Source organism: Pseudonocardia asaccharolytica DSM 44247 = NBRC 16224, assembly GCF_000423625.1.
GTDB lineage: Bacteria > Actinomycetota > Actinomycetes > Mycobacteriales > Pseudonocardiaceae > Pseudonocardia > Pseudonocardia asaccharolytica.
In genome coordinates this window covers 115,016-171,831 of the sequence record NZ_AUII01000007.1, presented here as the reverse complement: position 1 = coordinate 171,831, position 56,816 = coordinate 115,016, and the positions used below count along the sequence as shown (strand labels likewise).

General features: G+C 72.7%; 56 protein-coding genes (2 of these 56 running past the window's edge). 40 read left to right on the top strand and 16 right to left on the bottom strand.

Annotation, left to right across the window (positions count from 1 at the left end; translation table 11 throughout):
• The 6 genes from carB to coaBC form a co-directional block, all read left to right on the top strand.
• On the top strand, positions 1-2,122 hold the 3' portion of the coding sequence (gene carB, locus G567_RS0110945) for a carbamoyl-phosphate synthase large subunit (RefSeq protein WP_028930024.1). The gene continues 1,190 nt to the left of window position 1, outside the view; only the last 2,122 of its 3,312 coding nucleotides appear in the window; its start codon lies off the left edge, out of view; the stop codon is at positions 2,120-2,122.
• Positions 2,119-3,039 carry an orotidine-5'-phosphate decarboxylase gene (pyrF, locus tag G567_RS28120; RefSeq protein ID WP_084796049.1) on the top strand — a complete coding sequence of 307 codons (921 nt, stop codon included), beginning with the start codon at positions 2,119-2,121 and terminating at the stop codon, positions 3,037-3,039. The genes carB and pyrF overlap by 4 nt, the downstream gene beginning before the upstream one ends.
• A 119-nt stretch (positions 3,040-3,158) precedes the next feature.
• The gene (mihF, locus tag G567_RS0110935; RefSeq protein WP_028930023.1) at positions 3,159-3,473 is read left to right on the top strand and encodes an integration host factor, actinobacterial type; all 315 of its coding nucleotides are present in this window, start codon (positions 3,159-3,161) and stop codon (positions 3,471-3,473) included.
• Positions 3,474-3,540: 67 nt separating this feature from the next.
• Positions 3,541-4,179 (top strand): guanylate kinase, encoded by a 639-nt coding sequence (gmk, locus tag G567_RS0110930; RefSeq protein ID WP_028930022.1) that lies wholly within the window; start codon positions 3,541-3,543, stop codon positions 4,177-4,179.
• 2 nt (positions 4,180-4,181) lie between these two features.
• Entirely contained in the window at positions 4,182-4,454 is a 273-nt protein-coding gene (gene rpoZ / locus G567_RS0110925) for a DNA-directed RNA polymerase subunit omega (RefSeq protein ID WP_051232762.1), read from the top strand.
• Positions 4,455-4,459: 5 nt separating this feature from the next.
• Positions 4,460-5,671: a bifunctional phosphopantothenoylcysteine decarboxylase/phosphopantothenate--cysteine ligase CoaBC gene (gene coaBC, locus G567_RS0110920; RefSeq protein ID WP_028930020.1), complete on the top strand. Its 1,212-nt coding sequence runs from the start codon at positions 4,460-4,462 to the stop codon at positions 5,669-5,671.
• Positions 5,672-5,719: 48 nt separating this feature from the next.
• Here coaBC and G567_RS34130 read toward each other — a convergent pair whose 3' ends face one another.
• Positions 5,720-6,292, bottom strand: a complete 573-nt coding sequence (locus G567_RS34130; protein WP_028930019.1) for an SH3 domain-containing protein — start codon at positions 6,290-6,292, stop codon at positions 5,720-5,722.
• A 234-nt stretch (positions 6,293-6,526) separates the two neighbouring features.
• On the opposite strand from G567_RS34130, the gene metK reads away from it, so the two are divergent.
• The 12 genes from metK (at position 6,527) to G567_RS0110855 (ending at position 18,720) form a co-directional block, all read left to right on the top strand.
• Entirely contained in the window at positions 6,527-7,729 is a 1,203-nt protein-coding gene (gene metK, locus G567_RS0110910) for a methionine adenosyltransferase (protein ID WP_028930018.1), read from the top strand.
• Between the two features lie 93 nt (positions 7,730-7,822).
• Positions 7,823-9,859, top strand: a complete 2,037-nt coding sequence (locus tag G567_RS0110905) for a primosomal protein N' (protein ID WP_028930017.1) — start codon at positions 7,823-7,825, stop codon at positions 9,857-9,859.
• Between the two features lie 174 nt (positions 9,860-10,033).
• Entirely contained in the window at positions 10,034-10,582 is a 549-nt protein-coding gene (def, locus tag G567_RS0110900) for a peptide deformylase (protein WP_028930016.1), read from the top strand.
• Entirely contained in the window at positions 10,582-11,514 is a 933-nt protein-coding gene (locus G567_RS0110895) for a methionyl-tRNA formyltransferase (RefSeq protein ID WP_028930015.1), read from the top strand. Before def ends, G567_RS0110895 begins: the two co-directional genes overlap by 1 nt.
• A 28-nt stretch (positions 11,515-11,542) precedes the next feature.
• Positions 11,543-13,009, top strand: a complete 1,467-nt coding sequence (locus G567_RS0110890) for an RsmB/NOP family class I SAM-dependent RNA methyltransferase (RefSeq protein WP_037056750.1) — start codon at positions 11,543-11,545, stop codon at positions 13,007-13,009.
• Between the two features lie 112 nt (positions 13,010-13,121).
• A complete protein-coding gene (gene rpe, locus G567_RS0110885) occupies positions 13,122-13,805 on the top strand; it encodes a ribulose-phosphate 3-epimerase (protein WP_186814177.1) in 684 nt (227 codons plus the stop codon).
• A complete protein-coding gene (gene ribD / locus G567_RS0110880; RefSeq protein WP_084796047.1) occupies positions 13,802-14,896 on the top strand; it encodes a bifunctional diaminohydroxyphosphoribosylaminopyrimidine deaminase/5-amino-6-(5-phosphoribosylamino)uracil reductase RibD in 1,095 nt (364 codons plus the stop codon). Before rpe ends, ribD begins: the two co-directional genes overlap by 4 nt.
• Entirely contained in the window at positions 14,897-15,529 is a 633-nt protein-coding gene (locus tag G567_RS0110875) for a riboflavin synthase (protein ID WP_028930011.1), read from the top strand. It abuts the gene before it with no gap.
• 50 nt (positions 15,530-15,579) lie between these two features.
• Positions 15,580-16,854 (top strand): bifunctional 3,4-dihydroxy-2-butanone-4-phosphate synthase/GTP cyclohydrolase II, encoded by a 1,275-nt coding sequence (locus G567_RS28115; RefSeq protein WP_281169662.1) that lies wholly within the window; start codon positions 15,580-15,582, stop codon positions 16,852-16,854.
• Between the two features lie 31 nt (positions 16,855-16,885).
• Positions 16,886-17,368, top strand: a complete 483-nt coding sequence (gene ribH / locus G567_RS0110865) for a 6,7-dimethyl-8-ribityllumazine synthase (protein WP_028930010.1) — start codon at positions 16,886-16,888, stop codon at positions 17,366-17,368.
• A complete protein-coding gene (locus G567_RS0110860) occupies positions 17,365-17,835 on the top strand; it encodes a PH domain-containing protein (protein ID WP_028930009.1) in 471 nt (156 codons plus the stop codon). Before ribH ends, G567_RS0110860 begins: the two co-directional genes overlap by 4 nt.
• 177 nt (positions 17,836-18,012) lie before the next feature.
• Complete coding sequence (locus G567_RS0110855) at positions 18,013-18,720, top strand: HAD family hydrolase (protein WP_147200901.1); 708 nt, start codon at positions 18,013-18,015, stop codon at positions 18,718-18,720.
• 10 nt (positions 18,721-18,730) lie between these two features.
• Here G567_RS0110855 and G567_RS28110 read toward each other — a convergent pair whose 3' ends face one another.
• On the bottom strand, positions 18,731-19,453 hold the full coding sequence (locus tag G567_RS28110; RefSeq protein WP_037056746.1) for a DUF2786 domain-containing protein: 723 nt from the start codon (positions 19,451-19,453) through the stop codon (positions 18,731-18,733).
• A gap of 123 nt (positions 19,454-19,576) precedes the next feature.
• Here G567_RS28110 and uvrC point away from each other — a divergent pair, with 123 nt between their 5' ends.
• The 11 genes from uvrC (at position 19,577) to G567_RS0110795 (ending at position 30,609) form a co-directional block, all read left to right on the top strand.
• Positions 19,577-21,556, top strand: coding sequence for an excinuclease ABC subunit UvrC (gene uvrC / locus G567_RS0110845; protein WP_028930007.1), 1,980 nt, complete (start codon positions 19,577-19,579; stop codon positions 21,554-21,556).
• Positions 21,549-22,439, top strand: a complete 891-nt coding sequence (gene rapZ, locus G567_RS0110840; protein ID WP_028930006.1) for an RNase adapter RapZ — start codon at positions 21,549-21,551, stop codon at positions 22,437-22,439. Before uvrC ends, rapZ begins: the two co-directional genes overlap by 8 nt.
• Entirely contained in the window at positions 22,436-23,470 is a 1,035-nt protein-coding gene (locus tag G567_RS28105) for a gluconeogenesis factor YvcK family protein (RefSeq protein WP_051232755.1), read from the top strand. The genes rapZ and G567_RS28105 overlap by 4 nt, the downstream gene beginning before the upstream one ends.
• A gap of 46 nt (positions 23,471-23,516) precedes the next feature.
• Complete coding sequence (gene whiA / locus G567_RS0110830) at positions 23,517-24,500, top strand: DNA-binding protein WhiA (RefSeq protein ID WP_028930005.1); 984 nt, start codon at positions 23,517-23,519, stop codon at positions 24,498-24,500.
• A 130-nt stretch (positions 24,501-24,630) separates the two neighbouring features.
• Positions 24,631-25,644, top strand: coding sequence for a type I glyceraldehyde-3-phosphate dehydrogenase (gap, locus tag G567_RS0110825; protein ID WP_028930004.1), 1,014 nt, complete (start codon positions 24,631-24,633; stop codon positions 25,642-25,644).
• Positions 25,641-26,837: a phosphoglycerate kinase gene (locus G567_RS0110820; RefSeq protein WP_028930003.1), complete on the top strand. Its 1,197-nt coding sequence runs from the start codon at positions 25,641-25,643 to the stop codon at positions 26,835-26,837. Before gap ends, G567_RS0110820 begins: the two co-directional genes overlap by 4 nt.
• A gap of 5 nt (positions 26,838-26,842) precedes the next feature.
• On the top strand, positions 26,843-27,628 hold the full coding sequence (tpiA, locus tag G567_RS0110815) for a triose-phosphate isomerase (RefSeq protein WP_028930002.1): 786 nt from the start codon (positions 26,843-26,845) through the stop codon (positions 27,626-27,628).
• Positions 27,629-27,727: 99 nt separating this feature from the next.
• On the top strand, positions 27,728-27,964 hold the full coding sequence (secG, locus tag G567_RS0110810; RefSeq protein ID WP_028930001.1) for a preprotein translocase subunit SecG: 237 nt from the start codon (positions 27,728-27,730) through the stop codon (positions 27,962-27,964).
• A gap of 46 nt (positions 27,965-28,010) precedes the next feature.
• Positions 28,011-28,352, top strand: a complete 342-nt coding sequence (locus G567_RS0110805) for an RNA polymerase-binding protein RbpA (protein WP_028930000.1) — start codon at positions 28,011-28,013, stop codon at positions 28,350-28,352.
• Between the two features lie 11 nt (positions 28,353-28,363).
• Positions 28,364-29,287 (top strand): class I SAM-dependent methyltransferase, encoded by a 924-nt coding sequence (locus G567_RS0110800; protein WP_245585622.1) that lies wholly within the window; start codon positions 28,364-28,366, stop codon positions 29,285-29,287.
• Between the two features lie 62 nt (positions 29,288-29,349).
• Entirely contained in the window at positions 29,350-30,609 is a 1,260-nt protein-coding gene (locus G567_RS0110795) for a TrpB-like pyridoxal phosphate-dependent enzyme (protein WP_028929998.1), read from the top strand.
• A 118-nt stretch (positions 30,610-30,727) separates the two neighbouring features.
• Here G567_RS0110795 and G567_RS0110790 read toward each other — a convergent pair whose 3' ends face one another.
• From G567_RS0110790 to tkt, 6 genes are all read right to left on the bottom strand, one after another.
• Positions 30,728-31,159 carry a hypothetical protein gene (locus tag G567_RS0110790; protein WP_028929997.1) on the bottom strand — a complete coding sequence of 144 codons (432 nt, stop codon included), beginning with the start codon at positions 31,157-31,159 and terminating at the stop codon, positions 30,728-30,730.
• A gap of 64 nt (positions 31,160-31,223) precedes the next feature.
• On the bottom strand, positions 31,224-32,006 hold the full coding sequence (pgl, locus tag G567_RS0110785) for a 6-phosphogluconolactonase (protein ID WP_028929996.1): 783 nt from the start codon (positions 32,004-32,006) through the stop codon (positions 31,224-31,226).
• Positions 32,006-32,959, bottom strand: a complete 954-nt coding sequence (gene opcA, locus G567_RS28100) for a glucose-6-phosphate dehydrogenase assembly protein OpcA (RefSeq protein ID WP_037056743.1) — start codon at positions 32,957-32,959, stop codon at positions 32,006-32,008. The genes pgl and opcA overlap by 1 nt, the downstream gene beginning before the upstream one ends.
• Positions 32,960-33,071: 112 nt before the next feature.
• Positions 33,072-34,643, bottom strand: a complete 1,572-nt coding sequence (zwf, locus tag G567_RS0110775) for a glucose-6-phosphate dehydrogenase (protein ID WP_051232753.1) — start codon at positions 34,641-34,643, stop codon at positions 33,072-33,074.
• Between the two features lie 132 nt (positions 34,644-34,775).
• Positions 34,776-35,888 carry a transaldolase gene (tal, locus tag G567_RS0110770; protein WP_028929994.1) on the bottom strand — a complete coding sequence of 371 codons (1,113 nt, stop codon included), beginning with the start codon at positions 35,886-35,888 and terminating at the stop codon, positions 34,776-34,778.
• Positions 35,889-35,933: 45 nt separating this feature from the next.
• A complete protein-coding gene (gene tkt, locus G567_RS0110765) occupies positions 35,934-38,021 on the bottom strand; it encodes a transketolase (RefSeq protein ID WP_028929993.1) in 2,088 nt (695 codons plus the stop codon).
• Positions 38,022-38,344: 323 nt separating this feature from the next.
• On the opposite strand from tkt, the gene G567_RS0110760 reads away from it, so the two are divergent.
• Positions 38,345-39,286, top strand: coding sequence for a heme o synthase (locus tag G567_RS0110760; protein ID WP_028929992.1), 942 nt, complete (start codon positions 38,345-38,347; stop codon positions 39,284-39,286).
• A 57-nt stretch (positions 39,287-39,343) separates the two neighbouring features.
• Here G567_RS0110760 and G567_RS0110755 read toward each other — a convergent pair whose 3' ends face one another.
• The 5 genes from G567_RS0110755 to mptB form a co-directional block, all read right to left on the bottom strand.
• Positions 39,344-40,315, bottom strand: a complete 972-nt coding sequence (locus tag G567_RS0110755; protein ID WP_028929991.1) for a quinone oxidoreductase family protein — start codon at positions 40,313-40,315, stop codon at positions 39,344-39,346.
• A gap of 27 nt (positions 40,316-40,342) precedes the next feature.
• Positions 40,343-41,338: a COX15/CtaA family protein gene (locus tag G567_RS28095; RefSeq protein WP_245585621.1), complete on the bottom strand. Its 996-nt coding sequence runs from the start codon at positions 41,336-41,338 to the stop codon at positions 40,343-40,345.
• 194 nt (positions 41,339-41,532) lie between these two features.
• Positions 41,533-42,249, bottom strand: coding sequence for an ABC transporter permease (locus tag G567_RS0110745; protein WP_245585626.1), 717 nt, complete (start codon positions 42,247-42,249; stop codon positions 41,533-41,535).
• A gap of 68 nt (positions 42,250-42,317) precedes the next feature.
• Positions 42,318-43,262, bottom strand: a complete 945-nt coding sequence (locus tag G567_RS0110740; RefSeq protein WP_028929989.1) for an ABC transporter ATP-binding protein — start codon at positions 43,260-43,262, stop codon at positions 42,318-42,320.
• Positions 43,263-43,273: 11 nt separating this feature from the next.
• Positions 43,274-44,857 carry a polyprenol phosphomannose-dependent alpha 1,6 mannosyltransferase MptB gene (gene mptB, locus G567_RS28090; RefSeq protein ID WP_051232777.1) on the bottom strand — a complete coding sequence of 528 codons (1,584 nt, stop codon included), beginning with the start codon at positions 44,855-44,857 and terminating at the stop codon, positions 43,274-43,276.
• Between the two features lie 143 nt (positions 44,858-45,000).
• Here mptB and G567_RS28085 point away from each other — a divergent pair, with 143 nt between their 5' ends.
• From G567_RS28085 to G567_RS0110700, 7 genes are read left to right on the top strand one after another with little or no spacing between them, the layout of a single operon-like run.
• The gene (locus G567_RS28085; RefSeq protein WP_051232751.1) at positions 45,001-45,714 is read left to right on the top strand and encodes a helix-turn-helix transcriptional regulator; all 714 of its coding nucleotides are present in this window, start codon (positions 45,001-45,003) and stop codon (positions 45,712-45,714) included.
• Complete coding sequence (sufB, locus tag G567_RS0110725; protein ID WP_028929988.1) at positions 45,711-47,147, top strand: Fe-S cluster assembly protein SufB; 1,437 nt, start codon at positions 45,711-45,713, stop codon at positions 47,145-47,147. Before G567_RS28085 ends, sufB begins: the two co-directional genes overlap by 4 nt.
• Positions 47,144-48,364, top strand: a complete 1,221-nt coding sequence (sufD, locus tag G567_RS28080) for a Fe-S cluster assembly protein SufD (protein ID WP_037056741.1) — start codon at positions 47,144-47,146, stop codon at positions 48,362-48,364. The genes sufB and sufD overlap by 4 nt, the downstream gene beginning before the upstream one ends.
• A 40-nt stretch (positions 48,365-48,404) precedes the next feature.
• Positions 48,405-49,181, top strand: a complete 777-nt coding sequence (gene sufC / locus G567_RS0110715; RefSeq protein WP_028929987.1) for a Fe-S cluster assembly ATPase SufC — start codon at positions 48,405-48,407, stop codon at positions 49,179-49,181.
• Entirely contained in the window at positions 49,178-50,479 is a 1,302-nt protein-coding gene (locus G567_RS0110710; RefSeq protein WP_051232749.1) for a cysteine desulfurase, read from the top strand. Before sufC ends, G567_RS0110710 begins: the two co-directional genes overlap by 4 nt.
• Positions 50,480-50,481: 2 nt before the next feature.
• Entirely contained in the window at positions 50,482-50,937 is a 456-nt protein-coding gene (gene sufU, locus G567_RS0110705; protein ID WP_028929985.1) for a Fe-S cluster assembly sulfur transfer protein SufU, read from the top strand.
• On the top strand, positions 50,934-51,332 hold the full coding sequence (locus G567_RS0110700; RefSeq protein ID WP_028929984.1) for a metal-sulfur cluster assembly factor: 399 nt from the start codon (positions 50,934-50,936) through the stop codon (positions 51,330-51,332). The genes sufU and G567_RS0110700 overlap by 4 nt, the downstream gene beginning before the upstream one ends.
• Before the next feature lie 122 nt (positions 51,333-51,454).
• On the opposite strand, the gene G567_RS0110695 is transcribed toward G567_RS0110700, so the two are convergent.
• The 3 genes from G567_RS0110695 to G567_RS0110685 all read right to left on the bottom strand — a co-directional run bounded on the left by G567_RS0110695 (position 51,455) and on the right by G567_RS0110685 (position 53,462).
• Positions 51,455-51,664, bottom strand: a complete 210-nt coding sequence (locus G567_RS0110695) for a DUF4177 domain-containing protein (RefSeq protein ID WP_028929983.1) — start codon at positions 51,662-51,664, stop codon at positions 51,455-51,457.
• Positions 51,665-51,726: 62 nt separating this feature from the next.
• A complete protein-coding gene (locus G567_RS28075; RefSeq protein WP_037056740.1) occupies positions 51,727-52,896 on the bottom strand; it encodes a lycopene cyclase family protein in 1,170 nt (389 codons plus the stop codon).
• 62 nt (positions 52,897-52,958) lie between these two features.
• Positions 52,959-53,462 (bottom strand): SDR family oxidoreductase, encoded by a 504-nt coding sequence (locus G567_RS0110685; protein ID WP_028929982.1) that lies wholly within the window; start codon positions 53,460-53,462, stop codon positions 52,959-52,961.
• A 123-nt stretch (positions 53,463-53,585) separates the two neighbouring features.
• On the opposite strand from G567_RS0110685, the gene G567_RS0110680 reads away from it, so the two are divergent.
• The 3 genes from G567_RS0110680 to G567_RS0110665 all read left to right on the top strand — a co-directional run.
• Positions 53,586-55,208, top strand: a complete 1,623-nt coding sequence (locus G567_RS0110680; protein WP_028929981.1) for an ABC-F family ATP-binding cassette domain-containing protein — start codon at positions 53,586-53,588, stop codon at positions 55,206-55,208.
• Between the two features lie 232 nt (positions 55,209-55,440).
• The gene (locus G567_RS0110670; protein WP_028929980.1) at positions 55,441-55,650 is read left to right on the top strand and encodes a helix-turn-helix domain-containing protein; all 210 of its coding nucleotides are present in this window, start codon (positions 55,441-55,443) and stop codon (positions 55,648-55,650) included.
• Positions 55,651-55,892: 242 nt separating this feature from the next.
• Positions 55,893-56,816, top strand: the 5' portion of a protein-coding gene (locus tag G567_RS0110665) for an ABC transporter ATP-binding protein (protein WP_028929979.1). It continues 963 nt past the right edge of the window; the window shows 924 of its 1,887 coding nt (coding positions 1-924); the start codon lies at positions 55,893-55,895; its stop codon lies beyond the right edge, outside the window.

The following is a 56,816-nucleotide window of genomic DNA, read 5'->3' as shown; positions in this document are numbered from 1 at the left end:
CCTGCGCTCGATGGAGACCTCCAGGGCCGGCTTCTGGACCGCCCCCGACCCCGCCGAGCCGGTCGATCTCGCCCTCCCCACCGACGGCCGGATCTACGCCGTCGAGCGGGCGCTGCGCGGGGGCGCGACGGTCGACGAGGTGGCGGCCCGCTCGGGCATCGACCCGTGGTTCCTCGACCAGATCGCCCAGCTCGTGGATCTGCGGGCGGAGATCGTGGCGGCCCAGGTGCTCGAGGAGGGGTTGCTGCGCCGGGCCAAGCGAGCGGGGCTGTCGGACCGGCAGATCGCCGCGCTGCGGCCCGAGCTCGCCGGCGAAGACGGGGTGCGGGTGCTGCGCCACCGGCTGGGCATCCGGCCGGTGTACAAGACCGTCGACACCTGCGCCGCCGAGTTCGCCGCGCGCACGCCCTACCACTACAGCGCCTACGAGACCGACCCCGCCGCCGAGTCCGAGATCGCCCCGCAGACCGAGAAGCCGAAGGTGATCATCCTCGGCTCCGGGCCCAACCGGATCGGGCAGGGCATCGAGTTCGACTACTCGTGCGTGCACGCGGTGATGGCGCTGCGCTCAGCTCCTGACAACAACGGGGCCGGGTTCGAGACCGTCATGGTCAACTGCAACCCGGAGACGGTCTCGACCGACTACGACACCGCCGACCGGCTCTACTTCGAGCCGCTGACGTTCGAGGACGTGCTCGAGGTCGTGCACGCCGAGCAGCAGTCCGGGACGGTCGCAGGTGTGATCGTGCAGCTCGGCGGGCAGACCCCGCTGGGGCTGGCGCAGCGGCTGACCGCCGCGGGCGTCCCGGTCGTGGGCACCTCCGCGGCGGCGATCGACCTCGCCGAGGACCGCGGGGCGTTCGGGGAGGTGCTGCGTCGCGCGGACCTGCCCGCGCCCGCGTTCGGCACCGCGACGAGCTACGAGCAGGCCCGCGAGATCGCCGAGCGGATCGGCTACCCGGTGCTCGTGCGGCCGTCCTACGTGCTCGGCGGGCGCGGTATGGAGATCGTCTACGACGACGCGTCGCTGGCCGGCTACATCAGCAGGGCGACCGCGATCAGTCCCGAGCGGCCGGTGCTGGTCGACCGGTTCCTCGACGACGCCGTGGAGATCGACGTCGACGCGCTGTGCGACGGCACCGAGGTCTACCTCGGCGGGGTGATGGAGCACATCGAGGAGGCCGGGGTGCACTCGGGCGACTCGTGTTGCACGCTGCCGCCGATCACGCTCGGTCGCTCGGTGCTCGCGGCCGTCCGCCGCTCCACCGAGGCGATCGCGCAGGGCGTCGGGGTGCGCGGCCTGCTGAACGTGCAGTATGCGCTGCACGGCGAGACGCTCTACGTGCTGGAGGCCAACCCGCGGGCGTCGCGGACGGTGCCGTTCGTGTCGAAGGCGACGGCCGTGCCGCTGGCCAAGGCCGCGGCCCGGATCATGCTCGGGGCCACGATCGGCCAGCTGCGCGCCGAGGGGCTGCTGCCCGCGACCGGGGACGGCGGCGAGCTCTCCCTCGACGCGCCGGTCGCGGTCAAGGAGGCCGTGCTGCCGTTCAACCGGTTCCGCACCCCCAGCGGGCAGGGCGTCGACCCGCTGCTGGGACCGGAGATGAAGTCGACCGGCGAGGTCATGGGCATCGACGCCGCGTTCGGCCCGGCGTTCGCCAAGTCGCAGGCCGCGGCCTACGGATCGCTTCCGGTCAAGGGACGGGTCTTCGTCTCGCTGGCCGACCGGGACAAACGGGCCATGGTGTTCCCGGTGCGGCGGCTCGCCGACCTGGGCTTCGAGGTGCTCGCCACCGAGGGCACCGCCGACGTGCTGCGCCGCCATGGCATCGCGGCCACCGTGGTGCGCAAGCACTCCGAGCGGGAGGCCGGCGAGACGATCGTCGACCGGATCCTCGCCGGGGACGTCGACGCCATCGTCAACACCCCGTACGGCAACTCCGGCCCGCGGGTGGACGGGTATGAGATCCGCGCGGCCGCGGTGTCGCGCGGCGTGCCGTGCATGACCACCGTGCAGGGGGCGGCGGCCGCGGTGCAGGGCATCGAGGCGCTGATCAAGGGCAGCCTCGGGGTCCGCTCGCTGCAGGACGCCCACCGGGCGCTGCGCAAGGCCCGCTCGTGACGCCGCGCTCGTTCGGCCATCGGCTGGTCGCCGCGGTGGACGCGCACGGGCCGCTGTGCGTGGGGATCGACCCGCATCCGGGGCTGCTGGCCGCCTGGGGGCTGGCCGACGACGCCGCCGGGCTGGAGCGGTTCGCGATGACCGCCCTGGAGGCCCTCGCCGGGTACGTCGCGGTGGTCAAGCCGCAGTCGGCATTCTTCGAGCGACACGGCTCGGCGGGTATCGCGGTCCTGGAACGGCTGCTGGCGGCGACGGCGGGCACGTCCACGCTCAGCCTGCTCGACGTCAAGCGCGGCGACATCGGCTCGACGATGGACGGCTACGCCGACGCCTACCTTCGCGTCGGCGCCCCGCTGGGCGCGGACGCGGTCACCCTCTCGCCGTATCTCGGTCTCGGCTCGCTCGCTCCGGCGCTGCGGGCCGCGGCCGAGGCGGGCCGCGGGGTGTTCGTGCTGGCCCGGACCTCCAACCCGGAGGGGGCCGAGGTGCAGCTCGCGGACCGGGACGGCCGGTCGGTCGCGCAGGTCGTCGTCGACGGTGTCGCCGGGCTCAATGCCGGCACGACGCCGCTCGGCGACGTCGGCGTGGTCGTCGGCGCCACCGCCGACCACGGGCTCGCCCTCGGCGGGCTCAACGGGGCCGTGCTCGCGCCCGGGGTCGGTGCCCAGGGCGCGGCTCCCGGTGACGTTGCCGCGCGATTCGCGGGCGTCTGCGGGCTGGTGCTGCCCACGGCGTCGCGTTCGGTGCTGCGGGCCGGCCCCGATCCGGCCGCGGTGCGCGCGGCCGCCCAGGCGCTGCGCGACGAGGTGCACCGCGCGCAGCTCGCAACCGGACCGTCGGGGGGCGGGTGGTCATGCCGCGATTCGGGTAAGGCCAGGGGCGCGCGACCGCGAAAGCCACTGGTGGACCCCAGTTGACGGCCCTCGGGAGCGGCTGAGTACGTTCGTTCGGGACTCAGCGGGAAACCCCGCTGCGTTCGAGGATTCACCCGACGTTTGCACGACCGAAAGATCACCACCGAAAGACGGAGGAGACCGTGGCCCTTCCCCAGCTGACCGAGGAACAGCGAGCAGCCGCGCTGGAGAAGGCCGCGGCGGCCCGCCGGGCTCGGGCAGAGCTGAAGGACCGGCTCAAGCGCGGCGGAACGACGCTCCAGGAGGTGCTGACCCAGTCCGACTCCGACGAGGTGCTCGGGAAGATGAAGGTGTCGGCGCTGCTGGAGGCGATGCCCGGCGTGGGCAAGGTCCGTGCCGCGCAGATCATGGAGCGGCTGGAGATCGCGCCGAGCCGGCGGTTGCGCGGTCTCGGCGACCGGCAGCGGAAGGCACTGCTGGCCGAGTTCGACCAGTGAGCGGCGGGGCGAGCGAGCCATCGGACGTCAGCGGTTCCCGGACCACGTCGAGCCTCGGCGGGGCTGCGTGACCGGTGGCTCCACCCCGCCCGATCCACCCCGTGGCCGGCTGGTCGTGCTGGCCGGCCCCTCGGGGGTAGGGAAGAGCAGCGTCGTCGCGCTGTTGCGCGCGGCACTTCCCGAGTTGCACTTCAGCGTGTCCGCGACGACCCGGCCGCCCCGCACCGGCGAGGTCGACGGCCGCGACTACCGGTTCGTCTCCTCCTCGGAGTTCGACCAGCTCATCGCCAGGGACGAGCTGCTCGAACATGCCGAGATCCACGGGGGGCTGCAGCGTTCCGGAACGCTGCGGGCCCCGATCGAACGTGAGCTCGCGGCGGGGCACCCGGTGCTCGCGGAGGTCGATCTGCAGGGTGCCCGGGCCATCAAGAAGGCGCTCCCGGAGGCCGTGACGGTGTTCCTGGAGCCGCCGTCGTTCGACGAGCTGGCCCGGCGGCTGGCCACCCGCGGCACCGAGTCGCCGGCCCAGCTGGAGCGACGGCTGGAGACCGCCCGCGTGGAGCTGGCGGCGCGTGACGAGTTCGATGTGGCCGTCGTCAGCGACGACCTGCGGTCGGTCGTCGCACGATTGGTAGAATTGCTGGTCGACAGCGCCTCGTCGCCGGGCGCGAACCCCGATCTCTCTTCTCAGGAGTCTCTCCAGTGAGCATGCCGCTGACCGGCGCGGTTGCCGGTTTTACGCCCGAGGGCATCACCAACCCCCCGATCGACGAGTTGCTGGACAAGGTGTCGTCGAAGTACGCACTCGTCATCTACGCGGCCAAACGTGCCCGCCAGATCAACGACTATTACTCGCAGCTGGGTGAAGGCCTGCTCGAGTACGTCGGTCCGCTCGTCGAGCCGGGCCCGCGCGAGAAGCCGCTCTCGATCGCCATGCGGGAGATCCAGGCCGGCCTGCTCGAGCACGTCGAGGGCGAGTAGCCCTCGTGGCCGGCGCCCGGGTTCTCCTGGGAGTCGCCGGGGGCATCGCCGCCTACAAAAGCGCCGAGCTCCTGCGGCGGCTCACCGAGTCCGGTCATCTCGTCCGGGTGCTGCCGACGGCCTCGGCGCTGGAGTTCGTCGGCGCCGCGACCTTCGAGGCGTTGTCCGGCCAGCCGGTACATACCGGCGTCTTCGCCGATGTACCCGCGGTGCCGCACGTGAAGCTCGGCCAGGAGGCCGACCTGCTCGTCGTCGCTCCGGCTACCGCGGACCTGTTGGCCAGGGCCGCGCACGGACGCGCCGACGACCTGCTCACCGCCGCCCTGCTCACGGCCCGATGCCCGGTGGTGTTCGCGCCGGCGATGCACACCGAGATGTGGGAGCATCCGGCGACCCGGGACAACGTGGCGTTGCTGCGGTCCCGGGGTCCCGTCGTGCTCGAGCCGGCGTCCGGGCGCCTGACCGGCAAGGACACCGGCCCCGGCCGGCTGCCCGAACCCGCCGAGATCGCCGAGCTGGCGCGGCTGCTGCTGGAGCGCCCCGACGCGCTGCCCCGTGACCTCGAAGGTCGTCGGGTGGTCGTCTCGGCGGGGGGCCCCCGCGAGCCGCTCGATCCGGTGCGTTTCCTCGGTAACCGCTCCTCCGGCCGGCAGGGCTATGCCCTGGCGAGGGTGGCCGCCCAGCGCGGCGCGTCGGTGACCCTGGTGGCCGCGCACACCGCGGATCTGGGGGACCCGGCCGCCGTCGAGGTCGTGCGGGTCGGCTCGGCCGCGCAGCTGCGTGAGGCCATGCACGCGACGGTGAAGGGCGCGGACGCGGTGGTGATGGCCGCGGCGGTGGCCGACTTTCGTCCCGCAGCGCTCGCCCAGAGCAAGATCAAGAAAAGCGGGGCGGAGCCGGATCCGCTGGCGCTGGCGAAGAATCCGGACATCCTCGTGGAGCTGGTCAAGGCCAGGGAGCCGGGTCAGGTCATCGTGGGGTTCGCCGCCGAGACCGGTGACGCGTCGGGCGACGCGCTGCACCACGGGCGGGAGAAGCTGGCACGTAAGGGGTGCGATCTGCTCGTCGTCAACGTCGTCGGCGACGGGCAGGCGTTCGAGGTACCCGACAACGCGGGCTGGCTGCTCGGCGCCGACGGCACCGAGACCGAGCTCGCCCGCGGTTCGAAGGCCCTGCTGGCGTCGCGGATCTGGGACGCTGTTCACACCCGCCTGTGAGTGCGTAACAGTGTTCTAACACTGTTACGCACTCACAGGCGGTCGCTGTCAGCGGACCAGCCCGCCGACGGGCGACGGGGCCGGCTGCGGCTCGGCGGGCGGCTCGGCCTCGTCGGCCGACGGCGCCTCGGTCGGGGCGGGGCGCGCCGGCTCGCTGGTCGGGGCCGCGGGCCGGTTCGGCCCGGCGGTGGGCTCCGGCGCGGGCTGGGGGTTGGGCCCGGCGGTGGGCTCCGGGGCGGTGTGCGGATTGCGGCTGGCGGTCGGGGCGGCGTGGCCCCGGTCGGAACCCGCCGCCGGGGCGCTCGTCGGCGGGTTCCCGGGCGCGGTGCGGGCGGCGCGGTTGGTCGACACGTACTGCTCGGCCGACCATCCGTGCAGGTTCGTGAGGTGGACGAAGCCGTTGCGCCGCTCGCCGACGGTCACCTCGGTGCCGCGCTCGCACACCGCGACGATGCGGGCGGTCGGGCTCGGTTCCGCGCGCACGTTGACGTTGTCGGTGCACTGGCCCTGCTCGGCCGCCGAGGCCGTTCCGGCGGCCAGCGCCATCACGGTGGCCGCGCCGACCGCGACCAGCCCGCCGACGACAGCGGCCGCACGGCCCGGTCGTTGCAACCCGTTCATCCCGGGAAACCTCCGTTCGATGTGGACGTCACCAGGCCCAACGAGCGCATCCGTTACCGATTCGCTACCAGCGCGGACATCACCGGAAACGGTGACAATCCGGCCGCATTGCCGCCTCCTCATCACATTCAGTGACGGCACGAGGGGGCGGCAGTCGATCGGAACCCCCGCGCGGTCGACTAGGCTCGCCGCGCGGAGAGCATCCGAATGGGATGGCATGGGATGGAGAGGTGCGTGGGGAATCTGGGTCGGCGGTTGTTCACCAGCGAGTCGGTGACCGAGGGACACCCGGACAAGATGTGCGACGCGATCAGCGACTCCATCCTGGACGCGCTGCTCGAGCAGGACCCGCGGAGCCGCGTCGCGATCGAGACCCTGGTCACGACGGGTCAGGTGCACGTCGCGGGGGAGGTCACCACCACCGGGTACGCCGATATCCCGACCCTGGTGCGCGACAAGATCCTCGAGATCGGCTACGACTCCTCGGCCAAGGGCTTCGACGGGAACTCCTGCGGGGTCAACGTCGCGATCGGGGGGCAGTCGGCCGACATCGCCCAGGGCGTGGACACTGCGTACGAGGCCCGCGTCGAGGCGCTGCAGGACGAGCTCGCCCGGCAGGGCGCGGGCGACCAGGGCCTGATGTTCGGCTACGCCAACACCGACACCCCGGAACTGCTGCCGTTGCCGATCGCGCTCGCGCACCGGATGGCGCGGCGGCTGGCCGAGGTCCGGAAGGCCGGCGCGGTGCCCTACCTGCGTCCGGACGGCAAGACGCAGGTGACGATCGAGTACGACGGCGATCGGGCCGTGCGGGTCGACACCGTCGTGGTCTCCAGCCAGCACGCCGCCGATATCGACCTCGACGCGATGCTGGCTCCCGATATCCGCGAGCACGTCGTGGCGCCGGAGCTGGATCGGGTCGGGCTCGACACCACCGAGATGCGGCTGCTGGTCAACCCGACCGGCCGGTTCGTCGTCGGCGGGCCGATGGGCGACGCCGGGCTGACCGGCCGGAAGATCATTGTCGACACCTACGGCGGATTCGCCCGGCACGGTGGGGGCGCGTTCTCCGGCAAGGACCCCTCGAAGGTCGACCGCTCGGCGGCGTACGCGATGCGCTGGGTGGCCAAGAACGCGGTCGCGGCGGGCCTGACCGACCGCATCGAGGTCCAGGTCGCCTACGCCATCGGCAAGGCCGCCCCGGTGGGCCTGTTCGTCGAGACCTTCGGCACCGAGCGCGTCGACCCCGCCAAGATCCAGTCGGCCATCACCGAGGTCTTCGACCTGCGTCCGGCGGCGATCATCCGCGACCTCGACCTGCTCCGCCCGATCTACGCGCAGACCGCCGCCTACGGTCATTTCGGCCGCACCGACGTCGAGCTGCCGTGGGAGAGCCTCGGGCGCGCGGACACGCTGAAGGCCGCCGCCGGGCTATGAGCCGCGCAGGCCCGCGGTGCGCGGCTGCTGACTGTCGGGGACGGGTGCGACGCTGCCGGTGATCCGGTCGACCGGCGAGCGTGAGGAGGCGATGTGACGCGCGCGTCCCGCACCCGCGGCGAATGGCGGCAGGCCACGACGCTGCCCGTCGCCCGCGTCGCGGTGGACGTCCCGCTCGCCCATCTCGACCGGCCGTTCGACTACCGCGTTCCGGACCATCTCGACGAGGATGCGGTGCCCGGGGTGCGGCTGCGGGTCCGCTTCGCGGGCCGGCTGGTCGACGGCTACCTGCTCGAGCGGGTCGGCGCGTCCGGCCACGGCGGACGCCTGACCTGGATCGAGCGGGTCGTCTCGCCGGAGCCGGTGCTCACCGCCGAGGTCGCTGCGCTGTGCCGGGCCGTCGCCGACCGCACCGCGGGGCTGCTGTGCGACGTGCTGCGCCTGGCCGTCCCGCCGCGCCACGCCACGGCGGAGGCCGAGCCGCCCGCCCACCGCGAGGCGCCGTCCCTCGGCCCGGTCGATCGGTCCGGGTGGGCCCGCTATCCGCGCGGGCCTGCGTTGCTGCAGGCGCTGGAGGCGGGGCGCGCCGCGCATGCGGTGTGGCAGGCGCTGCCGGGGGAGGCGTGGGCCGCCCGGCTGGCGGAGGCGGCGGCCGCCGCGGCGGCCGGGGGGCGCGGCGCCCTGTTGGTGGTGCCCGGCCAGCGTGACGTGGACGCGCTGCAGGCGGCCTGCGCGGCGCGGGTCGGCGCCGACGGTGTCGTCGCGCTCACCGCCGACCTCGGCCCGGCCGAGCGCTACCGGCGGTGGCTGGCGGTGCGCCGCGGCGCGGTCCGGGTCGTGGTCGGAACCCGGGCCGCCGCGTTCGCGCCACTGCACGGCCTCGGCCTGCTCGCGATCTGGGACGACGGGGACGACCTGCACGCCGAGCCGCGCGCGCCGTATCCGCACGTGCGCGACGTCCTCGTGCTCCGGGCGCACGCCGCGGGCGCGGCGCTGGTGGTCGGCGGGACGGCGCGGACCGCGGAGGCGCAACTGCTGGTCGAGTCGGGGTGGGCCCGCGAGGTGGTGGCCGATCGGGCCACCGTCCGGGCCTCGATGCCCCGGGTCACCGCGATCGGAGAAACCGACGGCCAGCTCGCCCGGGATCCGCACTCGCGGGTGGCGCGGATGCCCGCGGTCGCGTTCGAGGCGGGCCGCGCGGCGCTCGCGGCCGGACGTCCGGTGCTGATCCAGGTGCCGCACGGCGGCTACCTGCCGTGGCTGGCCTGCGCCCGGTGCCGCGAGCCGGCGCGCTGCCGGCACTGCGCCGGACCGCTGGCCATCCCGGCCGGGCCGGAGCGCGGCGACGACGCTCCCGGGCTGCCGCAGTGCCGTTGGTGCGGCCGCGCCGAGCCGGGATTTCGCTGCGGGGCATGTGGTTCGCGGCGGCTGAGGGCCAGCGTCATCGGGTCGCGGCGCACCGCCGAGGAGCTCGGCCGGGCGTTCCCCGGCACCACCGTGCGGTCCTCCGGCGGCGGCGCGGCCGTGCTCGGCCGGGTCCGCGCGCAACCGGAGCTGGTGGTCGCCACCCCGGGCGCCGAACCGCCCGCCGACGGCGGGTACGGTGCCGCGCTGCTGGTCGACGGGTGGGCCATGCTCGCCCGGCCCGACCTGCGGGTCGCGGAGGAGACGCTGCGCCGGTGGCTCGCGGCCGCCGCCCTCGTCGTGTCGCATACCGAGGGCGGACGGGTGGTGGTGATGGCCGACTCGGCGCTGCCGACGGTGCAGGCGCTCGTCCGGTGGGACCCGGTGGGGCATGCGGCCACGGAACTGCGTTCCCGGGCCGAGGTCGGCTTCCCGCCCGCGGTGCGGATGGCCGCCGTCGAGGGCAGCGCGGGCGCGGTCGCGGAGGTGCTCGCCTCCGGCGAGATCGCCCGGCTGGCCGGGGTCGAGGTGCTTGGTCCCGTCGAGATCGGCCCCGGCATCGGCGCCGACCCCGAGAACGAGATGCGGGAGCGTGCGCTGCTGCGGGTCGCCCGGGCCGAGGGGCGGGCGCTGGCGGCGGCGCTGGCCGCCGCCCAGGCCGCCCGCACCGCGCGCAAGGCGTCCGAGCCGGTGCGGGTGCGGATGGACCCGCACGAGATCGGCTGAGCGGAGCGTGCGGAGCGAACCTCGGCACTGGGCACCAGGAACCCTCGACGGCCGGGCGGGTGCGTGATCGGCGGGGCCCGGCCGGGCCCGGCGCCCGTGGCAGAATCGATGTGTCGTCCGGATCGAGATGGTGTCCGTACCGACGTGTTGTCAGGCCCCGCATCGAGGAGATCTGTGTCCGTCCAGCCCGTCCGGCTCTTCGGCGACCCCGTGCTGCGCACCCCGGCGGAGGCGGTCACCACCTTCGACGCCGAACTGCGCAAGCTCGTCGCCGACCTGAACGACACCATGAACGCCGAGGGCGGGGCCGGCCTCGCCGCCCCACAGATCGGGGTGGGCCTGCGCGTGTTCACCTACGACACGGACGGCTTCTCCGGGCATCTGGTCAACCCGAGCTTCGACGCCGTCGGTGACGAGGAGCAGCGCGGGCCGGAAGGCTGCCTCTCGATCCCCGGGCTGCGCTGGGACTGCCGCCGGCACCTGCACGTCGTCGCGCGCGGCTGGAACATGCACGGCGAACCGGTCACGGTCGAGGGCAGTGAGCTGCTGGCCCGCTGCATCCAGCACGAGACCGACCACCTCGACGGGGTGCTGTTCATCGACCGGCTGGACCCGCAGACCCGCAAGCAGGCGATGGCCGAGATCCGCGCCGCCCGGTGGTTCGGCCGGCCGGAACCGGTGGTGAAGGTCAGTCCACACCCGATGTTCGGGAAGGCGCGCTAGTGCGGCTGCTGTTCGCCGGCACCCCGGAACCGGCGGTGCCGTCCCTGCGGGCGCTGCTCGACTCGCCCCGTCACACCATCGTCGGCGTGCTGACCAGGCCCGACGCCCCGGCCGGTCGCGGCCGCAAGCTGATGCGTTCCCCGGTCGGCGCGCTCGCCGACGAGGCCGGCGTCCCGGTGTTCACCCCGCCCACCCCGTCCGACCCGGAGTTCCTCGACGCCCTGCGCGAGCTCACCCCGGATTGCTGCCCGGTGGTGGCCTACGGGGCGCTGGTGCCGAGGGCGGCCCTGGAGTTCCCGGCGCACGGCTGGGTCAACCTGCACTTCTCGCTGCTGCCGGCCTGGCGCGGGGCGGCGCCGGTACAGGCCGCGATCCGGCACGGCGACGACATCACCGGGGCCACCACGTTCCGGCTCGAAGAGGGCCTGGACACCGGCCCGCTCTACGGAGTCGTCACCGAGACCGTGGGAGACACCGACACGGCAGGCGCGCTGCTGGGGCGGCTCGCGGTGTCCGGCGCACGGTTGCTCGCGGCCACCATGGACGGCATCGAGGACGGCACCGTGGTGGCCCGCCCGCAGTCGGCCGACGGCGTCTCGCACGCGCCGAAGGTGACCGTCGCCGACGCCCGCGTCGAATGGTCGGCGCCGGCCGCGGTGACCGACCGGCTCGTCCGGTCCGTCACCCCGGAGCCGGGCGCCTGGACCGTCTTCCGCGACGAACGTCTGGGGCTCGGCCCGGTCCGGCCGATCCGCACCGGCCAGGTCGTGCTCAAACCCGGGGAGCTGCGGGCCGAGAAGCGCCGGGTGCTGGTCGGTACCGCGACCGTGCCCGTCGAGCTGGGCGAAGTCCGGCCGAGGGGCAGGCGGGCGATGCCGGCTCCCGACTGGGCTCGCGGGGCGCGTACCGAGCCGGGTGAGGTGCTGACATGACGGCCACCGGCGTCGCGGCGGGGACCCGATGAGCGCACACCAGCCGCGCGGGGACGGACGGCTGCCGCGCCGGGGACGTCCTGCCCGACGGCACACCCCGGGGCCGCCACGCGGACGGCACGGCCCGTCGCGCCCGCCCGAGGTCGACCCCGCCCGCCAGGCTGCCCTGGAGCTGCTGACCGCTGTCCGGGAGCGCGACGCCTACGCCAACCTGGCGTTGCCGACGATCCTGCGCCGCCACCGGCTGCGCGACCGCGACGCCGCGCTGGCCACCGAGCTCGGCTACGGGACGCTGCGTACCCAGGGCCTGCTCGACGCGGTCATCGAAGCCTGCACCGACCGACCGATGAGCCACGTCGAGGCCCCGTTGCTCGACGCCCTGCGACTCGGCACCTACCAGCTGCTGCGTACCCGGATCCCGCCGCATGCCGCGGTCGACACCACCGTCGATCTCGTGCGGAGCACGGCAGGCTCCCGGTCGGCCGGGTTCGTCAACGCGATCCTGCGCCGGATCGGCCAGCGCGACGAGGCCGCCTGGGTGGCCGAGCTCGCGCCGCCGGCCCAGGAGGACGCCATCGGGCACGCGGCGTTCACCCACGCCCATCCGCGCTGGATCGCCCAGGCCTTCGCGGACGCGCTCGGCCCGGCCGGCCCGGCGGAGCTCGACGCCGCGCTGGCGGCCGACGACGCCCGTCCCGTGGTGCACCTGCTCGCCCGGCCGGGGGAGATCACCGCCGAGGAGCTCGCCTCGGCCTGCGGCGGCGGGCCCGCGCCCTATTCGCCCTACGGCGTTCACCTCGAGCCGGGAACCGGCGAGATCGGCGAGCTGGGCGCGGTCGCCGAGGGGCTCGCCCTCGTCCAGGACGAGGGCAGCCAGCTCGTCGCGCTCGGGCTGGCGCGCGCCGCGCTGGAGGGCCCCGACGGGGGCCGCTGGCTCGACCTGTGCGCGGGTCCCGGCGGCAAGGCCGCGCTGTTGGGCGGGCTCGTCGCGCTCGACGGGGGCAGCCTCGACGCGGTGGAGCGGTCCGAGCACCGGGCCGGGCTGGTTCGCCGGGCCGTCGACGGGTTGCCGGTCATCGTGCATGTCGCCGACGGGCGGGAGGCGCCGCTGCCGGTCGGCGGGTACGACCGCGTGCTGGTCGACGCCCCGTGCACCGGGCTCGGCGCGTTGCGCCGGCGGCCCGAGGCGCGCTGGCGGCGCCGGCCCGAGGATGTGCCCGAGCTCGCCAAGCTGCAGCGCGAGCTGCTCGGCGCCGCGCTGCGCCATGTCCGCCCTGGCGGGGTAGTGGCGTACGTCACGTGCTCGCCGCATCTCGCGGAGACCGTCGGGGTGGTGACCGGGGTGCTGCGGCGCCGCGACGACGTCGAACACCTGGATGCGCGTGCCGTTCTGCCCGGCGTCGGAGATCTCGGCCCGGGCCCTTCGGTGCAGCTCTGGCCGCATCGGCACGGAACGGACGCGATGTTCCTCGCGCTGCTGCGGCGTACCGGCTGATCATCGCGGTGCCGCCGGGCGGGGCCGGGGGTGGGAATGTCCCGCCCGCGGCAGGGGTGGACGGGCGCATCGCGGTCCCCGGAGGCGCAGTAACCTGCCTGACGTGCACCCTCTGATCGCCCCGAGCATCCTGTCGGCCGACTTCGCCCGGTTGGCCGATGAGGCCGACGCGGTCACCGGGCCTCAGGGCGAGGGCGCCGACTGGCTGCACGTCGATGTGATGGACGCGCATTTCGTGCCGAACCTGACCATCGGGCTGCCGGTCGTCGAGTCGTTGCTCAGGGCGACCGCAGTGCCGCTCGACTGCCACCTCATGATCGAGGATCCGGACCGCTGGGCCCCGGGCTACGCCGAGGCGGGTGCGTACAACGTCACCGTGCACGTCGAGGCGGCGGAGGACCCGGTCATGCTGGCCAAGAACCTGCGCGCGGCCGGCGCGATGGCGGGCCTCTCGCTGAAGCCCGGCACCCCCCTCGAGGACCATCTCGACGTCCTGCGGCACTACGACACCCTGCTGGTGATGAGCGTCGAGCCCGGTTTCGGCGGGCAGAGCTTCCTCCCGCACGTCCTCGACAAGGTGCGCACCGCGCGGCGGCTCGTCGACACCGGACACCTGCGGCTGCTCGTCGAGATCGACGGCGGCGTCAACGCCGACACCATCGAGGCGGCCGCCGAGGCCGGGGTCGACTGCTTCGTGGCCGGCTCCGCGGTGTACTCCGCCGAAGACCCCGGCCGCGCCGTGCGGGAGCTGCGCGCGCAGGTGCTGCGCGCCGCCCCGCACCGGTGGGTGACATGACCAGGTCGGCGGGGGCCCAGCTCCCCGAGGCCGCACCGTCGGCTGGGCCGGCGGTCGGGGCAGGTCTGGTCGACCCGCGGATCGAGGACGCGATGCGCCGCGCCCTGGCCGCGTCCGCCCAGGTGCATGGCACGACCAGCCCCAACCCCCCGGTCGGCTGCGTCATCCTCGACGCGGACGGCAACGTCGCCGGGGTGGGGGCGACCGCCCCGCCCGGCGGTCCGCACGCCGAGATCGTCGCGCTGGGCCAGGCGGGGGAGCGGGCCGTGGGCGGCGCCGCCGTGGTCTCCCTCGAACCGTGCGCGCACCACGGGCGCACCCCGCCGTGCACCGCTGCGCTGATCGGCGCGGGTATCGCCACGGTCTACGCCGCGGTGCCCGACCCCAATCCGCTCGCCGCGGGTGGCGCCGCCGCGCTGCGCGAGGCCGGTGTCGCGGTCACGATCGGTCCGCTCACCGACGAGGCCGCATGCGGTCCGCTGCGCGCGTGGTTGCACGCGATGCGGACCGGGCGGCCGCATGTCACCTGGAAGTTCGCCGCCACCCTCGACGGCCGCAGCGCCGCCGTCGACGGGACCAGCCGGTGGATCACCGGCCGCGAGGCGCGGTCGCAGGTCCACGCGGTGCGCGCCACCGCCGACGCGATCATCGTCGGGACCGGTACGGCGCTGGCCGACAACCCGGCCCTGACCGCCCGCCGCCCCGACGGAACCGCACACGCGCACCAGCCGCTGCGGGTGGTCGTCGGGCATCGCGACCTGCCCCGCGGCGCCCGGCTCGACGCCCCCGACGTCCTGCACCTGCGCAGCCACGACCCCGACGTGGTGCTGGCCGAGCTGAGCCGGCGCGGCGTCATCGAGGCGCTGCTGGAGGGCGGTCCCCGGCTGGCGGGCGCCTTCCTGGCCGCGGGCCGCGTGGATCGGGTGCTGGCGTTCGTGGCTCCGGCGTTGTTGGGTGCAGGTCCGGCCGCGCTCGCCGAGGCCGGGGTGGGCACGATCGGCGACATCCGGCGGTTGCAGGTGGACGCGGTCCATCGGGTCGGTGCCGACGTCCTTATCGACGCCCGCCCGCTGCAGAAGGGAACGCGATAGATGTTCACCGGGATCGTGGAGGAGGTCGGCGAGATCGTCGATGTCCGGCAGGACGACGAGGTGGTGGTGCTGACCGTGCGCGGACCGAAGGTCTCCGCGGACGCGGCGCACGGCGACTCGATCGCGGTGAACGGCTGTTGCCTCACGGTCATCGACGACGAGGGCGTCTCCGGTGACCAGTTCCGTGTGGAAGTGGTGCCGGAGACCCTGCGGCGCACCGCCCTCGGTTCGGTCGTGGCCGGGTCCAAGGTCAATTTGGAACGGGCGCTGCCGGCCGGTGGCCGGCTGGGCGGGCATATCGTGCAGGGGCACGTCGACGGGGTCGGCGTGCTGGTCAGTCGCACCCCGGGCGAGCGCAGCGACGAGGTGCGGTTCAGCCTGCCCGGAACGCTGTCGCGATATGTGGTGGAGAAGGGATCGATCGCGGTCGACGGGGTGTCGCTGACCGTCGCCGGCACCGATCCGGAGACCTTCACGGTGGCGCTGATCCCGACCACGCTCGCCGATACCACCCTCGGCACCCGCCGGCCGGGGGATACCGTCAATCTCGAGGTCGATATCGTCGCCAAGTACGTCGAGCGGTTGTCCGCCGACTATCTGGGCGGCTCGGGTGGGGAGGCTCGGATCCAGTGAGCAGTCTGGTCAACACACCGGTCGGCGCCGAGCCCCCGGAGCGCACACCGGTGGCGGAACGTGACTTCGTGAGCATCGAGCGCGCGGTTGCGGATCTCGCCGCGGGCAAGCCGGTGGTCGTGGTCGACGACGAGGACCGGGAGAACGAGGGCGACCTGATCTTCGCCGCCCAGAAGGCCACCCCGGAGCTGGTGTCGTTCACCGTGCGCTACACCTCCGGCTATGTGTGCGTGGCGCTCACCGAGGCCGAATGCGACCGGCTGGATCTGCCGCCGATGCACCACACCAACGCCGACAGCTTCCGCACCGCGTTCACCGTGACCGTCGACGCCAAGGACGGGATCACCACCGGGATCTCGGCCGCGGACCGGGCGCACACCATCCGGCTGCTGGCCGACCCGGCCACCCAGCCGGGGGATCTGGTCCGTCCCGGGCACGTGCTGCCGCTGCGGGCCCGCGAGGGCGGGGTGCTGCGCCGGCCGGGGCACACCGAGGCGGCGGTGGACCTGACCCGGCTCGCCGGGCTGGCGCCGGCCGGGGCGCTGTGCGAGATCGTGTCGCAGAAGAACGAGGGCGACATGGCCCGCGGCGACGAGCTGCGGGTGTTCGCCGCCGACCACGGGCTGGTCATGATCACCATCGCGGACCTGATCGCCTACCGGCGCCGGTTCGAGAAGCACGTGGTGCGGGTGGCGGCCGCGCGGATCCCGACCCGGCACGGGGAGTTCACCGCCTACGGCTACGACTCGTTGCTGGACGGGATCGAGCACATCGCGATGGTCGCCGGGGATGTGGGGACCCCGGCGGGCACCGGCGAGGACGTGCTGGTGCGGGTGCATTCGGAATGCCTGACCGGGGATGTGATGGGGTCGCTGCGGTGTGACTGCGGCCCGCAGCTGGAGGCCGCGCTGGAGGCGGTGGCCGCCGAGGGCCGCGGGGTGGTGCTCTACATGCGCGGGCACGAGGGCCGCGGGATCGGCCTGCTGCACAAGCTGCAGGCCTACCAGCTGCAGGAGGCCGGGGCGGACACGGTGGACGCCAACCTGGCGATGGGGCTGCCCGCGGACGCCCGCGACTACGGCATCGGCGCGCAGATCCTGGCCGATCTCGGGGTGCGCAGCATGCGGTTGCTGACCAACAACCCGGCCAAGCGCGCCGGGTTGGAGGGCTACGGACTGACCATCACCGGACGGGTACCGATGCCGGTGCGCCCCACCCCGGAGAACCTGCGCTACCTGCGCACCAAGCGCGACCGCATGGGCCACGACCTGCCCGACCTCGAGACGAGCGGACCGACCGGCCTCGTCGACGGGGTCGGCCTGTGAGGGAACGCCCACGGCCAGGCAGGATGGCGGTATGAGTGGCGAGGGACGTCCGGTCGACATCCGCGATCTGCGCGATGCGGCCGGCCTGCGGATCGGGATCGCGGCCGCGAGCTGGCACGCCGAGGTGGCCGAGTCGTTGCTGGAGCGCGCGCTGGCCGTGGCGGAGAAGGTCGGCGCCGTTCCGACCGTCGCCAGGGTGGCCGGGACCGTCGAACTCCCCGTGGTCTGCCAGGAGCTCGCTCGCTCGCACGACGCCGTCGTCGCGCTCGGCGTGGTGGTGCGCGGCGGTACCCCGCATTTCGAGTACGTCTGCGACGCCGTCACCGCCGGCCTCACCCGGGTCGCCCTCGACGAGCGCACCCCGGTCGGCAACGGCGTCCTGACCTGTGACACGGCCGAGCAGGCCATCGATCGTTCCGGGCTGCCCGGCTCCGCGGAGGACAAGGGGGCCGAGGCGTGCACGGCGGCCCTGCATGCCGCGCTGGTGCTGCGCGGGCTGCGGGAGATGCCGTGAGCACGCCCGCCGAGCCGGTCGTCGCGCGCCCGCGCCGGGTGCTGTGGGTGGCCGGGGTCGGTGCGGTGATCACGGTAGCGTTGTTCGTCGTCGTCGCCCTGCTGCTGCCGGCCAACCCGACGGGCGTGCATTTCCGGTTCGCCGACCAGGTGGCGATCGTGGTGATCGGTATGGCGATCGCGGGCGGCGTGCTGCTGCTGGCGCGGCCCCGGGTCCGCGCCGACGCCGACGGTATCGAGGTGCGCAACATCATCGTGACCCGGTACCTGCCCTGGGAACTGGTCGAGGCCGTAGCGTTCCCGGACGGCGCGTCCTGGGCGCGGCTGGATCTGCCCGACGACGAGTACCTGCCGGTGCTGGCCATCCAGGCCGCCGACGGTGGTTATGCGGTCGACCGCATCCGCAGGGTGCGGGCGCTGCACACCGCGGCACGCGCTCAGACGGACCACACCGACCCCGGGCGCTGAGCACCCGGCGCGTTCGTCGCGGCGCAGGTGCCGCTCGGCGCTACGCTCCGGGATCGGATCGGCCGCGTGGCGTTCCGCTCGGTAAGCATGACGCACAGTAACGAGCCCGGTACCCTGCTGGCCGCGGCCTGCCGGCGGAGTTCCGCCCGAGCTGTGAGGTGAATGGTGGCGATGGTGGTGGCCGAGCCGTCTGCGCCGAGGGCGGCGCGCGCACCCGACCGGCGTCCCCGCATCGTTCTGCTCGATGTGTTCGGGACCATGCTCCAGGTGACCGTGCTGCGGTCGCGGTTCGTCGACGTCGGCCGACCCGAACACGAGTGCGATCTGTTCTTCGCCCGCGCGCTGCGCAGCGGCATCGCGCTCACCCTCGCCGGGCCGACCCGGCCGTTCGTGCTGCATGCCCGGGAGGCGCTGCGCTCGACGACCGGTCACAACCTGTCCGAGGAGGCCCTCGACCACGTCCTGGACGGCCTCCACTCGCTCCCGCCGCACGCCGACGTCGAGCTCGCACTGGTCGGTCTTGCAAGGGCCAGGATCCCGGTGTACGCGTTCGGCTACGGCAGCACCGACGGCGTGGCGGCCGCGCTGGATCGCGCCGGGCTGCGCACCTACCTGCGGGGGATCGTCTCGACCGACGACGTCGGTGTGTTCCGGCCGGCGGCGCGGGCCTATCTGAGCGTGTGCCGGCAGTTGCACGCCGAGCCCGAGCGCACGGCCATGCTCAGCGTGCACAGCTGGGATGTGCACGGGGCACTGCGCACCGGGCTCGTCGGTGGCCTGGCGACCCGGCTGGAGGGCGGCGTCCCCGCGACGATCGACCCGCCGCACGCGCACGCCACCCGACTCGACGATCTCGTCGAGCGACTGATCGAGCTGCCCGCCTGATCCCCGCACCTCAGGCCTCGAGGGCGGGCCGCGAGACGATCCGGCCCCGGCCGAGGTCGGCCCGCCGTCCCGCGACGGCGCCGTCGGCGAACCCCGAACCCGACAGGGTCGCGCGCCCCGCCCTGCCGAGGTTCGGAAACGCCTCGGCGTAGGCGCGTGCCACCTGGGCCTCCCGATCGAGCAGCACCAGTGCGGCGGGTCGCGCATCGGGCGCCGGCCCCCGCCCACCGCTCGCCGCCCGCGCGGCCGCCTCCTCGGCGGCCCGCAGCCGGTCGTGGACCTGTGCGGCGAACCCGTGCAGCCAGGACCGCCGGTAGGCGGCCACCGACTCGCCCGGCCGCGGCGGCCGCAGCCGCACCAGCTGGCTGGTGGCCTGCAGCAGCAGCGAGGTGTAGAGCAGCGCGACTCGCTCTCGGTCGGACGCGTAGCCCACGACGCTGACCGCCGAGACCTTGCCCCGGTACGCGCCGTGCAGCACCCAGCGGCAGCGCAGCGCCGCCGCCGTCCAGCCGAGCAGCCGCGCCTTCCCCGCGCTGTAGGGATCCGCCATCGCGATCCGCACCGTGCCGATCGTGTCGCGCCCCGGATCGGCGGCGGCCAGCAGCGCCGCGTCGACCCCGTGCCGCGCCATCAGCGCGACCGCCTTCTCGTTGTAGATCGCCGCCTCCGCCTCGGTTCCGGCGCGCTCGGCCTTGGCCAGCAGCTTGCGGATCCGGTCCAGCGCATCGCCCACGTCGGGCTCCTTTCGAACTGATGTTCGCCTCGACGCAGTGGGTACCAGACCCCACCGACACCGTGCGCTCCCGCCCGATGCGGGGCGCGACGTGTCGGGCGGCGGCTCTAGGCTGGAGGGGCCATGGCCCACCCCTCCAGCTACCGCCCGGCCCCGGGAACCGTCCCGGAGGCTCCGGGGGTGTACCGGTTCTCCGACCCACGCGGCCGGGTGATCTACGTCGGTAAGGCCAAGAGCCTGCGCAGCAGGCTCAACTCCTATTTCGCCGACGTGGCCGGACTGCACCCGCGCACCCGGCAGATGGTCATGTCCGCCGCACGCGTCGAATGGACCGTGGTCGCGACCGAGGTCGAGGCGCTCCAGCTCGAGTACAACTGGATCAAGGAGTTCGACCCGCGGTTCAACGTCCGCTACCGCGACGACAAGACCTACCCGGTCCTCGCGGTGACGCTGAACGAGGAGTATCCGCGGCTGCACGTCTATCGGGGACCGCGCCGCCGCGGCGTGCGCTACTTCGGCCCGTATGCCCACGCCTGGGCGATCCGGGAGACCCTCGACCTGCTGCTGCGGGTCTTCCCGGCGCGGACCTGTTCGGCCGGGGTGTTCCGCAGGCACGGCCAGATCGGCAGGCCCTGTCTGCTCGGCTACATCGACAAATGCGCGGCGCCCTGTGTCGGCACGGTCAGCGCGCAGCAGCACCGCGCGATCGTCGAGGAGTTCTGCGAGTTCCTCTCCGGGCGCACCGACCGGATGATCCGCGAGCTGCAGCGGCAGATGGACGAGGCCGCCGAGGCCCTGGAGTTCGAGAAGGCGGCCCGGCTGCGCGACGACATCGGCGCGCTGCGCCGCGCGCTGGAGAAACAGGCCGTGGTGCTCGGCGACGGGACCGACGCGGACGTCGTCGCGTTCGCCCAGGACGAGCTCGAGGCCGCCGTCCAGGTCTTCCACGTCCGCGCCGGCCGGGTCCGCGGACAACGGGGCTGGATGATCGACAAGGTGGAACCCACCAGCACCGCGCAGCTCGTCGAGCGGTTCCTCACCCAGTTCTACGGCGAGCAGGCTGCACTCGCCGGCTCCGCCGACGACGCGCACCAGCCCGTCCCGCGGGAGATCCTGGTGCCCGAGCTGCCGCCCGACGCCGACTCGCTGGCCGAGTGGCTGACCGGGCTGCGGGGATCGCGGGTCGGGCTGCGGGTACCCCAGCGCGGGGACAAGCGGGCACTGGCCGAGACGGTCGCGCGCAACGCCGCCGAGGCGTTCACCCAGCACAAGCTGCGCCGGGCGGGCGATCTGACCGCGCGCTCGGCGGCGCTGCAGGAGATCCAGGACGCGCTGGGGCTGGACTCGGCGCCCCTGCGCATCGAATGTGTCGACGTCAGCCACGTGCAGGGCACCGATGTGGTCGCCTCGCTCGTCGTGTTCGAGGACGGTCTGGCCCGCAGGTCCGACTACCGCCGCTTCGAGATCCGCGGCGGCGCCGAGGGGAGCGGTAGCAACGACCCGGCGGCCATCGCCGAGGTGGTCCGCCGCCGGTTCCGCCGCTACCTCGCCGAGTCCGGGGCCGAGAACGGAACCGAGACCGGGACCGACCCGGTCGTGCGCCCGGGTATCGACCCGGACACCGGTCGGCCCCGCAAGTTCGCCTATCCGCCGAACCTGCTCGTCGTCGACGGCGGGCCGCCGCAGGTCGAGGCGGCCGCCGACGTCCTCGCCGAGCTGGGCATCACCGACGTCGCCGTCTGCGGACTGGCCAAGCGGCTGGAGGAGGTCTGGTTACCCGCCGACCCCGATCCCGTGATCCTCTCGCGCACCAGCGAGGGTCTCTACCTGCTACAACGCGTCCGCGACGAGGCGCACCGCTTCGCGATCACCTATCACCGGCAGCGCCGGTCGAAGGGTATGGTCGCCTCCGAGCTGGACGCGGTCCCCGGTCTGGGGCCCGCGCGGCAACGGGCGCTGCTCAAACACTTCGGTTCGGTGCGCAGGCTGAAGGCCGCCGCTGCCAAGGAGATCGCCGAGGTGCCCGGGTTCGGGCCGCGTACCGCGGCCGCCGTGCACACGGCGCTGAACGGTCCCGCGCAACAGGAGGCCGCCGATGATTGAGGCCAGGACCGCAAGCCCGACCGGGATCGAGGTGGCGCTGATCAGCGGGCTGTCCGGAGCGGGACGCAGCACGGCGGCGAAGGTGCTGGAGGACCTCGGCTGGTTCGTCGTCGACAACCTGCCGCCCGAGCTGATCGCGACCATGGTCGAGCTCGGAGCCAAGGCGCGCGGTGAGATCACGAGGATCGCTGTCGTGATGGACGTGCGCAGCCGGGCCTTCTCCGCCGATCTCGGTTCGGTCATCAAGGACCTCGACGCCAGCGGCTACCGGCCGCGACTGCTGTTCCTGGAGGCCACCGACGAGGTGCTGGTTCGCCGGTTCGAGCAGGTCCGGCGCAGCCATCCGCTGCAGGGGGACGGCAGGCTCTCCGACGGGATCTCCGCCGAACGCGAGCTGCTGGGCCCGCTGCGCGAGACCGCCGACCTCGTCGTCGACACCTCGACCCTGTCGGTACCGAGGCTGCGGGCCACCCTGGAGCGGGCGTTCGGCGCCGAGCTGGCCCAGGACACCCGCGTCACGGTCCTGTCCTTCGGCTACAAGTACGGGCTCCCGATGGACTCGGACCTCGTCGTCGACGTCCGGTTCCTGCCCAACCCGCACTGGATCCCCGAACTGCGCCCGCACACCGGCCGCGACGCCGATGTGCGCGACTACGTGCTCAGCCAGGAGGGCGCCGAGGAGTTCATCACGCGCTATCTGGAGCTGCTGCACCTGGTCAGCGCGGGCTACCGGCGCGAGGGCAAGCGGTATCTGACCATCTCGGTCGGCTGCACGGGCGGTAAGCACCGCAGCGTCGCGATCAGCGAGGAGCTGGCGCGCAGGCTGGCGGGCGCCGAGGGGGTCGCGGTGAGCGTGGCGCACCGCGACCTGGGCCGGGAATGACGGCCCTGAAGGCGGTCGCGCTCGGCGGCGGGCACGGCCTGCACGCCACGCTCACCGCCCTGCGCGCCCTCGACGACGTCATCACCGAGGTGACCGCGGTCGTCACCGTGGCCGACGACGGCGGCTCGTCCGGGCGGCTGCGCCGCGAGCTCGGCATGCTGCCCCCCGGCGACCTGCGGATGGCCCTGTCGGCGCTGGCCGACGGCGACGGCACCGACCCGGCCGAGGCGCTGTGGGTCCGGCTCGTCCAGCACCGGTTCGGGGGCACCGGGGCGCTGGCCGGACATGCGGTGGGCAATCTGCTGCTGGCCGGGCTGATGGACGTCCTCGGCGATCCGGTGGCCGCCCTCGACGAGGTCTGCCGGCTGCTCGGCGTGCGGGGCCGGGTGCTGCCGATGAGCCGCGACCCGCTCGACATCGAGGCCGAGGTGACCGGCCTCGGCGACGATCCGCGGGCCGCCAGCCGGATCCGCGGACAGGTCGCCGTGGCCTCGACCCCGGGGCGGGTGCAGCGGGTGTGGCTGCGCCCGGAACGCCCGCGAGCCTGTTCCGAAGCGGTCGCGGCCGTCCGCGCCGCCGATCTCGTGCTGCTCGGCCCCGGCTCGTGGTTCACCAGCGTTCTTCCGCATCTGCTCGTCCCCGAGCTGCGCGACGCGCTGATGACGACCCGGGCGCAGCGGGTGGTGGTGCTCAACCTCGCGCCCGAGCCGGGGGAGACCGCCGGGTTCTCCCCCGAGCAGCACCTGGCCGTTCTCGCCCAGCACGCGCCCGGCCTGCTGGTCGACGCGGTGCTCGCCGATGTGGCTGCGGTGCCGGTACTGCAGCAGCTCAACCGCACGGCCGAGACCATGCTGGTCCCCGGGGGAAGGGTGCACCTGGCCCCGGTGGCCGCGGCGGACCCTACGGTGCCCAGACATGACCCGACGGCGCTGGCGCTGGCCCTGCGCGCCGTGCTGGCCGCCTTCGCTCAGCGGCGGACTGGCCGGCACCGCGGGACCGACCGGCCGGAGACGGCTGAGAGGAGGACATGACGGTGGCGCTCCCCGCACTGCGATCGGCGATCAGGAGGACTCGGCGATGGCGATGACGGCCGCGGTGAAGGACGAGCTCAGCAGGCTGACGGTCACCAGACCGTCGTGCCGCCGGGCCGAGGTGGCCTCGCTGCTGCGTTTTTCCGGCGGGCTGCACATCGTCGGGGGGCGGGTGGTGGTCGAGGCCGAGGTCGACACCGGGTCGGTGGCGCGGCGGCTGCGTCGGGACATCCACGAGCTCTACGGGCATACCTGCGAGGCGCATGTGATCGCGCCGGGCGGGATCCGCCGGGCGGCCCGCTACGTGATTCGGGTGGTCCGCGACGGCGAGGGGCTGGCCCGGCAGACCGGGCTGCTCGACGGCCGTGGCCGTCCCGTCCGGGGACTGCCGCCGCTCGTGGTGTCCGGCGATCTCGCCGACGCGGAGGCGGCCTGGCGCGGCGCGTTTCTGGCGCACGGCTCGCTGACCGAGCCGGGGCGGTCCTCGGCGCTCGAGGTCACCTGTCCGGGGCCGGAGGCGGCGCTGGCGCTGGTCGGTGCCGCGCGCAGGCTCGGGGTCACCGCCAAGGCGCGCGAGGTCCGCGGGGCCGATCGGGTGGTCGTCCGGGACGGCGACGCGATCAGCGCGCTGCTCACCCGTATGGGCGCGCACTCGTCGGTGCTGGCCTGGGAGGAGCGGCGGATGCGCCGCGAGGTCCGGGCGACCGCGAACCGGCTCGCGAACTTCGACGACGCCAACCTGCGCCGCTCGGCGCGGGCGGCGGTCGCGGCCGCGGCCAGGGTCGAGCGGGCGCTGGAGATCCTCGGTGAGGAGGTCCCGCAGCATCTGCGCGCCGCGGGGAAGCTGCGTGCCGAGCACACCCAGGCCTCGCTGGAGGAGCTCGGTCAGCTGGCCGATCCGCCGATGACCAAGGATGCGGTGGCGGGCCGGATCCGCAGGCTTCTGCACATGGCAGACAAGCGGGCGGCGGATCTGGGTATCCCCGACACGGAGTCCGCGGTCACCCCGGAGCTGCTCGAGGAGGCCTGAGCCCGGCCCGGCCCGACGGGCCGGCGGCGTACTTCACCCCTCGTCTCCCACCAGCGGGGCCGGTCGCGGAGGATAAGGTTGCGCGGGGGTCCCATCGAGGACCGCCGGCGATATCTCAGGGAGGCACGTGGTGACGGTTCGGGTGGGGGTCAACGGGTTCGGCCGGATCGGCCGCAACTTCTGGCGGGCGGTCGACGCGCAGCGCCGGGCCGGCGGCACCGAGATCGAGATCGTGGCGGTCAACGACATCACCGACAACGCGACCCTGGCGCATCTGCTTAAGTACGACTCGATCCTGGGCCGGCTGCCCTACGAGGTGCGCTCCACCGACGAGGAGATCATCGTCGACGGCCACGGGTTCAAGGGGCTGGCCGTGCGCGACCCGGCCGAGCTGCCCTGGAAGGACCTCGGGGTGGACGTGGTGGTCGAGTCCACCGGGCTGTTCACCTCCCGGGAGGCGGCGGCCAAGCACCTCGACGCCGGGGCGCGCAAGGTGGTGATCTCCGCGCCGGCCAAGGGTGAGGACGTCACGGTGGTGATGGGGGTCAACGACACCGCCTACGACGGGTCGCAGGCGATCGTGTCCAACGCCTCGTGCACCACCAACTGCCTGGCCCCGCTGGCCAAGGTGCTCGATGAGCTGCTGGGCATCGAGCGGGGGTTGATGACCACGATCCACGCCTACACCCAGGACCAGAACCTGCAGGACGGGCCGCACCAGGATCTGCGCCGGGCCCGGGCCGCCGCGCTGAACATCGTGCCCACCTCCACCGGGGCGGCCAAGGCGATCGGGCTGGTGCTGCCACACCTGAACGGCCGGCTGGACGGGTATGCGCTGCGGGTGCCGATCCCCACCGGGTCGGCCACCGACCTCACGGTGCAGGTGCGCCGGGAGGCGAGCGTGGAGGAGATCAACGCCGCGTACCGGGCGGCGGCCGAGGGCCCGCTGAAGGGCATCCTGTCCTATGCCGAGGCGCCGTTGGTGTCCTCCGACATCGTCACCGACCCGGCCTCGTGCATCTTCGACGCCGGGCTGACCAAGGTGATCGGCAACCAGGTGAAGGTGGTGGGCTGGTACGACAACGAGTGGGGCTACTCCAACCGGCTGGTCGACGTCACCGCCCTGGTGGCCTCGAAGCTGTGAAGAGCCTCCCCGAACTGCTCCGTAAAGGAGTAGCGGGTCGGACCGTGCTCGTCCGCTCCGACCTGAACGTGCCTCTGGACGGCGACCGCATCACCGACGATGGCCGCATCCGCGCCTCCGTGCCCACCCTGGCGAAGCTGCGGTCCGGCGGGGCGCGGGTGGTCGTCACCGCCCATCTCGGGCGACCCAAGGGCGTTCCCGACCCGAAGTACTCCCTCGCCCCCGTGGCGCGGCGCCTCGGCGAGCTGCTCGGCACCGAGGTGACCCTGGCCGACCACGGCGACGAGGCGCAGTCGGCGGTCGGGGTGATGCGCGACGGCGACGTCGTGTTGCTGGAGAACATACGCTTCGACCCGCGCGAGACCAGCAAGGACGACGCCGAGCGGGCCGCGCTCGCCCGCGAGCTGGCCGCGCTGACAGGGGCCGACGGCGCGTTCGTCTCTGACGGGTTCGGCGTGGTGCACCGCAAGCAGGCCTCGGTCTACGACGTGGCCCGCGATCTGCCCGCCTACGCGGGCGAACTCGTGCGCGCGGAGATCGAGGTGCTGCGGCAACTGACTCACGCCTCGCAGCGGCCCTACGCGGTGGTGCTCGGCGGCTCCAAGGTCTCCGACAAGCTCGCCGTGATCTCGGCGCTGCTGCCCAAGGTCGACGCGCTGCTGGTCGGCGGCGGGATGTGCTTCACCTTCCTCGCCGCCCAGGGACACTCCGTCGGCGAGTCGCTGCTGGAGCGCGAGCAGATCGAGGCCTGCCGCGGGTTCCTCGCCTCCGGCAGGGTCGTGCTGCCCACCGACGTGGTGGTGGCGTCGAAGTTCGCCGCCGACGCCCCGACCCGCACGGTGACGGCCGACGCGATCCCCGATGGCTGGATGGGCCTCGACATCGGGCCCGAATCCGTCGCCGCGTTCACCGGGGTGCTCGTCGGAGCCAAGACGGTGTTCTGGAACGGGCCGATGGGCGTGTTCGAACTGGCGCCGTTCGCCGCGGGCACCCGGGGCGTCGCGCAGGTGATCGTCGACGCGACCGCGAAGAACGGGACGTTCTCGGTGGTCGGCGGCGGGGACTCGGCGGCGGCGGTCCGCGCGCTCGGCCTGCCCGAGTCCGGTTTCTCGCACATCTCGACCGGTGGCGGCGCGTCGCTGGAGTACCTGGAGGGCAAGGCGCTGCCGGGCCTCTCCGTCCTGGAGAAGTAGAGGCAATGGCACGGATTCCGCTCATCGCCGGCAACTGGAAGATGAACCTCAACCACCTCGAGGCCATCGCCTGCGTGCAGAAGCTCGCCTTCGCGCTGCCGGAGAAGTACTACGACAAGGTCGAGGTGGCGGTGCTGCCGCCGTTCACCGACATCCGCAGCGTCCAGACGGTCATCGACGGTGACAAGCTGAGGATGGTGCACGGCGCGCAGGACCTCTCGCCGCACGACGCGGGCGCCTACACCGGCGACGTCTCCGGGGCGATGCTGGCGAAGCTGGGCTGCCGCTACGTCGTCGTCGGGCACTCCGAACGCCGGGAGTACCACCACGAGGACGACGCGCTGGTCAACGCCAAGGTCCGGGCCGCGATCCGGCACGGCATCACGCCGATCCTGTGCGTCGGGGAGGGCCTTGAGATCCGCGAGTCCGGCCGGCACGTCGAGCACACCACCGGGCAGCTGCGCGCGGCGCTGGTGAAGGTCACCGCGGAGCAGACCGGCTCGTTGGTGGTCGCCTACGAGCCGGTGTGGGCGATCGGCACCGGACGGGTGGCGAGCGCGGCGGACGCCCAGGAGGTCTGCTCCGCCCTGCGGGCCACCGTCGCCACCCTCCATGGCGATGCGGCCGCCGCCGGGGTGCGGATCCTCTACGGCGGTTCGGTCAAGGCCGGCAACGTCGGCGAGATCGTGGGGGAGGCCGATGTCGACGGGGCGCTCGTCGGCGGTGCGAGCCTGAACGCCGACGAGTTCGCCCAGCTCTGCGCGATCGCCGCGGGCGGCCCACTGCCGTGACGACATCGTCATGACCGGCGCGTCCCCGGGGCTGTGACCCCGGTCAACCAGGCCGGCAGTTGCCGGTAGCCTGGGGGGACCGAAGCAAATGAGGATGGGATGAAGCTCGCCCTGCAGATCGTCTTGATCGTCTCCAGCATCCTGCTGGTGCTGCTGATCCTGTTGCACCGCGGGCGCGGCGGCGGCCTGTCGAGCCTGTTCGGTGGCGGCGTGCAGTCCAGCCTGTCCGGCTCGAGCGTCGTGGAGAAGAACCTCGACCGGCTCACGTTGTTCACCGGCGCGATCTGGCTGATCGCGATCATCGGCAGCGGCATGCTGATCAAGGTCGGGGGCTGAGCGATCCCGCGGTCGCGGCCGGGCATCAGCACGAAGGAGGCATGGGATGGCAGGTGGGAACGCGATCCGCGGAACCCGGGTGGGTGCGGGCCCCATGGGCGAGTCGGAGCGCGGCGAGGCCGCACCTCGGGAGCGAGTGTCCTACTACTGCGCCAACGGGCACGAGACGGCGCCCTCCTTCGCCGCTGAGGCCGAGATCCCCGACGCGTGGGACTGTCCGCGCTGTGGGCTCCCGGCGGGCCGGGATCATCAGAGCCCACCCGCGCCGCCGCGCAACGAGCCGTACAAGACTCATCTGGCCTACGTGAAGGAGCGTCGCAGCGACGCGGACGGCGCCGCCATTCTCGAGGAGGCGCTGGGAAAGCTGCGGGCCTCGCGCGAGTTGTAGGGCGGAGGCCGGTGGGGCTGCGTGCCGCGTTGAGTGCGAGGCTGGCGCACGCGGCCGGCCGCCTCATGCGCGGCGCTGTCGGCGACGCGGTCGCCGCGGCCATGGCCGAGCGGCGATCCGAACGGGACGCCGCGATCGTGGCGCAGGTGCGTCGTGGGTATGGCGAGCTCTCGGCGCAGCTGGACCGGGAGCTCGCCGAACTCCGATCGGATATCGGCGAGCAGGTCCGCGCGGAGGCCGACCGGGCGGTCGCGGAGATCCGCGCGGCCGAGTTGCGCGGCCGCCGCGATCTGGCGGCCGCGGGCGAACGGGACGCCGCCGCGACGAGCGCCCGGTTCGTCCACGACGAGATGGCCGATGCGGTCGCGTTGCCGACCCCGGTGGCGACCCTCGAGCACGCGCTGGCCATCGCCTCGAAGGGCGGGATGGCGCTGGAGTTCGGCGTCTACACCGGCCGCACCCTCGCGATGATCGCGGCGTCCCGGCCCGATGACGCGGTCTACGGCTTCGACTCGTTCGCCGGGCTTCCCGAGACCTGGCGCCCCGGGTTCCCGGTCGGCGTCTTCGACGATATCGCCGGACCGCCCGAGGTGTCCGGCGCCGAGATCGTCGTCGGCCTGTTCGACGAGACCCTGCCCGGCTTCCTCGCCGCCCATCCCGGCCCCGTCGACCTGCTGCACATCGACTCCGATCTGCACAGCTCGGCCGCGACCGTGCTGGCACACGTCGGTCCCCGGCTGGGACCGGGCAGCGTCGTGGTGTTCGACGAGTTCTTCAACTATCCGGGCTGGGAGGACCACGAGGCCCGCGCCTGGCGGGACCATGTGGCGGCCCATCCCGGGCTGACCTTCCGCTACGAGGCCTACACGATCGACAACGAGCAGGTGGTCGTGCGGATCACGGGTGAGGACCGTCGGCCCGGCGCGGCGCGGTAGCGGCCCTCGGTGGGGCTGCACGGGCGATCGTGGATCGGTCCACACTTCGATAACCTGCGGCGATGACTCGCTGGTTCCTTCCTCAGGACACGATCCCCAGCGCGTGGTTCAACATCACGCCGCATCTGCCGAAGCCGATCGACCCACCGCTGCACCCGGCGACGCGGCAGCCGATCGGCCCCGACGACCTGGCCCCGCTGTTCCCGATGGCGCTGATCGGGCAGGAGGTCGCCACGGAGCCGTGGATCGACATCCCCGGCGAGGTGCTCGACATCCTGCGGTTGTGGCGGCCGACGCCGCTGGTCCGGGCCACCCGGCTGGAACAGGCGCTGGGCACACCGGCCCGGATCTACTACAAGGACGAGTCGGTCTCGCCCGCCGGCAGCCACAAGCCGAACACCGCCGTCGCGCAGGCGTTCTACAACAAGCGCGAGGGCATCTCGCGGCTGTCCACCGAGACCGGCGCCGGGCAGTGGGGCACCGCGCTGGCGTTCGCGTGCGCGCAGTTCGACCTCGACCTCAAGGTCTACATGGTCCGCGCGTCCTACGATCAGAAGCCCTACCGGCGCGTCGCGATCGAGACCTGGGGCGGGGAGGTCGTCCCCTCCCCGGTCGACGAGCCCGACCACCCCGGCTCCCTCGGTTCCGCGATCTCCGACGCCGTCCGCGACTGCGTCGCCCGCGAGGACACCCACTATGCGCTCGGCTCGGTACTCAATCACGTGCTGCTGCACCAGACCGTGATCGGTCTCGAGGCGAAGGAGCAGCTCGAGCTGGCGGGGGAGCGGCTGCCCGATGTCGTCATCGCACCGTGCGGCGGCGGGTCGAACCTGGGTGGTCTCGCGTTCCCCTTCGTCCCGGACGCCGGCGTGCGCCTGCTCGCGGTCGAGCCGGTGTCGTGCCCGACGCTGACCCAGGGCCGGTTCGAGTACGACTTCGGCGACACCGCCGGGTTCACCCCGCTGCTGCCGATGTACACCCTCGGGCACGACTTCGTCCCGCCGTCGATCCACGCCGGCGGGCTGCGCTACCACGGCGACTCGCCGCAGGTATCGGCCCTGGTCCGGGACGGGCGGATGGAGGCCGTGGCGTATCCGCAGGGCAAGGTGTTCGACGCGGCCGTCCAGTTCGCGAGGGTCGAGGGCAAGATCGCCGCCCCGGAGGCCGCGCACGCCGTCCGCGCCGCGATCGACGAGGCACTGGCCGCGAAGGAGACCGGCGAGGAGAAGGTCATCCTGTTCAACTACTGCGGCCACGGGTTCCTCGACCTGTCCGCCTACGACGACTACCTGCACGGCAGGTTGCTCGACGAGCAGGGCTGAGCCCGGCGGCCGGGCTCGCCGAGCGCCCATGATCGGCCTATGGGCGGCGGTAGCCGCGATACGCGCGCTCGCCGCCGCCGAAATGCTGATCATTGCGGCACTCCGCCGATCCGCGTACCTACGTGCTCGTCGGGTCCAAGGCCCGCAGCAGGGCGCCAGGGCCGACCGTGCGCGCGCCGGACACGTGGACCCGCGCGCGCAATCCGCGGTCGGCCGTCACCACGACGACCTCCTCGCCGGTCGCGGTGAGGTCGCGGGCCAGCGCCGCGATGGCGGTGTCCCCGTCGGTCTCGGCGCGCAGAACCCGCAGCTGCCGATCGGCCGTCCGCGGCGCGGCCGACCGGGCCGCGCCCTCCAGCACGAGGACCACGCGCAGCGGCGTGCCGTCGGCGATATCGAGGGCGCGGGTGAGCGCTCCGGAATCCGCGCCCAGCACCCCGTCCAGCCGCTCGGCCAGCCGCGTCGCGGCACCGGCGCGGTCACGCCACCAGCCGTCCGGCCGGGAACCGACGACATTCGCGCCGTCGACGATCACCGTCAGCATCATCATCCCAGCTCAGCAAGCCCTGTGAGTGCGTAACAGTGTTAGAACACTGTTACGCACTCACAGGTGGTCAGGCGATGGGCGGGACGAAGTCGCGGGGGAGCTTGGCGGCAGCCGTCCGGTCCAGCAACCACCGGGTGCGGCGGCGGCCACGCGCCCCGGCGACCGGGATCGCCACCTCACCGGCCCCGGTGAGCGCCATCGCGACCGCGGCGGACTTGGCTTCCCCGGTCGCCAGGATCCACACCTCGGCGGCGGTGCGGATCGCCGGCAGGGTCAGCGTGATCCGGGTCGGAGGGGGCTTCGGGCAGCCGTGCACCGCTACGACGGTCCGCTCCGTCTCGTAGACGGCGGGGGAATGCGGGAAGATCGAAGCGGTATGCCCCTCCGGACCCATGCCCAGCAGCAGGATGTCGAGCGTGGGCATCGGCCCGTGATCCTCGGGTGCCGCCCGGCCGGCCAGCAACTCGGCGTACTCCGCCGCGACAGCCTCCGCGCCGGCCGGCCCGGTCCCGGTGTCGGCGCCCATCGGGAAGACCTTCGCCGGGTCGATCCGGACGTGGTCGAGCAGTGCCTCCCGGGCCTGGGTCTCGTTGCGATTCGGATTGCCGGAGGGCAGGAAGCGCTCGTCACCCCAGTAGAACTCGATGCGCGACCAGTCGACGGCGTCCCGGGCAGGCCCGGCGCGCAGCTGCTCGAGCAGCGCGATGCCGATCCCCCCACCGGTCAGGCCGATCTTCGGTGCCGCCCCTGCGGACTGCAGGTCCACCAGCCGGGTGACCAGCCGGGCCGCTGCGGCCGCCGCGAGAATGTCCGGGTTCGCATGGACGACGACGTCTGGCTCCCAGGTCATCAGAGTTCCGCCTTCACCGGAGTACGTCCACGGGACACCTCGCTGATGCCCGCCAGCGCGGCGCCGTAGATCTCGTCGGGATCGAGCCTGCGCAGCTCCTCGGCCAAGCAGTCGGGCACGCTGCGCCGGGTCAGGGCGATCATACGGTCGGGCTGGCCGGGCTGGCGCAGGGTCGCGGTCCTGCCGTCCGGACGGACCAGCTCGATGGGGCCGGACCTGCGGTTGAGCCGCACCGCCGCCATCCCGCCCCCGCCGCCGGTCGCCGGGGAACGCTTGACCCGGATCTGCAGCCGCACCGCCAACCAGCCCGCCATCAGGTCCGTCGAGGGCGACACCGTCTCCCCGGCCACGACGGCGCTGGTCACCGGCTCGTGTGGGGGATGGTCCAGCGCCGCGGCGAGCAGCGCGCGCCACCTGGTCAGCCGGGTCCAGGTCAGGTCGGTATCGCCGGCGACGTGCTGGGCGCGGCGCTGCTCGAACGCCCGGTTCGGGTTGCGCGACGACAGCGCGTCGGTGATCCGCCGCTGGGCGAGCCTTCCGATCGCGTCCTCCGCCGGGCACGCGGGCGCCTCGTTCGGCCACCATGCGACGACGGGCGCATCGGGCAGCAGCAGCGGCATGACCATCCCGGCGCCCGGCTCGTCGGTGGCCAGCGGGCCGTACCCGCGCAACACCACGACCTCGCTGGCGCCGGCGTCCCCACCGACGCGGATCTGGGCGTCGAGCCGGGCCGCGGCCCGCCGCTGCCCGCGAGCCAGCACGATGACCCGGCAGGGATGCTCCCGGCTGGCGTGGTTGGCCGCCGCGATCGCGTCCTCGACCTGGTCGCCGTCGTCGGTGACGATGACCAGCGTGAGCACCCGGCCGAGCGCCAGCACACCGCCGCGGGCCCGCAGCTCCACGAGCTTCCGGTTGACGGCCGCGCTGTTGCTCGACGGCAGATCGACGATCATGCCTCGCTCCTCCCCGCCCCGTCGAGAACGACCTTGTGATTGTCTTCGGCCCCGGAAGAACCCCATAACCTCGTTCTCGACGCGGGTCGGGCGCTCACGGGGGGTCGGGCGTTCACGGCCGCCGCCAGACGCGACCGGTGCGGGCCAGCATCCGGTTGGCCGACTCCGGCCCCCAGCTGCCCGCGTGGTAGGGGTCGGGCCCTTCCTCCTGGGCGGCCCAGTGGTCGAGCACCGGGTCGAGGATCCGCCAGGCCAGCTCGACCTCCCGGTTGACCGGGAACAGCGACGGCTCGCCGAGCAGCACGTCGAGGATGAGCCGCTCGTAGGCCTCCGGCGAGGCCTCGGTGAACGCGGTGCCGTAGCCGAAGTCCATCGTCACGTCGCGGACCTCCATCTGGCTGCCGGGTACCTTCGAGCCGAACCGCATGGTCACGCCCTCGTCCGGTTGCACCCGGACCACCAGCGCGTTCTGCCCCAACTCCTCGGTCATCGTGGAGTCGAACGGCAGGTGCGGGGCCCGTTTGAAGATCACCGCGATCTCGGTGACCCGGCGACCGAGCCGCTTTCCGGTGCGCAGATAGAACGGCACCCCCGCCCAGCGCCGGGTGTCCACCCCGCACGTGATCGCGGCGAAGGTCTCGGTCTTGGAGCTCGGGTCGAAGCCCTCCTCCTCCTTGAGCCCCCTGACCAGCTGGCCGCCCTGCCAACCACCGGTGTACTGGCCGCGCGCGGTGGTCTCGGAGAACGGGCCGATGAGCTTGACCGCGTTGAGCACCTTGATCTTCTCGGTCCGTAGCTCGTCCGAGGAGAAGGACGTCGGTTCCTCCATCGTGGTGAACGCGAGCAGTTGCAGCAGGTGGTTCTGGATGACGTCGCGCGCGGCGCCGATGCCGTCGTAGTAGCCGGCGCGACCACCGAGCCCGATGTCCTCGGCCATCGTGATCTGCACGTGGTCGACGTAGTGGCTGTTCCAGATCGGTTCGAACAACTGGTTGGCGAACCGCAGCGCCAGCACGTTCTGGACGGTCTCCTTGCCGAGGTAGTGGTCGATGCGGAACACCGACTCCTCGGGAAAGACCTCGTTCACGATCGTGTTGAGCTCGATCGCGGAGCGCAGGTCGTGGCCGAACGGCTTCTCGATCACCACCCGGCGCCACTGCTCGCCGTGCTGCGCCGACAGCCCGGAACGGGCGAGCTGCTTGCACACCACCGGGAAGGCACTCGGGGGGATCGACAGATAGAACGCGTGATTGCCGTTGGTGCCGCGAACCCGATCCAGATCGGCGACGGTCTGTTCGAGCCGGTCGAATGCGTCGTCGTCGGCGAAGCTGCCCTGGACGAACCGGAAGCCCTGCGCGAGCTTCTCCCATACCTCCTGGCGGAACGGTGTGCGCGAATGCGCCTTGACGGCGTCGTGGACCACCGCGCCGAAGTCCTCGTCGGCCCAGTCCCGGCGGGCGAACCCGACCAGGGCGAAGCCCGGTGGCAGCAGCCCGCGGTTGGCCAGGTCGTAGATGGCCGGCATGAGCTTCTTGCGGGACAGGTCGCCGGTGACCCCGAAGATCACCAGACCGCACGGGCCCGCGATCCGAGGCAGGCGTTTGTCCCGCGGATCGCGCAGCGGGTTCACCCAGTTGTTCGATCCCAGCTCACCGGAGACCAGCAGATCCGTGTTCGCGGACATGTCCCGTCACTCCAGTCCTCGTCGCGTCCAACATTCTCGCCGGCGGGTTCGTGCCCACCGCCGGCCGGTGCGACCCACGCCCTGCGACGGACCGGTCAGCCGATCGAGGAGAGGCGGGCGCGGCCCGGACGCTCAGCGGGCCGCGTCGAGCTGACCCTGCACCGTCTTGCCGAGCTCGTCCCACGAGGCGTCGAACTTCTGCACACCCTCGTCCTCGAGGACACGGAACACATCGGGGAGGTCGACGCCGACGCGCTCGAGGGCGTCGAAGACGTGCTGGGCGTCGGCCGCGGTGCCGGTGACCCGGTCCCCGTGCACCTCGCCGTGCTCGGCGAACGCCCGCATCGTCTTCTCCGGCATCGTGTTGACCGTGCCGGCGACGACGAGCTCGGTGACATACAGGGTGTCCGGGTAGGCCGGGTTCTTCACCCCGGTGGACGCCCACAGCGGACGCTGCTCCCGCGCCCCGTTGGCTTCCAGGGCCTTCCACCGGTCGGTGGCGAAGACCTCCCGGAACGCCGCATAGGCCAGCCGCGAGTTGGCCACCCCCGCCTTGCCGCGCAGCGCCAACGCCTCGTCGGTGCCGATCGCCTCCAGCCGCTTGTCGATCTCGGTGTCCACTCTGGACACAAAGAACGACGCCACCGAGGCGATCGCCGACAGCGGGTGGCCGTTCGCGGCGGCCTGTTCCATCCCGCCCAGGAAGGCGTTCATCACCTCGCGGTAGCGCTCCACGGAGAAGATCAGCGTGACGTTCACACTGACGCCCTCGGCCAGCGCGCGGGTGATCGCGGGCAACCCCTGCTCGGTGGCCGGGATCTTGACCAGCAGGTTGGGGCGGTCGACGGCCTTCCACAGGTCCAGCGCCTGAGCGACGGTGGCGTCGGTGTCGCGGGCAAGGCCGGGATCGACCTCCAGCGAGACCCGCCCGTCGATCCCGCCGGTGGTCTCCCAGGTCCCGCTGAACAGGTCGCAGGCCTGTTGTACGTCGGCGACGGTGATCTCGCGGACGGTGTCGGGGACCGAGGCGCCCCGCGCGGCGAGGTCACGGATCTGCTCGGAGTAGGCCTGGCCCTCGGCCAGCGCCGCGGCGAAGATCGTCGGGTTGGTGGTGACGCCGACGACCTGCCAGTCGGTGATGAGCGCGCGCAGGTTGTCGGTCTGCAGCCGCTCCCGGGACAGGTCGTCGAGCCAGATGGACACGCCCGCGTCCGCCAGGGCGTCGAGCCGCTCATGGATGCTCATGCTCGCGAGATCTCCTTTACGTGATGGCCCGCTCGGGGAGCCGGATCAGACCTTCGCCAGGCTCCGTCGCGCGGCGTCGACGACGGCCTCGGTGGTGAACCCGAACTCCCGGAACAGGGTTTGGTAGTCGGCACTGGCCCCGAAGTGCTCGATCGAGACGGTCTGGCCCGCGTCCCCGACGAAGCGGTGCCACGGCTGGGCGATGCCCGCCTCGACCGACACCCGCGCTGTCACCCCGGATGGCAGCACCGACTCCCGGTAGGCCTCGTCCTGCGCGTCGAACCACTCGACGCACGGCATCGACACCACCCGGGTGGGGACGCCGTCGGCCTCCAGCACCTCCCGCGCCGCCACCGCGATCTGCAGCTCGGAGCCGGTGCCGAGGAGGACCACCGCCGGCGTGCCGGTGGAGGCCTCCGCGAGGACGTAGCCGCCGCGGGCGACGCCCTCGTGCGAGGTCCCGGCGAGCACCGCCAGGTTCTGCCGGGTCAAGGCCAGCGCCTTGGGGCCGTCCGGGCGCTCCAGCGCGGCCCTCCACGCCGCGGCCGTCTCGTTGGCGTCACCCGGGCGGATGACATCGAGCCCGGGGATGGCGCGCAACGCGGCCAGATGTTCGATGGGCTGGTGGGTGGGCCCGTCCTCGCCCAGCCCGATCGAGTCGTGGGTCCAGACGTAGATGACCGGCGCACCCATCAGCGCGGCCAGCCGCACCGCCGGACGCATGTAGTCGGAGAAGACCAGGAAGGTGCCGCCGTACGGTCGGGTCGGGCCGTGCAGCGCGATCCCGTTGAGGATCGCGCCCATCGCGTGCTCCCGGACCCCGAAGTGCAGCGTGCGTCCGTACGGGTTGGCCTGCCACATCTTGGTCGAGGTCTCCGGCGGGCCGAAGGAGTCGGCGCCCTCCATCGTGGTGTTGTTGCTCTCGGCCAGATCGGCCGAGCCGCCCCACAGCTCGGGCAGCACCGGGGCCAGCGCGGTGAGCACCTCGCCCGAGGCCTTGCGGGTGGCAATGCTCTTGGCGTCGGGCTCCCAGGCGGGCAGCACGTCGGCCCAGCCCGCGGGCAGCTCGCGACCCAGCAGCCGGTCGAGCAGAGCCTTGCGCTCGGGCTCGCGGGCCGCCCACTCGTCGAAGGACCGCTGCCATGTCTCGTGCGCCGCGCGGCCGCGCTCGACGACGCCGCGGGCGTGCGCGAGCACCTCCGGCTCGACCTGGAAATGCCGCTCCGGGTCGAAGCCGAGGATCTTCTTGACCTCGGCGACCTCGTCGACGCCCAGGGCCGCGCCGTGCGCCTTGCCGGTGTTCATCTTGTTCGGCGCCGGATAGCCGATGATCGTGCGCAGCAGGATGAACGACGGGCGTGCCGGCTCGGCCCGCGCCGCCTCCAGCGCGGCGAGGATCCCGCTGACGTTCTCCCCGCCCTCGACCACCTGCACATGCCAGCCGTAGGCCTCGTAGCGCTTGGCGGTGTCCTCGGACAGCGCGATCGTCGTGTCGTCCTCGATGGAGATCTTGTTGTCGTCGTAGATCACCGTGAGGTTGCCCAGCTGCTGGTGCCCGGCCAGCGACGAGGCCTCCGAGGTCACCCCCTCCTCGATGTCCCCGTCCGAGGCGATGACATAGATCTGGTGGTCGAACGGGCTGCGTCCGGCCGGTGCGTCCGGGTCGAACAGCCCCCGCTCCCGGCGGGCCGCCATCGCCATGCCCACGGCGTTGGCGAGGCCCTGGCCGAGTGGCCCGGTCGTCGTCTCGACGCCGCGGGTGTGCCCGTACTCGGGGTGGCCGGGGGTCTTCGAGCCCCAGGTGCGCAGCGCCGCGATGTCGTCGATCTCCAGGCCGTAACCGCACAGGAACAGCTGCAGGTACAGCGTGAGGCTGGAGTGGCCGGCCGAGAGCACGAAACGGTCGCGCCCGATCCAGCCCGCGTCGGACGGGTCATGACGCATCACACGTTGGAACAGTGCGTAGGCCAGCGGTGCGAGGCTCATCGCGGTACCGGGGTGGCCGTTACCGACCTTCTGTACCGCGTCGGCGGCCAGCACGCGGACGGTATCGACCGCCCTCCGGTCGAGGTCCGACCAGTCGGGCGGCAGGTCGGCGCGGGTGAGGGTGGCGACATCGTCGGTCACGGACACTGATGTGCTCCTGAATCCTTGTGGGTAGTCGGTGGTACGCGACCACGGCGGGCCCGCTCGGTGACCAGCCTAGCCACGCGGGGGTGGTCGGCGTGATCCATCCGATCGGTCCATCCCAGCGTCTACCCCAGCACCCGCCGCCGTATACCCCGGGCTACCATCGACGCGTTGTAGAAAGACGCGAGAGAAATAGGCTGTAGCGAGACGTTGGCGATCGACGCGGTCCGGTAGTGGGGGTCGTGGCAACCCAAGGCGTCTCCACCACCACGCGAGCGAGGTAGCAACTGGTGAGCGCGCCGGTGTTCCATCGGGGATCGACGGACATGACGCCCGGTCGCGCGCGTCGCGTCGCCAGGTCGGCCCGCCTGCAACGGGTACGGGACGTTCTGCGCGCCTATCTCGGGCTGACCAAGACGCGCATCATCGAGCAACTGCTCGTGGTGACCGTGCCGGCGATGGTGCTGGCCGAGCGGGGCATCCCGTCGATCTGGCTGATCGTGGCGACGCTGATCGGCGGGGCGATGGCCGCCGCGGGCGCGCACGCGCTCAACTGCGTGGTCGACGCCGACATCGACGCGGTGATGAAACGCACCGCGCGCCGCCCGCTGGTCAAGGGGCAGGTCCCGCAGCGGCACGCGCTCGTGTTCGGTCTCGCGCTGGCCGCCGTCAGCTCGATCTGGCTCGGGCTGACCACGAACTGGTTGGCCGCGGTGCTGTCGCTGGCCGCGATCGCGTTCTACGTGCTGGTCTATACGTTGCTGCTCAAGCGGCGTACCGCGCAGAACATCGTCTGGGGCGGTGCCGCGGGCTGCATGCCGGTGGTCATCGGCTGGGCGGCGGTCACCGGCACCGTGGAATGGCCCGCGCTGGCGATGTTCGCCGTGATCTTCTTCTGGACGCCGCCGCACTTCTGGGCGCTGGCGATGCGCTACAGGGACGACTACGCAGCTGCGGGCATTCCGATGCTGCCCGTCATCGCCGCCCCGGCGCAGGTGTCGCGCCGGATCGTCATCTACTCCTGGGTGATGGTGGTCTCGACGCTGCTGCTCCTTCCCGTCACCTCGTGGATCTACACCGCGGTCGCGGTGACGGGCGGGGCGTATTTCCTGCTCCAGGCCCACCGGCTGGACGCCGCGGTCCGGGCTGGTCGCGAGGTGGCGCCGATGCGGGTGTTCCACCTGTCGAACCTGTACCTGTGCGTGCTGTTCGCCGCGATCGCCGTCGACGCCGCGATCGGCCTTCCCGTCCTGGGCTGGCCCCTGTGAGTGCGTAACAGTGTTCTAACACTGTTACGCACTCACAGGCCTCGCCGAACTGCGGTTTCAGGGGATCAGCAGCAGCTTTCCGGTCGTCTTGCGGCCCTGCAGGTCCTCGTGTGCGGTACGGGCCTCGGCCAGCGGGTATCGGTGCCCGATCCGCACGTCCAGCGATCCGTCGACGACCGCGGCGTACACCGCGGCGGCCTTGGCCGTCAGCTCCTCGCGATCGGCGATGTAGTCGAAGAGCTTCGGCCGGGTGAGGTACACCGAGCCCGCCGCGTTGAGCCGCTGCGGATCGACCGGCGGCACAGGTCCGCTCGACGCCCCGAAGAGCACGAGCACGCCGCGGCGGCGAAGGCTCGCGAGGCTCGCGTCGAAGGTGGTCTTCCCGACGCCGTCGAACGCGGCGGCCACCCCGCGTCCCCCGGTGATGTCGCGGACCGCGGCCGCCAGGTCGTCGACCTCGGTGTAGCGGATCACCTCGGCAGCCCCGGCGGCGCGGGCGAACTCCTCCTTCTCCGGTGTCGAGACGGTGCCGATAACCCGGGCTCCGCGCGCCGCGGCGAGCTGGGTGAGCAGCAGTCCGACCCCGCCGGCCGCGGCGTGGACGAGGATCGGATCGCCGTCGGCGACCGGATAGGTGTCGTTGACCAGGAAATGTGCGGTCATGCCCTGCAGCAGCGCGGCCCCGGCCTGCTCGTCGGACACCCCGTCCGGTACGGGGACGGCCTTGTCCGCCGGCACCGCGGCGGCCTGCGCGTAGCTCCCCAGCCCCTCCGCCCAGGCGATCCGGTCACCGGCGGTGAAATGGGGCACTCCCTCGCCGACCGCGCGGACCCGGCCGCTGCCCTCCAGCCCGGGCACGAACGGCAGCTCCATCGGATAGATGCCCTGCCGCTGGTAGGTATCGATGTAGTTGACCCCCGCCGCCGCGACATCGACGAGCACCTCGCCGGGCCCCGGCTCCGGTTCGGGCACCTCGGTGACGGTGAGTACCTCCGGACCCCCTGGCTTGTTCACCCGAATTGCACGCATCCGCGTCCCTCCTCGGTCAGCTGTGGATCACGCCCGGACGGCGTCGGCCTCGCTCGGGATCTCCGGCCGCGCGACGACCGAGGTGTCGTCCACCTGCGGGGCCGCGGGCCGGACCGGCCGTTGTGCGGTGCCGGCCCACAGCGCTGCGGCGGCGGCGGTGACGACCGCGGCCCCGAGGACGTGCAGCGCGACCAGCACCTCCGGGACGCCGAGGGCGTACTGGACCCCGCCCAGCACACCTTGGGCGACGACGACGGCGACGAGTACCCGGTAGCGGCGGCGCAGCGTGGGCGGTGCGCCGATGGCCCACAACGCGAAGCCGAGCCCGACGAGCATGCCGAGGTAGGCGAAGAGCAGGTCGGCGTGCAGTTGGGCGAGGTTGGCGATCCCGACGTTCAGGCGCGGCGTCGCGGCGTCACCCGCGTGTGGGCCCGCGCTGGTGACCAGGCTGCCGGCGACCAGCAGCGCCGCCAGCACGACGCTGCTCACCGCGACCAGCGCGCGCAGCGGGCGGGGGATCAGCAGCCGGACCGGGCCGTCTCCGTCCGTCGATGCCTCGACGAGCAGGACCGCGAGCCAGACCAGCACCATCGAGACCAGGAAGTGCGGCATGACGCTCCACCAGGTCAGCCCGGTGAGCACCGTGATGCCGCCGATCACGGCCTGTGCCACCACACCCAGGGGCATCGCCGCGGCCAGCCAGGTCAACGGCCGCCTGCGCGGACGGGTGCCCAGCGCAGCGAGCAGGCACAGCCCCGAGACGGTGATGACCACGAAGGTCAGCAGCCGGTTACCGAACTCGACCCACTGGGTCACCGCCGCGATCCCGGGGTGCGCGACCGGGACCAGGCTGCCGGGGAAGCACTCCGGCCAGGTGGGGCAGCCGAGCCCGGATCCGGTCACCCGGACCACTGATCCGGTCACCGCGATACCGGCCTGCGCCGCGACGGCGGCGAGGGCCAGCCGGCGCATCAGCACCGGCGGGGTCGCGGGGAGGCGGTCCAGCAATGACGGTCGAGTCACGACCCGATCGTAGGCGCCGCCTGCTCGTCCCCGGTTCGCAGCCCGCCGCGGGAGTGCGGCTCGCCCGGGTGGCTCGCCGCCGCGCGGGCCCGGCGTGATCGGCGTTTCGGCGGGGGTAGCCGCGCGGGGCGCGGCGCCCGCTGCCCACGCGCCGATCACCGGTAGGGAGCCGGGTCAGCGGGCCATCCCCACGGTCAGCGGAGCTTGACCGTCCGCACCGAGACGATGGCCGCCAGCACGGCCCAGCCCACCAGCACCAGTACCGGCTGTGTGCCGGGCCCCTGACCGTCCACGAGCGCGGTGCGCAGCCCCTCGGCGAGCGCCCCGGAGGGCAGCCAGGTCGCCACGGTGCCCAGCGGGCCGGGGAGCTGCTCGGCCGGGATGACGATGCCGCCGGCGAACAGCAGCACGAACCAGATGAGGTTGGCCACGGCCAGCACGACCTCGGCACGGACCGAACCGCCGAGCAGGATCCCCAGGCTGCCGAACGCGGCGCAGCCGAGCAGCACGAGCAGCACCGCCCAGCCGAGCCCGTCGGCCTGCGGTCGCCAGCCCAGCGTGAGGGCGAGCGCGCCGAGCACAACCGTCTGCACGGCCACGAGCCCCAGCACGGCGGCCAGCCGCCCGGCAACGAGCAGCCAGCGCGGCAGCGCGGTGGCGGCGAGCCTGCGCACCACGCCGTAACGGCGATCGAAGCCGAGCGCGATCGCCTGGCCGGTGAAGGCCGCGGACATCACGGCCAGCGCCAGCACCGCGGGCACCACGGACGCCACCCGGGGCTCGGGCAGCGGCACCACCTCGAGCAGGGTCAGCCCGACGAGCAGCACGATCGGGATGAGCAGGGCGAGCAACAGCTGCTCGCCGTTGCGCAGCGCCAGCCGCAGCTCGGTGCCCGACTGCGCGGCGAGCATGCGCACCAGCGAGCCACGGCCGGGGCGCGGGGCGAAGGTGCCGGGGGCGAACCGCCCGGTGGAGGCAGTCACGAGCGCAGCTCCTTGCCGGTCAGGTCGAGGAAGACGTCCTCCAGGCTGCGCCGCGCGATCTGTACGTCGTCGGCGAGCGCGCCCTGCCCGGCGCACCATGCGGTGATCACCGAGAGGACCGAGGGGTCGATCCGGCCCTGCACGAGATAGCGCCCGGCGACGGTCTCGACGGCCCGGTAGCCGTTGGGCAGGGCGGCCGCGAGGTCGTCGAGGTCCATCCCGGGTGTCGCGCGGAACCGCAGCTCCTGCTGGTCACCGCCCGCGGTGAGCTCGGCGGGGCTGCCCTGGGCCACCACCCGGCCCCGGTCGACGATGACGACCTGGTCGGCCAGCGCCTCCGCCTCCTCCATCAGATGCGTGGTGAGCAGCACAGCCACCCCGTCGCGGCGCAGCGCGTCGATGAGCTCCCAGACCAGCCGACGACCCTGCGGATCCATCCCGGCGGTCGGCTCGTCGAGGAACACCAGCTCGGGGCGCCCCACGATCGCGCACGCCAGGGCGAGCCGCTGCTGTTGTCCGCCCGAGAGGCGCTTGTAGGGGATCCGGGCGCAGGAGCCGAGCCCCAGCACCTCGGTCAGCCAGGAGACGTCGAGCGGATGCGCGGCGCACGCGGCGATCACCCGCAGCATCTCCTCGGCGCGCACGCCGGGGTAGGCGCCGCCACCCTGGGGCATGATCCCGATCCGGGCGCGCAGCGCCTCGGGCGCCCCGGCCGGGTCACGGCCGAGCACCCGGACCGTGCCTGCGTCGGCACGTTGGACGCCCTCGCAGATCTCGACGGTGGTCGTCTTGCCCGCACCGTTGGGCCCGAGCAGGGCGAGCACGCTGGCCGCCGGCAGATCCAGATCGAGGCCGTCCACCGCGGTGGTCCGGCCGAACCGTTTGACCAACCCGCGCACCGAGACGGCCAGGTCGGGCGGCTCCGCCGCAGGAAGACTCACAGCCGCGGATTCTACGGAGGGTCGACGACGCCGGGCCTGACCGGTGCCGGCGCCGCGTCGGCGAGCATCCGGCGCCGCACCACGAGCATCAACACCAGGAACATGAACAACCCCGCGATGATCGACATCGGCAGCTGGTAGGCGCGGAAGTCGAAGTCGGAGCCGGTGGGCGGGACCATCACCGCGAGCACGGCCGACGCGGCCAGCGCCACCCGCCGGTAGCGCGGCAGCCCCCGGGTCGCGGCCAGTGGGATCGCGGCCCACAACAGGTACCACGGGTGGACCACCGGGCCGAGCAGCACGACCGCACCGAGCCCCGCGCCGAGCCCGGTGACCGGCTCCACCCGGCCGCGCAGCGTCGCGAGCAGCAGCCAGCCGCAGGCGATCGCCGCAGCCAGACCGCCGAGCAGCCGGGTGAGCATCAGCGTGGTGTCGGTGTGGTCGCCGAGCCCGGCGAGGATGCCCAGCTGGCCGGAGAGCTGCCCGAGGTCGGTGGACAGCGACATCCAGCTGCGGATGGTGTTGGCGGTGCCCTGCGTCCCGACCCAGCCGAAACCGAGCCCGGTGCCGAACCCGAGCGCGGCGAACACCCCCAGCGCGACCACCCCGAGGATGCCCGCCATCACCGCGACGTCGCGGGGACTTCCGCCGCGGCGGCGGGCCAGGTGCATGCCGAGGAAGCCGAGGGCGAGCAGGGCCGGCAGCTTCACGGCGGCACCGGCCGTGATGAGCACGGCGCCGGACAGCCAGCCCAGCGATGTCCTGGCGCGCAGCCCCAGTTCCAGGCCCGCGAGCATCGCACCGATCATCAGCGCCTCGTTGTGGATGCCGCTGACCAGGTGGAACAGCACGAGCGGGTTAGCCGCACCCAGCCACAGGGCCAGCCCGGGCTCGAGCCCGCAGCGCCGGGCCAGCCGGGGAAGCGCCCAGATGATCAACGCGACTCCGGCGAGGGCGAGCGCGCGGTGCGCGTACACCCCGAGCACGACGTTCTCGCCGGTCACCGCGGTGATACCGCGGCCCAGCTGCAGGAACAGCGGGCCGTAGGGCGCCGGGGTGTCGCGCCAGATCGTCGGGATCGTGCGGGTCAGCGGATCGTCGACGCCGAGTGCCTGCGCAGGCCCGAGCACATACGGATCCAGCCCGCGGGCGGTGATGGCGCTCTGCGCCAGATAGCTGTAGACGTCCTTGGAGAACATGGGCGGGGCCAGCGCGAGCGGCAGGGCCCACAGCAGACCGGTACGGGCGAGCTGCCCGCGGTCGGGCGCGGGTGGGACGGCACCGCGGGAACTCAGCATCCGCCCGATCCACAGCCAGCCCAGTACGAGCATGCCCATGCCGGCATAGGTCACGGCGATGGCCACCGTCGCGTTGCGGGCCGGCAGCCCGAGCAGCCGCAGCCCGTTGAGCGGGTTGGGCACCGGGAGCGCGCCCGCCCCGAGCGCGCCGATCGCCATCAGCAGCGCGCCGGTGAGGCCGAGCCTGCGGGCCTGCCTGCTGGGATCGTGCGGCCGCGTCGGCGAGGACGGTGCCGGATCGGCCCGGGCCGGTGGCACGGCGCCGACCCCGGTGGGATCGAGCCCCGCAGTGGCCATGCAGCGCAGGGTAGCGACCGGCATTGGCGTGATGCCGCTCACCTAATCGGTGGGTCGACTTTGCCAGCTTCCTCGATATACGCAACACTCGTGTTGTGAAAACAGTCGGGGATCGCGGCGTGGTCGAGGGGCGTGGACATGATATGCCCGCGTCCGCCGACGGCGGCACCCGTCTGGCCGTGGCTCGGCTCCTGCTGGAACAGGGTCCGGTGACGGCCGCGGAGATCGCCGCCGAACTGGAACTCTCCGCCGCCGCCGTGCGGCGCCACCTCGATGCGCTCATCGCCGACGGGGAGGCCCAGACGCGGGAGGCGTCGCGCCGGATTCCGCGTGGCCGGGGCCGCCCGGCCAGGCAGTATCTGCTCACCGACGCCGGCCGGGTCCGCTTCGGGCACGGCTACGACGACCTCGCGACCGCGGCACTGCGGTTCTTGGCCCAGCGGGCCGGAGCGGGCGCGATCAACGCGTTCGCCGAGAACCGGGTCGCCGAGCTGATCGGGCCGCAGGCGGCCGAGATCAGCGCGGCCGACACCCCCGACGCGCGCGCCGATGCCCTCGCCCGGGTACTCAGCGCGCGCGGATACGCTGCCCGGGCCCAGGCCCGGACAGGGCACGGCGTCCAGCTGTGCCAGCACCACTGTCCGGTGGCTCATGTCGCGGCCGAGTTCCCCGAGCTCTGCGAGGCCGAGACACGCGCGTTCGCCGAGCTGCTCGGCACGCATGTGCAGCGGCTGGCCACCATCGCGCGCGGTGACTCGATGTGCACCACGCACGTCCCGCTGGACAGTCCCGAGCTTCTCCGGCGGCTCAGGAAAGACCCAACCACCACAGCCCCCAGAGGGAGGCAGCTCGAATGACGACCGCTCCTGAAGCGAGCACCACGCTCACCCAGGAGGAGACGCTCGCGACGCTCGGCCGCTACGACTTCGGCTGGGCCGATCCGGACGCCGCCGGCGCCACCGCTCGACGCGGCCTGTCGGCCGACGTCGTCGCCGACATCTCCGCGCTGAAGAACGAACCGCAGTGGATGCTCGACTTCCGGCTCAAGGCGCTCAACCTGTTCGAACGCAAGCCGATGCCGCGGTGGGGCTCGGACCTGTCGGGGATCGACTTCGACAACATCAAGTACTTCGTGCGGTCCACGGAGAAGCAGGCCACGTCGTGGGACGAGCTGCCGGCGGACATCAAGAACACCTACGACAGACTGGGTATCCCGGAGGCCGAGAAGGCCCGCCTGGTCGCCGGTGTCGCCGCGCAGTACGAGTCCGAGGTCGTCTACCACCAGATCCGCGAGGACCTGGAGGCCCAGGGCGTCATCTTCCTCGACACCGACACCGGGCTGCGCGAGCACCCGGAGCTGTTCCGCGAGTACTTCGGCTCGGTCATCCCGAGCGGGGACAACAAGTTCTCGGCGCTGAACTCGGCGGTGTGGTCGGGCGGGTCGTTCATCTACGTGCCGCCGGGCGTACACGTCGACATCCCGCTGCAGGCCTACTTCCGGATCAACACCGAGAACATGGGCCAGTTCGAGCGCACCTTGATCATCGTTGACGAGGGTGCCTACGTGCACTACGTCGAGGGCTGCACCGCGCCGATCTACAAGTCCGACTCGCTGCACTCGGCCGTCGTCGAGATCATCGTGAAGAAGGGCGGCCGCTGCCGCTACACGACCATCCAGAACTGGTCGAACAACGTCTACAACCTGGTCACCAAGCGTGCCAAGGCCGAGGCGGGCGCGACCATGGAATGGGTCGACGGCAACCTCGGCTCCAAGGTCACGATGAAGTACCCGGCGGTGCTGCTGATGGGCGAGTACGCCAAGGGCGAGGTGCTCTCGATCGCCTTCGCGGGCGAGGGACAGCACCAGGACGCCGGCGCGAAGATGACGCACCTGGCGCCGAACACGTCGTCGACGATCATCTCCAAGTCGGTCGCCCGGGGCGGTGGCCGCACGTCCTACCGCGGCCTGGTCCGGGTCAACCCGAGAGCGCACAACTCGCGCTCGACGGTCAAGTGTGACGCCCTGCTGGTCGACACGATCAGCCGCAGCGACACCTACCCGTACGTGGATGTGCGCACCGACGACGTCTCGATGGGGCACGAGGCCACGGTCTCCAAGGTCAGCGACAACCAGCTCTTCTACCTGATGAGCCGCGGGCTGACCGAGGACGAGGCGATGGCGATGGTGGTGCGCGGGTTCGTCGAGCCGATCGCGCGTGAGCTGCCCATGGAGTACGCGCTGGAGCTGAACCGGCTGATCGAACTGCAGATGGAGGGTTCGGTCGGATGACCGAAGTCGCAGGACTCGCCCCCGAACTCGCGGGGGCGAAGGAGGGCCAGGGCCAGGTCCCGGTCGCGAGCGCGGGGGAGCGGTTCACCTCCTACGACGTCGAGGCCTTCGAGGTTCCCGGCGGGCGCGAGGAGAACTGGCGGTTCACCCCGCTCAAGCGGCTGCGCGGGCTCCACGACGGCACCGCCGCGCTCGACGGCGCCGCCGCGATCGAGGTCGGTGGCGCCGGCGGCACTGCCGATGCGCGTTCCGCTGACGCTCCACGCGGGGTCACCGTCGAGACCGTCGGCCGGGACGACACCCGGCTCGGTGACGGCGGCGTCCCGGCCGACCGGGTTGCGGCCGCGGCCTGGAGCGCGTTCCGCGAGGCGACCGTCGTGACCCTGGACGGCACCCCCGAGCCGGTGACGATCAGCGTCACCGGGCCGGGCGCCGGGGCCGACGCGGCCGTGCATCTGCAGCTGCGCACGACGGCGCACACGGAGGCCACCGTGGTGATCGAGTACCGCGGCTCGGGCACCGTGGCCGACAATGTCGAGGTCGTGCTCGGCGACGGCTCACGGCTGACCGTGGTCATCACCGAGGAATGGGCCGAGGACGCCGTGCACGTCGGCGCCCAGCACTTCTCGTTGGGCCGCGACGCCACGGTCAAGGCCACGTCGGTGCTGCTGGGCGGAGACCTGGTGCGGATCAGCCCGACGGTGTCCTACCGCGGCCCCGGTGGCGACGCCGAGCTGCTGGGCCTGGGCTACGCCGACGCCGGTCAGCATCTGGAGCAGCGGCTGTTCGTCGACCACGCGGTGCCCCACTGCCGGTCGAACGTGCTGCACAAGAACGCCCTGCAGGGTGCGGCGGGCCGCCCGGACGCCCACACCGTGTGGATCGGTGACGTGCTGATCCGCGCCGCGGCGGAGAACACCGAGACTTTCGAGTTCAACCGCAACCTCGTGCTCACCGAGCACGCCAGGGCCGACTCGGTGCCCAACCTCGAGATCGAGACCGGCGAGATCGCCGGCGCCGGCCACGCCAGCGCCACCGGCCGGTTCGACGACGAGCAGCTGTTCTACCTGTGCAGCCGCGGCATCCCGGAGGACGTGGCCCGCCGGCTGGTGGTCCGCGGGTTCTTCGGCGAGATCCTCAACGCGATCACGCTCCCCGAGCTGCGTGAGCGTCTCGAAGCGGCCATCGAGTCCGAGCTGGCGATCAGCGGCGTCTGATCTGCGCGCCCCCACCACAGACGACGGAGTTCTCACCTACATGTCCATCCTGGAGATCACAGATCTGCACGTCTCGGTGACCACCGACGACGGCCCGAAGGAGCTGCTGCACGGCGTCGACCTCACGGTCCGCGGCGGCGAAACCCACGCGATCATGGGCCCGAACGGCTCGGGCAAGTCCACACTCGCCTACGCGATCGCCGGGCATCCGCGCTACGAGGTCATCGCGGGCAGCGTCACGCTCGACGGCGCGGACGTCCTCGAGATGAGCGTCGACGAGCGGGCCCGCGCCGGTCTGTTCCTCGCCATGCAGTACCCGGTCGAGGTCCCCGGAGTCTCGATGGCGAACTTCCTGCGCAGCGCGGCCACCGCGGTGCGCGGCGAGGCGCCCAAGTTACGGACCTGGGTCAAGGAGGTCAAGACCGCGATGAGCGACCTCGACATCGACCCCGCGTTCGCCGACCGCAGCGTCAACGAGGGCTTCTCCGGCGGCGAGAAGAAACGCCACGAGGTGTTGCAGCTCTCGCTGCTCAAGCCGAAGATCGCCATCCTCGACGAGACCGACTCGGGCCTCGACGTCGACGCGCTGCGGGTCGTCTCCGACGGGGTCAACCGGTACAGGGCCGCCGGTGACGTGGGCGTCTTGCTGATCACGCACTACACGCGCATCCTCAAGCACATCACCCCGGATGTCGTGCACGTCTTCGCGGGCGGGCGGATCGTCGCGTCCGGTGGCGCCGACCTCGCGAACGAGCTGGAGGAGCACGGCTACGAGAAGTACGCCGCGACGGGGTCGGGAGCCGAGGTCGCGTCGTGACGACGGTGTCGGCCCCCCACGGCGCAGGCCTGAGCCGGATCGACACGACGAGGCTTCGCGCCGACTTCCCGATCCTGTCGCGGACGGTGCGCGGCGGGCGTCGGTTGGTGTACCTGGACTCGGGGGCCACCGCGCAGCGGCCCCGCCAGGTGCTCGATGCCGAGCGGCTGTTCCTGGAGCAGCACAACTCGGCCGTGCACCGCGGTGCCCACCAGCTGGCCGAGGAGGCGACCGACGCCTACGAGTCGGCCAGGGCCCGGATCGCCGCGTTCGTCGGGGCCGACCCCGGTGAGCTGGTGTTCACCAAGAACGCGACCGAGGGGATCAACCTCGTCGCGTACGCGATGGGCAACTCCTCGGTCCGGACCGGGCTCGGGCCGGAGACCGAGCGGTTCGCGGTCGGCCCCGGCGACGAGATCGTCATCACCGAGCTGGAGCATCACGCGAACCTGGTGCCGTGGCAGGAGCTGTGCCGGCGCACCGGCGCGATCCTGCGCTGGTACCCGGTCACCGACGAGGGCCGGATCGACCTGGACGCGCTGGTGCTCACCGACCGGACCAGGGTCGTCGCATTCGCCCACCAGTCGAATGTGCTCGGCTCGATCGCGCCGGTCGCCGAGCTGGTCCGCCGGGCCCGCGCCGTCGGCGCGTTCGTCGTGCTCGACGCCTGCCAGTCGGTGCCGCACATGCCGGTGCATCTGACCTCCCTCGACGTCGATTTCGCGGTGTTCTCGGGACATAAGATGCTCGGGCCCTCCGGGGTCGGCGTGCTCTACGGCAAGGCCGACCTGCTCGAGGCGATGCCACCGTTCCTGACGGGCGGATCGATGATCGAGCTGGTGCGGATGGAGAGTTCGACCTATGCCCCGCCGCCGCAGCGGTTCGAGGCGGGTGTGCCGATGACGTCGCAGGCCGTGGGGCTTGCAGCGGCGGTGGACTACCTCACCGAGATCGGCATGGAGCGGGTACACGCCCACGAGCTGGACCTGACCGGGGCCGCGCTCGACGGCCTGCGGGACATCCCCGGGGTGCGGATCATCGGTCCGGACTCGCTGGACGAGCGGGGTGGCGCGGTCGCGTTCGTGGTCGACGGGGTGCACGCACACGACGTCGGCCAGGTGCTCGACGACCGGGGGATCGCGGTGCGTGTGGGGCACCACTGCGCCTGGCCGCTGCACCGGCGGTTCGGCGTGGCCGCGACGGTGCGCGCCTCCTTCCACGTCTACAACACCGGGGACGAGGTCGCCGCGCTGGTCGAGGGCGTGCAGGCCGCGCGTGAGTTCTTCGGAGTCGCCTGACCATGCAGCTCGAGCAGATGTACCAGGAGATCATCCTGGACCACTACCGGTCACCCCATCGGGCGGGCCTGCGCGAACCGTTCGACGCCGAGTCCTACCAGATCAACCCGACCTGCGGTGACGAGGTGACCCTGCGGGTGAAGCTGGACGAGGCGGGGGAGAAGGTCGAGGACGTATCCTACGAGACGCTCGGCTGCTCGATCAGCCAGGCGTCGACGTCCGTGCTGACCGACCTGGTGGTGGGGCAGAGCGTCGCGGAATCGATGCGGGTGCTCGCTGCGTTCCAGCAGATGGCGCAGGGCCGCGGGACGGTCGAGCCCGACGAGGAGGTGCTCGGCGACGGCGTCGCGTTCGCGGGGGTCGCCAAGTACCCGGCCCGGGTGAAGTGTGCGCTGCTCGGATGGATGGCGTTCAAGGACGCCGTCGTCCGGGTCAGCGAGGGAAAGGAGACGGCATGAGCGAGACCAACACCGACGAGACCGTCGTCCGGGGCGCGGCCGGCCTGCCCGAGCCGCCTGCGCAACGAGCCGAGGATCCGTCGATCGAGGACCTCGAGGAGGCCATGCGCGATGTCGTCGATCCGGAGCTCGGCATCAACGTGGTCGACCTCGGCCTGGTCTACGGCGTCGCCGTGGAGTCCGGTACCGCGATCGTCGACATGACGCTCACCTCGGCGGCCTGCCCACTGACCGACGTCATCGAGGACCAGGCCCGCGCCGCGCTGACCCAGGGGCCGGGCGGTGGCCTGGTGGACGACGTGAAGATCAACTGGGTCTGGATGCCCCCCTGGGGCCCGGAGAAGATCACCGAGGACGGCCGGGAGCAGCTGCGCGCGCTCGGGTTCCGGGTCTGAGTGCCCTCGGGGTGAATCCCACCGAGTTCGACCTCAGGGTCCGGTGATCATGGCCTCCGAGCCCTCAGGTCGAACTCACCGATCGCCCGAACCGGCTGCCGGCGTGAACGCGGGGTAGCGGGTCAGCTAGCCGGTCGTTCCAGGGTGACCAGCAGCCCCTCCACACCGCCGGGCCCGATCCGGCCCTTCACCTCGGTGCTGGTGATCGCCTTGAGCTGCCATCCTTGGGCGGCCTCGTCGTTCAGGAGCTTCTCCAGCCGCTCCGCCGAGAGCTTCCCGCCGATCAGGCTCTCCCGTAGCTGGAGCACCCGGTACTGGAATCGCTGCGTCATTCGTCCAGACTGCCAGCGGGCGACGGGCGCGGTGCTCGCCGGCGACGAATTGACGTGACCGCCTATCCGGGATCCAGCGCGGGAGCCGGGGACAGGAACGCGGGCCCGACCAGCCGCCCGCGCAGCGCCCACCCGGACCGCCCGAACAGCGCGGCCATCGCCGCCACCATGCCCGCGAGGTCGTCCCGGCCGGTCAGATAGGCCCAGCGATGCCGAGCGCCGAGCCCGAAGAACACCTCGAAGAAGGCGGGCACCTCGTGGGGTGGCATCCGCAGCAGCGCCTCCAGCCCGCGGCGGCGCAGCATGTGCACGGCCCGCGCGGCGGGCGACCACACGACGGCGCGGGCCGCGGCCGGCGAGCGGGTGAGCGCGTCGGCGACCCGCGGCGCGAGGCACAGCGCGTCGGCGACGCTGAACCCGGTGCTGGGGTGCACGAGCGGGGCTGCCGCGCCGAAGGCGAGGACGCCGGGGTGGCGGTGCCGGGGGCGATCGACGGGGAAGCGCACCCGTTCGTCACTGGCCCGCACGGCGGCCACGATGCCGTGGCGGGCCAGCCTGGCCAGCAACCTGCGGCGCAGCACCGGGATCGGCAGCCCGGGCCGGCGGGCCAGCGAGGTCTCCTCGAGCAGCACCTCGCCGCCGCCGAGCGGCACTCCGTAGAGGAAGGTCGGCCAACCGGGCTCACCGTGGTCGCGGCGCCAGTCCATGAACGTCGCGGTGCCCGACGCGACGAGCGGCGCGGCGCGCTCGGCGGGCACGACCAGCCCGTAGGCGGTCTGTTCGGCCGCTCGGCGCGCGTCGCGGCCGGCGCCGGATTGCAGCGGCTGGCGGTGCCCACCGGCGTCGACGATGATCCGGGCCCGGGCGGGCCGTCCGTCGGCGAGGGTGACGGTGTGCGGCACCGGGACGCCGACGGCCCGGCCGGCGCGGACGCCGACCCCGTGGCGGTGCAGCTCGGCGTCCAGGTGTCCGCGCAGGGCGGGGACGTCGAGGACCGCATACTCCCAGCCCAGCCGGTGCTCACCGAGCGCGACGACCCGGCCGGGGGCCCTGGACGCGACGATCCGGTCGGGAAGTCCCGCCGGGAGCTCGTCGGACCAGGTGGCGTAGGTAGCCCGCCATGGCCGGTCGGGCGCGGGGTCGAGCAGGACGGTGCGCAGCCCGCGCGCCCCGCATGCCGCTGCGAGGGCCCGGCCGGCCGGACCGCCGCCGACCACCAGTACATCGTCCATGCTCACCCCACCCTGTGAGTGCGTAACAGTGTTCTAACACTGTTACGCACTCACAGCGGCGTTCACCTGCCGCTGGCCAGTGCGCCGCCGTCGACGGCGATGGTCTCGCCGGTCACCCAGCTCGCGGCCGGGGAGACCAGGAAGCCGACCACCGCGGCGACGTCCTCGGGAGTCCCGAGACGCTTCAGCGGATACGCCGCCGCCACGCCCGGTTCGTCGTGCTCGTAGAGCGCCGTCGCGAAGCGGGTCTTCACCACCACCGGGGCGACGGCGTTGACCCGGATCCCCGGGCCGAGCTCGGCGGCCAGCTCGGCCGTGAGCCGGATCAGCGCCGCCTTCGAGGCGCCGTACGCGCCGATCACCCGCTCCTTCTCCCCGCCTGCGGCCTCTCCGACGAGCCGGTCGACGGCGGCGGCGAGCTCCTCGGGCTTGCGCGCCGTGATCACCACCGAGGCGCCGCCGCGGAGGAGCTCGGCGGCGATCGCGTAGCCGATGCCCCGGCTGCCGCCGGTGACGAGTCCGGCCCGGTCACGCAGATCCGGGGAGGAGCCGGTGATGTCGGTCATGGCGCGACCCTACGTCGGGAAATCGGCTCGTGCCGGTCGGTAGTCTGGGGTGGTGATCCGGATCGGGTAACGCGGCTTCCCGTATCCCCTCTGTCTTCCATCCGGACCCCTGGAGCTTCTCTCGTGATCACCGCCACCGACCTTGAACTGCGTGCCGGGTCCCGGATCCTGCTGTCCGGGGCCACGCTGCGGGTGCAGCCGGGCGATCGGATCGGGCTGGTCGGGCGCAACGGCGCCGGCAAGACGACGTCGATGCGCGTGCTCGCCGGCGAGGGTGAGCCGTATGCGGGCTCGGTCGGCGCGACCGGGCCCGTCGGCTATCTGCCTCAGGACCCGCGCGAGGGCGACCTCTCGGTCGTGGCCAAGGACCGGGTGCTGTCGGCCCGCGGGCTGGACACGCTGCTGCGCAGGATGGAGAAGGCGCAGACGGCGATGGCCGAGCTCGTCGACGGCGCGGAGAATGCCAAGGCGGTGCGCGAGTACGGCCGCCTCGAGGAGCGCTTCGCGGCGCTCGGCGGGTACGCCGCCGAAAGCGAGGCGGCCCGGATCTGCACCCACCTCGGGCTGCCCGAGCGCGTCCTCACCCAGCCGATCGCGACGCTGTCCGGTGGGCAGCGTCGTCGCGTCGAGCTGGCCCGCATCCTGTTCGCCGCGTCGGACGGTGGCAGCCAGAGCGCCACGACGCTGCTGCTCGACGAGCCCACCAACCACCTCGACGCCGACTCGATCACCTGGCTGCGCTCGTTCCTGTCCGCGCACGAGGGCGGGCTCGTGGTGATCAGCCACGACACCGAGCTGCTCGCCGCCGTCGTCAACAAGGTCTGGTTCCTCGACGCGACCCGCAGCGAGGTCGACGTCTACAACATGGACTGGCGCCGGTACCTGGAGGCGCGGGCCACGGACGAGAAGCGTCGCCGCCGGGAGCGCGCCAACGCCGAGAAGAAGGCGGCGGCGCTGCACGCCCAGGCGGCCAAGATGGGGGCCAAGGCCACCAAGGCCGTCGCGGCGAAGAACATGGCCCGCCGGGCCGATCAGCTGCTGGCCGGGCTCGAACCGGAGCGCCAGGCCGACCGCGTTGCCCGGATCCGCTTCCCGGAACCGGCTTCGTGCGGGCGGATCCCGCTCACCGCCGAGGGGCTGAGCAAGGCCTTCGGCTCGCTGGAGGTGTTCAGCGGCGTGGATCTGGCCGTGGACCGCGGCGCGAAGGTCGTCGTGCTCGGGCTCAACGGCGCGGGCAAGACCACCCTGCTGCGGCTGCTGGCCGGCACCGAGACCCCCGACGCCGGGCAGGTGGTCTCCGGGCACGGCCTGCGCACCGGGTACTTCGCGCAGGAGCACGAGACGCTCGACCCCGAGGCCAGCGTCTGGGAGAACGTCCGGCACGCCGCGCCGGACACACCCGAGCAGCAGCTGCGCACCCTGCTGGGCACGTTCATGTTCTCCGGGGACCAGCTGCATCAGCCCGCCGGGACGCTGTCGGGTGGCGAGAAGACCCGGCTGGCACTGGCGGGGCTCGTCTCCAGCGCTGCCAACGTGCTGCTGCTCGACGAGCCGACGAACAACCTGGACCCGGCCAGCCGGGAGCAGGTACTGGAGGCGTTGCGCCGCTTCGCCGGTGCCGTCGTTCTGGTGACACACGATCCGGGCGCGGTCGAGGCGCTCGATCCGGACAAGGTCATCGTGCTGCCCGACGGCACCGAGGATCACTGGTCGGCGGAGTACCTGGAGCTGGTGCAGCTCGCGTGAGTCGGCGGAGGAGTTCGGGGGGACGCCGTGCCTCCGACGTCCCGGTGACACCGAGGTTGCCTAGTGCAGCCATGATCACCCGTCCGCGTGATCCATTCGGGCGAACCGTTCACCGATCATCGAGTGGATCTCCTGGCTCATGAGCCGTGGTTGGACGATCATTGCCGCACCGACGAGCCAACCGGCTTCCGGTCAACGAACTGCCGCGGTGGGGCAGAGGAGGTCAACCGACGTGGCCGACCTGAAGAAGGGCGCCCGGATCACTGGAGCCCAGCGGGACAAACTCGCCACAGACCTGAGGAAGAAGTACGAGAAGGGGGCCAGCATCCGGGCACTCGCCGAGCAGACCGGACGTTCCTACGGGTTCGTCCACCGGGTTCTGAGCGAGACCGGGGTGACGCTGCGCGGTCGTGGCGGTGCGACCCGCACCAAGAAGAAGTAGCAACCGCACCGGTTGAGCCCTGAGCCGTCCCTCCGGGGCGGCTCAGGGCCGCACGTGCCCGCAGCCGCGTCGCGCTGATCGCCGTCGGGGAACGTCGGAGGCGATGCGCGCCACCGAATCTCCGGCCGGGCGCCGATGATCACTGGCGTCCTCACGCCCGTCCGATCGCCCGAGCGGGAAGAGGGCGCCGCGTCCGGGCGTTGCCTCCAGTTTGCAACGTTGTAATTGCACCGGAGGCGCCGATGGATCACAGCTGGCAGTTGATGCGCGGAGTCGCTCGCGGCGCCGAGGCTCCGCGCAAGATCGCGAAGGGGACGCTCCGCCGGATCTGGGCGTTCGCCTACCCGCATCGGCGCGGGCTGCTCGCGTTCCTGCTGTTCACCGTGGGATCGGCGGTCATCGGCGTGCTGACCCCGATCCTCGCCGGAAGTGTCGTCAACGCCATCGTGTCCGGGGGGACGACCTCCGCCGCGGCCGCGACGATCATCGGGCTGGCCGGCGGGATCGCGGGCCTGGCGGTGCTGGACGCCGTGATCGGGCTGGTCTCACGCTGGTTCTCGGCGCGCATCGGCGAGGACCTCATCGTGGATCTCCGCCAGGCCGTGTTCACCCATGTCCAGACGATGCCGATCGCGTTCTTCACCCGCACCCGCACCGGAGCGCTGGTCAGCAGGCTGAACAACGACGTCATCGGCGCCCAGTCGGCCATCACCTCGACGCTGGCGAGTCTGCTCAGCAACGTCATCCAGCTCGCGCTCGCGCTCGCGGTCATGATCGGGCTGGCCTGGCAGGTCACGATCTTCGCACTGGTGCTGCTGCCGATCTTCGTGCTGCCGGCGCGACGGATGGGGCGCACCATCGCCGACCTGCGACGCGAGTCGGCGAACCTCAACGCCGCGATGAGCAACCAGATGACCGAGCGGTTCTCCGCACCCGGCGCGACGCTGGTGAAGCTCTTCGGCGACCCCGACGCGGAGGCGCGCGAGTTCGGTGCGCGCGCCCAGCGGGTCCGCGATATCGGGGTGCGCACCGCCATGGTCTCCCGGATCTTCGTCACCGCGCTGTCGCTGGTCTCCGCGCTGGCACAGGCGCTGGTGTACGGGCTCGGGGGCTGGCTGGCCGTCACCGGGCGCATCGCGCCCGGCACCGTCGTCACCCTCGCGCTG

What these genes read in the sequence shown, in the direction of transcription:
- tal (WP_028929994.1), bottom strand. Translation starts at nt 35,888, where the DNA reads ATGAGCATCCATGAGCGGCTCGACGCCCTGGCGGACGCGGGCGTGTCC.
- zwf (WP_051232753.1), bottom strand. Translation starts at nt 34,643, where the DNA reads ATGTCCGCGAACACGGATCTGCTGGTCTCCGGTGAGCTGGGATCGAAC.
- sufB (WP_028929988.1), top strand. Translation starts at nt 45,711, where the DNA reads ATGACGACCGCTCCTGAAGCGAGCACCACGCTCACCCAGGAGGAGACG.
- rpoZ (WP_051232762.1), top strand. Translation starts at nt 4,182, where the DNA reads ATGCCGCTGACCGGCGCGGTTGCCGGTTTTACGCCCGAGGGCATCACC.
- G567_RS0110755 (WP_028929991.1), bottom strand. Translation starts at nt 40,315, where the DNA reads ATGCGTGCAATTCGGGTGAACAAGCCAGGGGGTCCGGAGGTACTCACC.
- G567_RS0110695 (WP_028929983.1), bottom strand. Translation starts at nt 51,664, where the DNA reads ATGACGCAGCGATTCCAGTACCGGGTGCTCCAGCTACGGGAGAGCCTG.
- uvrC (WP_028930007.1), top strand. Translation starts at nt 19,577, where the DNA reads ATGGCCCACCCCTCCAGCTACCGCCCGGCCCCGGGAACCGTCCCGGAG.
- G567_RS0110875 (WP_028930011.1), top strand. Translation starts at nt 14,897, where the DNA reads ATGTTCACCGGGATCGTGGAGGAGGTCGGCGAGATCGTCGATGTCCGG.
- G567_RS28105 (WP_051232755.1), top strand. Translation starts at nt 22,436, where the DNA reads ATGACGGCCCTGAAGGCGGTCGCGCTCGGCGGCGGGCACGGCCTGCAC.
- rapZ (WP_028930006.1), top strand. Translation starts at nt 21,549, where the DNA reads ATGATTGAGGCCAGGACCGCAAGCCCGACCGGGATCGAGGTGGCGCTG.
- sufU (WP_028929985.1), top strand. Translation starts at nt 50,482, where the DNA reads ATGCAGCTCGAGCAGATGTACCAGGAGATCATCCTGGACCACTACCGG.
- sufD (WP_037056741.1), top strand. Translation starts at nt 47,144, where the DNA reads ATGACCGAAGTCGCAGGACTCGCCCCCGAACTCGCGGGGGCGAAGGAG.
- whiA (WP_028930005.1), top strand. Translation starts at nt 23,517, where the DNA reads ATGGCGATGACGGCCGCGGTGAAGGACGAGCTCAGCAGGCTGACGGTC.
- G567_RS34130 (WP_028930019.1), bottom strand. Translation starts at nt 6,292, where the DNA reads ATGAACGGGTTGCAACGACCGGGCCGTGCGGCCGCTGTCGTCGGCGGG.
- mptB (WP_051232777.1), bottom strand. Translation starts at nt 44,857, where the DNA reads ATGGCCACTGCGGGGCTCGATCCCACCGGGGTCGGCGCCGTGCCACCG.
- G567_RS0110700 (WP_028929984.1), top strand. Translation starts at nt 50,934, where the DNA reads ATGAGCGAGACCAACACCGACGAGACCGTCGTCCGGGGCGCGGCCGGC.
- G567_RS0110685 (WP_028929982.1), bottom strand. Translation starts at nt 53,462, where the DNA reads ATGACCGACATCACCGGCTCCTCCCCGGATCTGCGTGACCGGGCCGGA.
- G567_RS0110890 (WP_037056750.1), top strand. Translation starts at nt 11,543, where the DNA reads ATGAGCGCACACCAGCCGCGCGGGGACGGACGGCTGCCGCGCCGGGGA.
- G567_RS0110760 (WP_028929992.1), top strand. Translation starts at nt 38,345, where the DNA reads ATGACGCCCGGTCGCGCGCGTCGCGTCGCCAGGTCGGCCCGCCTGCAA.
- secG (WP_028930001.1), top strand. Translation starts at nt 27,728, where the DNA reads ATGAAGCTCGCCCTGCAGATCGTCTTGATCGTCTCCAGCATCCTGCTG.
- G567_RS28085 (WP_051232751.1), top strand. Translation starts at nt 45,001, where the DNA reads ATGCCCGCGTCCGCCGACGGCGGCACCCGTCTGGCCGTGGCTCGGCTC.
- G567_RS28075 (WP_037056740.1), bottom strand. Translation starts at nt 52,896, where the DNA reads ATGGACGATGTACTGGTGGTCGGCGGCGGTCCGGCCGGCCGGGCCCTC.
- pgl (WP_028929996.1), bottom strand. Translation starts at nt 32,006, where the DNA reads ATGACCTGGGAGCCAGACGTCGTCGTCCATGCGAACCCGGACATTCTC.
- G567_RS0110805 (WP_028930000.1), top strand. Translation starts at nt 28,011, where the DNA reads ATGGCAGGTGGGAACGCGATCCGCGGAACCCGGGTGGGTGCGGGCCCC.
- ribH (WP_028930010.1), top strand. Translation starts at nt 16,886, where the DNA reads ATGAGTGGCGAGGGACGTCCGGTCGACATCCGCGATCTGCGCGATGCG.
- G567_RS0110790 (WP_028929997.1), bottom strand. Translation starts at nt 31,159, where the DNA reads ATGATGATGCTGACGGTGATCGTCGACGGCGCGAATGTCGTCGGTTCC.
- G567_RS0110795 (WP_028929998.1), top strand. Translation starts at nt 29,350, where the DNA reads ATGACTCGCTGGTTCCTTCCTCAGGACACGATCCCCAGCGCGTGGTTC.
- tpiA (WP_028930002.1), top strand. Translation starts at nt 26,843, where the DNA reads ATGGCACGGATTCCGCTCATCGCCGGCAACTGGAAGATGAACCTCAAC.
- opcA (WP_037056743.1), bottom strand. Translation starts at nt 32,959, where the DNA reads ATGATCGTCGATCTGCCGTCGAGCAACAGCGCGGCCGTCAACCGGAAG.
- ribD (WP_084796047.1), top strand. Translation starts at nt 13,802, where the DNA reads ATGACCAGGTCGGCGGGGGCCCAGCTCCCCGAGGCCGCACCGTCGGCT.
- sufC (WP_028929987.1), top strand. Translation starts at nt 48,405, where the DNA reads ATGTCCATCCTGGAGATCACAGATCTGCACGTCTCGGTGACCACCGAC.
- G567_RS0110745 (WP_245585626.1), bottom strand. Translation starts at nt 42,249, where the DNA reads ATGCTCGCCGCGCAGTCGGGCACCGAGCTGCGGCTGGCGCTGCGCAAC.